This is a genomic window from Streptomyces sp. NPDC001393, from assembly GCF_053597455.1.
In genome coordinates, this window is sequence record NZ_JBSFIH010000009.1 from 111543 (window position 1) to 166681 (window position 55139).

Below are 55139 nucleotides of genomic sequence, written 5' to 3' on the forward strand. Positions count from 1 at the left end.
GTCGTTGAGCTCGGGCAGCGCATCCACCGTGAACCAGCCCACTTCCAGGGACTCGTCGTCGTTGACCCGGGCCTCGCCGCCCACGGCGCGGCAGCGGATGGTGATGTCCATGTACTGGCACCGGTCACCGTTGGGGTAGGTGACCGGCTCCACGGCCTGGACCAGGACGACGCGCTCGGCCACGCAGTGCACCGCCGTCTCCTCGAAGACCTCGCGCACGGCGCAGGCCGCGGGCTGCTCACCGGGCTCCGGAATGCCCCCGATCACCGACCACTGGCGGGTGTCGGTCCGCCGGCCCAGGAGCACTCTGCCCTCGTCGTCGAAGACGATCGCCGTGACGCCGGGGAGCCAGAGCAGTTGCCGGCCGGCGGAGGCTCGGAGGGTGCGGATGAAGTCAGGAGTAGCCATGGGCCCGACCCTAACGGGCCGGATCCATGTCCTTGGGGCGGTTCAGCGGGTGTGCGCACCGGCTCAGGGGGCGTACGCCGGTCGTACGGCTATGCGCCACCGGCGCGCCGGCGGCGCAGCCCGGACCCGATCGCCCAGCCGACACCGCCCGCGGCGACCAGCACCAGGGCGATCTCCGGGAGGATGCCGAGTTCGGTCGCGGGGGTCCTGGAGGTGCGCAGCGGCACCTTCTGGACGAGGTAGGCGGGCACGAACATGCCGGTCCGCCGGGTGATCTTCCCGTCCGGCATGATGACCGCGCTGACACCGCTGGTCACCGGCACGGTGACGGTGCGGCTGTGCTCGACGGCGCGGATCCGGGACATGGCGAGCTGCTGGTAGGTCATCTCGCTGCGGTCGAAGGTCGCGTTGTTGCTCGGCACGGAGATCATCTCCGCGCCGTGGGTGACCGTGTCCCGCACGGCCCAGTCGAAGGCGGCCTCGTAGCAGGTGGCGAGGCCGACCTTGGCGCCGTCGATGTCGAAGACGCCCGGCGTGCTGCCGCGGCTGAAGTCCTGGCGGACCATACCGGTCCAGTTCTTGTTGACCGCACCGACGAGCCCGCGCAGCGGGAGGTACTCGCCGAACGGCTGGATCTGCCGCTTGTCGTAGGTCTGCGTCGGTCCCTTGGCCGGGTCCCACAGGATCTGTTCGTTGAGCAGCTTGCCGTCCCGCTCCACGACGCCGCCGACCGAGAGGGGCACGCCGACCGCCTTGGCGGCCTCGTCGATGACGGCGGCCGCGTCCGGGTTGGCGAAGGGGTCGATGTCGGAGGAGTTCTCCGGCCACAGCACGTAGTCGGGCTTCGGGGCCCTGCCCGCCTTGATGTCGGCGGCGAGCTTGAGCGTCTCGCGCACGTGGTAGTCGAGCACGGCCCGGCGCTGGGCGCTGAACTCCAGCCCGGAGCGCGGCACGTTGCCCTGGATGACCGCGACGGTCCGGGTGCCGGCCTCGGCCTTGTCGCTCACCAGCGGCCGGGCGGCGACCGCGCCCGCCACCGGGACGGCCACGCTCAGCAGCGCGGCGGCCGCCGCGCCACGCCGCACGGTCCGGGTCCGGCGCCGCTCGGCGACCAGCCGGCCGGCCTCGTACAGGCCGAATCCGCACAGCACGACCGCGAAGCCGAGCACGGGTGTGCCGCCCACCGCGGCGAGCGGCAGGAAGACGCCGTCCGCCTGCCCGAACGCGATCTTGCCCCAGGGGAAGCCCCGGAAGGGCACACGCGCGCGTACCGCCTCTCCCGCGATCCAGAGGGCGGCCGCCCACACCGGCCAGGCCGGCAGCCTCGAGACGGCGGCCACGCCGACGCCGACCAGGCCGACGAAGACCGCCTCGATGGCGACGAGGGCGAGCCAGGGGCCGGGGCCGACCTCCACGCCGGTCCACACCAGCAACGGCAGCAGGAAACCGAGCCCGAAGAGGTAGCCGAGGCCGAGGGCCGCCTTCCATTCACGGCCGCGCAGCACCCAGCCGAAACCGGCGAAGGCGGGCAGTGCCAGCCACCACAGGGTGCGCGGCGGGAAGCTGACGTAGAGCAGCACTCCGCAGAGCGCGGAGGCGACGGCCGGGACCAGGCGCAGCAGGCGGCCGCGGAACGCGCTGGGCGCGGGGGACGGCTGGAGCTGGTCCAGCTGGTCCACGGAAGTTGCGGTGACGGTCACCCGGGTGAGTGTACGGCGGCTGCCCTGGCCGCCGACAGCGCGGTTCGCGGGCCGGACCGGCCCCGCGGACCACGGTCGTCCCTGGCCGCCGCGCCTCCCGGCCAGCCAGCACATACCGGCCGGGTCCCGCGGCGAGCGCCCCGCCCCGACGCCGGGTCCGCGCACACGATGTCGTCACCGCCCGACCGCGACGTTCCGCCGCATCTCGTGCCCAAACCGGTCATCAGCCGCTACGGTGAGCCCAGCCGCGGCGGTGCGGCCGGATCCGGGCGCCGTACCCGGCCGTGGCCTGACGCGGGGTCGGGGACCGGGGAACGAGGGGCAGCGGTGGGGTCGACGGGGACGAGGTCTGCGGCCGGGGAGGCGGAGCTCGCGGCCGGTGTGGCCGCGGGCGGGGCCGACGTCAGGCGAAACGTTTCTGACGGGGCGGGCATGGTCCTGCTGGGCGCCTGCGCCGGCTGGTCGCTGATCACCGCGGCAGCGCATGACGGACGGCCGGAGGGCGTGCTGCTCGCGGTGCTCGCCGTGGCCGCCGGTCATGCCGTCGGCCGGGTGTCGGGGGCACTGCTACCGGTGGCCGCGCCGTGCGCCGGTGCGACGGCCGGACTGGCGCTGGCCCTGGCCCTGCCCGGGCTCTCCGCGGGTCCCCGGTACACCGCCCCGCTCGGTCACGCCGGTGGCACGGCGGCCCTGCTGACCTTGGCCACGGCTGCCGTGTGCTGCGCCGCCTGGGCGGCTCCCGTACCGGAGCTGAGACTGGTGCTGCGGCTGCCGGCCGTCGGGATCGCGGTGACCGCGGCCGTACTGGGGTCGGTGGCCGGGAGCGTGGCGAGTGCTGCCGTGCTGCTGTGTTCGCTCGCCGCGGGCTCGGTGTCCCGCCGGGGCGTCTGTCTGCTGGGCCTGGCCGTGGTGGCGGCGTCGACGGCCGGAACGGCCTGGGCTCTCGCCGCCGGCGTACTGCCGGGCGGGCTCGCCCGGGTCCTCGAAGGCCGGCTGGGCGCATACCGGGTCGCGCTGTGGCAGGACGCCCTGCACCTGGCGGGCCGGAACCTGGGAATCGGCGTCGGCCCGGGACGGTTCGGCGAGCTGAGCGGCACGGCCGCGCAGCTGTCCGCGGACGGCAGGCCGCACTCCGCCCTGCTCCAGCTCGCGGCGGAGCAGGGCGTCGTCGGGATGTTCCTGTTCGTCGCCGCGTTCTGCTGGCTGCTGCACTCGCTGTGGCGCTCGCCCCGTTCCACTCCGATCGTCCTGACCGCCGGCGCGGCCCTGACGGCACTGGCCGTGTTCGCCACGGTGAGCAACGCGCTCAGCTTCACCGCGGTGACCGTGGGCGCCGGGCTGCTGGCTGGGTGGGGGACGGCGCGTCCGTGGGCGCGCGCGGGCGCGGAGCCCCGGCCCTGACCGGTGTGTTTCCCTGCTAGGCCCTGTGCCGCTGCGTGCCGCGCCAGCTCAGCGGCCCGACCCCGGAGTGATGGTCCGCAGCCGCTCCCTGATGACCCGGACCGCCGACTCGGCGTTGTCCACGGTGATCGTGAAGGTGTGACCGTCCCACAGGCGCAGCACGATGCCCTCGCCACGGCGCACGACCACGGCCGTGCCCTTCTCGGGGCGCCACCGGTAGCCCCAGCCGCCCCAGTGCCGGGGCGTGACGAGAGCGGTGAAGTCGGCTCCGGCCACATGGGAGAGCGGGATGCGCCGACGCGGCAGCCCCATGTGGCCGCAGCGGACCTCCACGCACTCCTTGTCGAGCCTGAGGTCGACGTGCACGAAGGCGAGCGTCCCGAAGAGGACCAGCAGACCGGCGGCGATGCAGCCCACGACGGACATCGCCAGCGGGGCGACGCCGGAGGTCCAGGCCGAGTCCACGGCCAGCTCGATCCCGAGCGCCATGCAGGCCGCGCCGACCAGCGCCAGCAGCCACTGGACCCGGTTCGTGGCGCGCCCCGTCCACACCTCGGGATGCGGGCCGTCGTCGGCGTGGCGGTGGTCCCTCATGTTTATGAGGTTACTCAGGTTTCGCTGCGCGGGTAGGGCGTGGCAGAGGGTGACTGACCCGGGTGGACCACGGCGGACCGGGGCGCGCTCGTCGCGGCCCGGCCGGTCAGCGGACCGGGCTGACCGCCTGCAGGAACCGGCCCTCCTCGTAGGACAACGCCGTGTCCGGGAGCGTGGCCTCGCGGCCGCTCAGCAGCACCGTGAGGGTGGTGTCGGCGACGGCGGCCGGGGCCGGCTCCGCGCCGATCCGGCGCAGGGCCTGCGCGGCCACCGCCCCGGCGGAGCCGTGCAGCGCGAGCGGCGGACGGCCGGGCCGCTGGACGGCCGCCCGGATGCGCTCGCCGACCAGCTCGTAGTTGGTGCAGCCCAGGACGACGGTGGTGACGTCCTCGGGGGTGCGGGCGGCGGCCGCGGCGATCGCGGCTTCGATCGCGCCCTCGTCCGCGTGGTGCACCGCGTCCGCGAGGCCGGGGCAGGGCACCTCGGTGACGGCCACACCGTCCGCGAACTGCTCGATCAGATGGCGCTGGTAGGCGCTTCCGGTGGTGGCGGGGGTCGCCCAGATCGCGACGTGCCCGCCGCCCGCCGCGGCCGGCTTGATCGCCGGGACGGTGCCGATGATCGGCAGATCCGGTTCGAAGCGGGCCCGCAGCACCGGGAGGGAGTGCACGGAGGCGGTGTTGCAGGCGACGATCAGGACATCGGGCTCGTGGGCGGCGGCGGCCTCGCACACGGCGAGGGCCCGCTGGGTGATGTCCTGCGGGGTGCGCGGCCCCCAGGGCATCCCGTCCGGGTCCCAGGAGAGCACGAGGTCCGCGTCGGGCCGCAGCCGCCGTACCGCGGCGGCGGCGGGGAGCAGGCCGATTCCGGAGTCCATGAGCGCGATCTTCACCCGGCCACGATAGACGATGGGGTCTTGCGGGCCGGTCCGGTGGGGCAGACTGCGGGCGTGAGCGCCCTGCTGTGGATCACCGTCGTGTCGCTGGCCGCGTGGTGCTGGCTGCTGCTGTGCCAGGGCTTCTTCTGGCGCACGGACGTCCGGCTGCCGCCGCGCCGGGAACCGGACGCATGGCCGTCGGTCTGTGTGGTCGTACCGGCCCGGGACGAGGCAGCGGTGCTGCCCGCGAGCCTGCCGTCGTTGCTGGCGCAGGAATATCCGGGGCGGGCGGAGGTCTTCGTCGTCGACGACGGGAGCACCGACGGCACCGGGGAACTGGCCCGTGAGCTGTCCCGGCGGCACGGCGGGCTGCCGCTGACCGTGAGCTCGCCGGGTGAACCGCCGGCGGGCTGGACGGGCAAGCTGTGGGCGGTCCGGCACGGCATCGGCCTGGCACGCGCGCGCGATCCCGAATACCTGCTCCTGACGGACGCGGACATCGCGCACGCGCCGGACAGCCTGCGCGCGCTGGTGGCGGCGACCCACGCCGGGGGCTTCGACGTCGTGTCGCAGATGGCACGGCTGCGGGTGGAGAGCGTGTGGGAGCGGCTGGTGGTCCCGGCGTTCGTCTACTTCTTCGCGCAGCTGTATCCCTTCCGGTGGATCGGCCGGAAGGGATCGCGAACCGCCGCGGCGGCGGGCGGCTGTGTCCTGCTGCGCGCCTCGATGGCCGAGAAGGCCCGCATCCCGGACGGCATCCGGCACGCCGTCATCGACGACGTGGCGCTCGCCCGCGCGGTGAAGGGCACCGGCGGGCACGTCTGGCTGGGACTGGCCGACCGGGTGGACAGCGTGCGGCCGTATCCGCGGCTGCACGACCTGTGGCGGATGGTCTCGCGCAGCGCCTACGCCCAGTTGCGGCACAACCCGCTGCTGCTCCTCGGCACGGTCGCCGGGCTGGCGCTGGTGTACCTGGTGCCGCCCGCCGCGGTGGTCGTCGGAGCGGCGGGCGCCGGTACGGCGACGGCGGTCCTCGGCGCTCTGGCGTGGTCGGTGATGGCGGGAACGTACGTGCCGATGCTGCGCTACTACCGGCAGCCGCTGTGGCTCGCTCCGCTGCTGCCGTTCACCGCGTCCCTCTATCTGCTGATGACGGTCGACTCGGCCGTGCAGCACTATCGGGGGCGCGGTGCCGCCTGGAAGGGCCGGACGTACGCGCGCCCCGATGCCGTGCCCGACGCCGTGCCCGACGAGGGCTGAGCCCGGTCACTTGCGGCCGGGCGTCCAGTTCATGCCCCATCCGTAGGCGCGGTCTATGGTCCGCTGCGGGCTCACTCCGCGCTCCGGCACCAGATACCGCGCCTCGCGCTGCACCAGGAGATCGCCGCCGGTGTTGCTGATCAGGGCGAGCGCGCACACCGTGGACGGCACGGTGCACTCGTCGAGCGAGAAGTCGATCGGGGCGCCGTGCTGCGGCTGGAGGGTGACGGTGGCGTGCAGGTCGGCGAAGGAGTCCGCGCCTTCGTAGATGGTGACGAAGACGAGGATGCGCCGGAAGTCCTGCGTGTGGTCCAGGTTGATCGTGAGGTTCTCGCCGCTCGCCACGGCGCCGGTGCGGTCGTCGCCGTCGAGGTGGATGTACGGCGGCCGGTGCAGCGAACCGAAGGCGTTGCCGAGAGCCTGTACGACCCCTTTACGGCCGTCGGCGAGTTCGTACAGGGCGCACAGGTCGAGGTCGATCTCTCCTCGCCCTGCTCCCCACCGGCTTCCCCAGCCGGAAAGCTGCCTGCGCATCTGCCAGTTGAGGTTGACCCGCATGGCGCCGGAGGTGCCGCCCTGCTTGGCGAGCGAGACGGAGGGTGCCGCCTTCGTGAGGGTGACCTTGGACAGGCGAACGGGCCGGGGCGCCGGAGGGGTCCCGGGCGCGGACGGCATGGCCGCGGGCCAGGCGGGCCCGGACGCGGGCGGCATGGTCGGGGGCGGCGCGGTCGGGCGTGGCGGTGCGGGGGCCGGGGCGGAGGGCGGGGGCGGGGTCACCGGGCGCGGTGCGGCGGGCGGTGCGGCGTGCTGGGGTTCGTCCACGGTGATGCCGAAGTCCGTGGCCAGACCCTCGAGTCCGCTGCCGTAGCCCTGGCCGACGGCGCGGAACTTCCAGCCGCCCTGACGACGGTAGAACTCGCCGAGCACGAAGGCCGTCTCCACGGTCGCGCCGGTGCTGTCGAAGCGGGCCACCACCTGGCCGCTCGCGGCGTCGGTCACCTCGATGTAGAGGCCGGGGACCTGCCCGAAGGTCCCGCCGTCGGCGGAGGCGGCGAGGACGATCCGCTCGATCGCGCCCTCCACGCGCGCGAGGTCGACGAAGAGGGTGTCGGCGACGCCCGCGCCGGCCGTCGTCTTGCCCTCGTGGCGCACCGCGCCGGAGGGATGGGCGGGCTGGTTGTAGAAGACGAAGTCGTCGTCGGAGCGGACCTTCCCGGTGGCGAGCAGCAGCGCGGAGGCGTCCGCGTCGGGCACGCCGGGTCCGCAGCGCCAGCCCAGCTCGACGCGCAGCGCCGTGGTCGGTACCGGCGTGTTCGACCCCTTCAGCATGGACATGCCCGCCCCCATTCGTGTCGGCTTCCGTGCACCCTCGGTCGTCCGGGTCATCCCTACCCGCACAACCTGTCCTCCGGTACGGCGAACCCCGTGACCGGCGCAGGAAGATCACCGGCCAACTGCCGGTAACCCCGCAGGAACTCGCTCTTTACACGATTAAAGCGCGGTCCGACGTCCCTTTTTGCCAAGTTCGCTCGGATTGGGGATCCCCAGTCACTGCGGGCACGGAAAACAACCCTCTTATCGGTCTCCCCAACGAGCACATCGTGGGCTTAACTTATGTGCCATGACCTCCCCCCGCTCCACTTATGGTGGCGGCTACTACTCCGCCTCCTTCCCGGACACCCCGATCTACGACTCGCTCGTCGCCGAGCGCGGTACCCCGCAGATCGCCCCGATCCGGGTCCCCGCCGCCTACGACACGGGCAGCAGCCTGCCCGCTCTGCCGTCGGCCCTGCCCGCCCTCCCGGCGGCACCCTCCCCGCAGGCGCCGGCCTACGGCTACCCGCAGGCGCCGCAGCCCGCTCCGCTGCAGCAGGCGCCCACGGCGTACATCCCGCAGCAGGCCGCCGCCCCGCGGGGCTACCCCGGCCCGCAGGCCCCGCAGCAGCAGCGCCCGATGGGCACGGGTTACGAGGCCATGCGCCCGGCCGCCCCGCGTCCCGCGCCGGCTCCCTACCAGGACCCGTACAACAACCAGCAGTACCGCGGCTACTGACCGGCACACCGGTCGATGTCGGTGCCTGCTGGCACCATGACGGCATGGGACATGCCGTACTGCAGTCGATCCACGTCCATCCGGTCAAGGCGTTCCGGGGTCACGCACCCCGGGAGGCTGTGGTGGAGCCCTGGGGCCTGGCCGGAGACCGGCGCTGGACGCTGATCGACGACGGGGGAAAGGTCGTCACACAGCGCGAACAGCCGCGCCTCGCGCTGGCCGCCGCCGAGCCCGGAGCCGGCGGCAGCGTTCGTCTGTCCGCGCCGGGCCGGGCTCCCTTGACGGTGTCCGTGCCCGAGCCGGGCGGAACGGTGCCGGTGAACATCTTCGGCACGAAGGTCGACGCGGTCCCGGCCGCCGAGGCCGCGCATGCCTGGTGCAGCGCCTATCTGCGGGCCGCCGTCCGCCTGGTCCACATGGACGATCCGGCCACCCGCCGCCCCGTCGATCCCGAGTACGCCCTGCCCGGCGAGACGGTCAGCTTCGCCGACGGCTACCCCCTGCTGGTCGCCACCACGGCCTCCCTGGACGCCCTGAACTCCCTGATCGCCGAGGGCCCGCACGCCGGCGAGGGCCCGCTGCCCATGAACCGCTTCCGGCCGAACGTCGTCGTCGCCGGCACCGAGGCGTGGGCCGAGGACCACTGGTCGCGGATCTGCCTGGGCGAGGTGGTCTTCCGTGTCGCGAAGGCGAGCGGACGCTGTGTCGTCACCACCACCGACCAGGACACCGCCCTACGCGGCCGGGAGCCCCTGCGCACCCTGGCACGTCACCGCAGGGTCGGATCGAGGCTGATCTTCGGCCAGAACCTCGTGCCCCTCTCGCGCGGCACGATCAGGGTCGGGGACCCGGTGCGGGTGCTGGACTAGCGCGCGACAAACGCGCGGCCGGCAGGGAACCGGAGGCGGGTCCCGGTCGTTGGGAGGGTGAGAGATTCATGAGAAGCCGCGTGCGTGACCGTCCGCGGTGGACGTGATGTCGCTCTCTCTTGCTCCGGGCTGCGAATGCGCCACCGCGCCGGGGGTTATGACGGAGCGGAAGGGGGTGGGGGAGATGCAGGCCATCACTGGTCTGTGGCGCTGGCGGCACAATCCGCTGCGCCGCGCAACCGATCTGGCCGAGGCATGGGTGGCCCTCGTCGCCATGGTGCTGATCGCCCTGGCCGCACCCGTGGTCGGCTGCCTGGTCGGCACCGCCGCCCAGGACTCGCTCCAGCGGTCCGTGCGCGAACAGCGGCACACGCGCCACCTCGTCACGGCCACAGTCGTGCGTGACCTGGTCGAGGCCCCGCTGGAGACCGACCCCGACACCACGGCGGCGCGCGAGTCCCGCAACCGCGTTCTCGCGGCCTGGACCGCGCCGGACGGCACCCTCCAGCACGGCCCGGCCCTGGCGAACCTCAAGTCCCCGCGCCCGGGCGACCACTTCGGACTCTGGACGGACCCGCACGGCCGAATAACGACCCGCCCGCTGGACTCCCCCACCGCCACCACACACGCCGTACTCGCCGGGATCGGCGCGGCCCTGCTGATCACGGGCCTGGTCGAAGGCGGCAGGCGGCTGGCCGTGTGGCGCATGGTCCGCAGCCGGTACGCCCGCTGGGACCAGGCATGGGACCGGGCGGGCCCGGACTGGGGCAAGGCGGGCACCGGCTGCTGACGGCCTTGCGGCTCTGGTCAGTCCACCGTGCACGCACACGCTACGGTGGACCGGCCGAAGCGCTTTCGGCGACAACCCGCGGGTGAGCGAACCGCAGGGGCCCGCGCAGGTTTTCGGGAGCGCGAACGCGCACCAGCCCCAGGGGCTGAGCGCGGTCGCGCTCCCGGCACCGGCGGCAGGTCCCCCGAGGGAGCGAGCCACAGGTACGACGAGGTGGGGGCACAGCAACGCCATGGCACAGGGCACGGTCCAGGTGACGCACACCGGTACGTCGCGGTGGCGGCGCCGCACAGGCGAGTACGCCTCGCTCGCCGCCGCCCTGGAGGCCGCCGCCGACGGCGACGTCCTCACCATCGCCCCGGGCACCTACCGGGAAAACCTCGTGGTCCAGCGGGCAGTGACGCTCCGTGGCCCCGAGGGCTCCCCCGGCTCGGTGCGGATCGCGCCCGTGGACGGTGTGCCGCTCACCGTGCGCGCCTCCGCCGTGGTGCAGGACCTGCACGTGGAGGGACAGGACGCGGCGTCGCCCGCACTACTGGTCGAGGACGGCACGCCCGAGCTGATGGACGTACGGATCGTGACCCGGTCCGCCGCGGGCATCGAGGTGCGCGGCGGCGCCCGCCCGACCGTGCGCCGGTGCACCGTCGACAACCCGGCCGGCATCGGCATCGCCGTACTCGACGGCGGCAGCGGGGTGTTCGAGGAGTGCGAGGTCGTCGCCGCCGGGCAGGCCGGCGTGGCGGTCCGCGGCGGTGCGCATCCGCGCCTGGAGCGCTGCCGGGTGCACCACGCGTCGGGCACCGGGGTGACCGTGACCGGCGAGAACTCCGCGCTGGAGGCGGTGGGTTGTGAGATCTACGAGGTCCGCGGCTCCGGCGTGCAGGTCACCCAGCGGGCGACGGCGCAGCTGACCGACTGCGATGTGCACCGCACCACCGCCGACGGCGTCACGCTGGACACCGACGCGGTGCTCACGCTCGCCGACTGCCACCTCCACGACATCCCGGAGAACGCGGTCGACCTGCGCTCCCGTTCGGTGCTCACGCTGACCCGGACGACGGTCCGTCAGTTCGGCCGCAACGGCCTGTCGGTGTGGGATCCGGGGACCCGGGTGGACGCCCACCAGTGCGAGATCTTCGACAGCACCGGCGACTATCCGGCGGTGTGGGTCAGCGACGGCGCCACCGCCGTCCTCGACTCCTGCCGTGTGCACGACGTGCCGGACGCCCTGTTCGTACTGGACCGCGGTTCGCGCGCGGACGTCGTGGACAGCGATCTGTCCCAGGTGCGCAACACGGCGGTGTCGGTGAGCGACGGGGCGACCGCGCAGCTCGACGACTGCCGGATCCGGGAGGCGGCGACCGGCGCGTGGTTCCGCGACCACGGCAGCGGCGGCACGCTGAACAACTGCACCCTGGACGGCACCCAGACCGGTGTGATCGTCACCAAGGGCGCCGACCCGACCATCGAGCGCTGTACGGTCGACGCCCCCGCCGAGGCGGGCTTCTACGTCTCGGCGGGCGGCCGTGGCAGCTTCCTGAACTGCCGGGTCAGCGGCAGCGCCGGTTACGGCTTCCACGTGATCGACGGCTGCCGGGCGACACTGCGCAAGTGCCGTACGGAGCGCTGCGCACGCGGCGGTTACGAGTTCGCGGACGCGGGCCCCGACGCCGCGTCCGGGACGGGTCCGGTGGTGGAGGACTGCACCAGCGACGAGAGCGGCGGCATGCGGCCGCCCGCGGTCCGGGAGACCGCCGTCCAGACGGTGTCGCACTCCCCCGGGCTGCTCGGCTCGATCCCCGGGCAGCGCAGCACCGAGCAGGAGCCGCTGATCGCCGCCGCCGAGCCGGCGCAACCGGTGCGGACGTCGAAGGACGCGCTCGGTGAACTCGACGCGCTGGTGGGCCTGGAGAGCGTCAAGCGCGAGGTGCGGGCGCTGACCGACATGATCGAGGTGGGCCGGCGCCGGCAGCAGGCGGGCCTGAAGGCGGCCTCGGTCAAACGGCACCTGGTCTTCACCGGCTCGCCGGGCACGGGCAAGACGACGGTGGCCCGCCTCTACGGCGAGATCCTCGCCTCGCTCGGCGTGCTGGAGAAGGGGCACCTGGTGGAGGTGTCCCGGGTCGACCTGGTCGGCGAACACATCGGTTCCACGGCGATCCGCACCCAGGAGGCGTTCGAGAAGGCGCGCGGGGGTGTGCTGTTCATCGACGAGGCGTATGCGCTCTCCCCCCAGGACGCCGGACGTGACTTCGGCAAGGAGGCCATCGACACGCTGGTGAAGCTGATGGAGGACCACCGGGACGCGGTGGTGGTGATCGTCGCCGGCTACACGGCGGAGATGGAGCGCTTCCTGTCCGTCAACCCCGGTGTCGCCTCCCGCTTCTCCCGCACCATCACCTTCGGCGACTACGGCCCCGAGGAGCTGCTGCGGATCGTGGAACAGCAGGCCGACGAGCACGAGTACCGGCTGACGCCGGGCGCGTCCGAGGCGCTGCTGAAGTACTTCACGGCCATCCCGAAGGGCCCGGCGTTCGGCAACGGCCGCACCGCCCGCCAGACCTTCGAGGCGATGGTGGAGCGGCACGCGGGCCGCGTCGCCCAGCTGGCGGACCCCAGCACCGACGATCTGACCCTGCTGTACGCGGAGGACCTTCCGGAGCTGTCCTGAGCATCCGCTCGCACACACGTGCCGCACACACTTGATGGAGGATTCGGTCATGAAGGCGCTGGCGACGCTCGCCCGGCTCTACGTGGACGACCTGGACGAGGCGCTGCCCGCACTGCGCGCGCTGACGGGCCACGACGTCCGCACCCGGTTCTCGCACGGTGGGGTGGAGGTCGCGAGCATCGGCGGCTTCCTGGTCGTCGCGGGGGACGAGCAGGCTCTCGCCCCGTTCCGTGATGTGCAGAGCACGGTGCTCGTGGACGACCTGGACGGGCTGCAGGCGCTCCTGGCGGCCCATGGCGGGAAGATCGTCGACGGCCCGAACGAGGTGCCCACGGGCCGCAACGCGACCGTCCGGCATGCGGGCGGAGTCGTCATCGAGTACGTCGAGCACTCGGCCCAGGTCCTGTCGCAGGGCAGGCGGGAATGTGACGACCGGACCTAGCCAGGCCTCACCGCGGGTCCCGGCGTTCCGGTCGCGGTCCGGGAAGCTCCGGGCGCAGTCGGCGCAGCAGGCGGGCGCGTACCCGGGCGAAGACGGGGTCCGCCTGGTAGTCGGAGTGGCCGAGGATGGGCGCCGGGAGGGGATGCTCGGGCGTGCGGCCGTAGGCGAGCGGGTCCTGCAGCGGACCGTGGTCGACCTCGGGCGTGGCGTCGTCCGGGACGTGGACGGGCCCGCCGATGGGGTCGGTGCTGCGGTAGAGGTTGCCCCAGCCGGCGACGTCGCGGTGCAGGGCGGCGAGCGCGGGCGGTCCGAAGTGGGCCGGGAACCAGCGGCCGTACAGGCGTTCCAGCGGGGAGCCGTAGGTCAGCAGCGCGATCCGGCCGCGGACGGACGGCGGCAGCTGCCAGGCGGCGGCCGCGGCCAGCACGCTGCCCTGGGAGTGGCCGGAGAGGACCAGGCGGCCCCCGGTGCGCCGGGTCCAGGTGGCCGTGCGCCAGGTCAGGTCCGGCACCGCGCGCTCGGCGTAGCAGGGCGGTGCGAAGGGGTGCGCGGCGCGCGGCCAGAAGGTTCCGACGTCCCAGAGGATGCCGATGGTGCGCCGCGCCGAGGCGTCCTTGTAGGCGCGCCTGCCCCAGGTCACGAAGAGCACGAAGCCGAGACCGACCAGCCAGGAGCCCAGCGCCTGCGAGGTCTCGGCGACGGCCTGTACGGCGTCGTGGGTATGGCGGGCAGCTTGGTCGGGGGTCTTTCCGGTGGTCAGCGCGCCGGCCAGCGCCACGGCGCCGAGCAGCAGGGTGGTGGCGGTGAGCACGGCGACGACGAGGGGTGCCCGGTCGGTGAGCGTGGCCATGGCGCGGATGTGGGCGATGTCGCGGGTTCGCCCGGGATCCTCGGGTTCGCCGGGATGCTCGTGGCGGATCCGGTCGCGTTCGGCGCGGGCCAGCCGGGCGGTGCCGAGCCCGAGCCGGGCGGCGAGGAGCAGCAGGACCGTGAGGATCGGCGGGATGGTGGACGCCTGCCAGGTCAGCAGGACCGGCGGCCCGGGGAGCGCGGCGCGGGTGCCGTCGAGCCAGTCGGCGACGCGCTGGGCGACCCCGCCGGACATCACCCCGCCCAGGGCGCAGGCGAGCAGCGCGACGGCCGGTCCGCCCAGGCCCCGCATGCCGGCGCGCGGGTCGGGGCTACGGCGGTGCAGGCACCCGGCCACGACGGCGAGCGCGACGACCAGCAGCCCCTGGCCCGCCATGAGGGAGCCGAAGGCCGGGGCGCCCGGCAGGCGCCCCGCGGACCGCCAGCCGGGCCGGGCCCAGCCCGCGTAGACCACGGTGAGCAGCAGCAGGCCGAGCGCGCCGAGCGGCAGGAGGGTTACGAGGTGCCGGTCGAGCCGCTGGTCGAGACGGTTCTCGCTGCGGCCCCGGCGGCAGACGACCCCCACGGCCGTCGCTGCCCAGGCCGACAGGGCCGCGGGTGAGCAGCCGGCCGAGGATGTCCAGGGCGGCGGGGCCGTCGGGCCGGTGGTCGAAGCGGACCGCGGGGGCCGCGACGGCGGCGGCCACGGTCAGCAGGGCCGCCGCGGTGTGCGCGGCACGCAGCCGGGCCACGAGACGGCGGCCGTACCAGAAGCCGGGCCTGGTCAGCGCGCTGCCGTCGGTGTCCGGCTCGCGGTCGTGGGACATCGGCCGGTGGGACTCGTACGCGCTCCAGGTGCGGCGGGAGAGGTACCACAGCAGGGCCGTCAGCGCGGTCGGCACCAGTGCGGCAAGCGCGAGCCGGCGGCCGGGCGGGCTCCACCAGGCGTCGGGGGCGCCGGCCGCTCCGGGCGCGAGGAAGGTGAGCCAGGTGTGGCGGCGGAGGCAAGGACGGGCGCCGACGCACTGCCAGGCCACCAGGTCCAGGGCCACCTCGCAGCAGGCGGCCACCAGCAGCACGGTCAGGCTGAGGGCGGCCAGCCGTACGAGGAGCCCGTACAGGCGGACCGGGCGGTGCCGGCCGGCCGCTGCGGGGCGCATCCAGTGGGCGAGGTTGACCACCATGAACGGCAGCAGCAACAGCCACAGGGCCCGGCTGCTGTCGCCGGAGGTGAGGTTGCACCAGACGTACGCCTCCCGGACCGGCCCGTCCCCGGGTTGTCTCCCGGCCTCGGCCTCCTCGGCGCGCCGGAACACGGCGGCCGTGTCGTCGCCGGTGACCCGGACGGTGCGCGGGTCGCCGAGCATCTTCTCGGGGGTGGTCCCGCCCACCCCGTGCACCAGCAACTCCAGCTCCGCGTCCGCCCCGGCCCGGCCGTCCGGCTGCGGCTCGCTGCGGCATTCCCGTGCGCGGTCCACTGTGCTCGCACCCCCCGTGACGCACCCGAAGGACTGTGTCGACGCGGGCCTCAGGATCTCCGGTCCGGGGATGCCGCACACCTGTCGTCGCGGATTCTCACCGATCCGTGTGACGGTCGCCGGGGCGGCCGTGGCGGCCGTGGCATGTGCGCGTCGTGACAGGTGGTGGCGCAACCCGTACCGACCCGTGAAAAGATGGGACGCCCGCGCAACTCCGGCCGACCGGAATCTCCTGGTCGGGTGCGGAGTGCCGGGCGTGTCGGACGGATGGCGGCGAGAGGACCGGAGCGTACGTGAGCGAGAATCAGAACCTCCTCGCGGAGCAGCGCCGCGCCCTGATCCTGGACGAGGTCCGGCGCCGGGGTGGCGTACGGGTCAACGAACTGACCCGCAAGCTCGGCGTGTCGGACATGACCGTCCGCCGTGACCTGGACGCCCTCGCCCGCCAGGGCGTGCTGGAGAAGGTGCACGGCGGCGCGGTTCCGGTGGTCGAGGCCAGCACGCACGAGCCCGGCTTCGAGGCGAAGTCGGGTCTGGAGCTGACTGCCAAGGAGGACATCGCGCGCGCCGCCGCCAAGCTGGTCACCCCGGGCACGGCGATCGCCCTGTCCGGCGGTACGACCACGTACGCGCTCGCCCAGCAGCTGCTGGAGGTGCCCGACCTGACCGTGGTGACGAACTCGGTGCGGGTCGCCGACGTCTTTCACGCCGCCCAGCGCACCTCAGGCCAGCGGCAGGGCGCGGCCACGGTGGTGCTGACCGGCGGCGTGCGCACCCCGTCGGACTCGCTGGTGGGACCGGTGGCCGACCAGGCGATCGCCGCCCTCCACTTCGATCTGCTCTTCCTCGGGGTGCACGGCATATCGGTCGAGGCCGGTCTGTCCACGCCGAACCTCGCCGAGGCGGAGACGAACCGGCGGCTGGTGCACTCCGCGCGCCGGGTGGTGGTGGTCGCCGACCACACCAAGTGGGGCACGGTGGGCCTGAGTTCCTTCGCCGCGCTGGAGCAGGTGGACACGCTGGTGACCGATGCGGGCCTGCCCGCCGAGGCACGCGCGGAGATCTCCGAGCACCTGCGGGTGGTGGTGGCGGGCGAGCCCGGGGAAGACGACGCAGACATCTGATGGTCCGTCAGCTATGGTGGCCGCCCGGTCGACCGCCCTGCGGAAGTGGCACAAGGGGGTTACGTCCATGGCTCGTCGTCTGCGCCCGGTGGACCTCGGCTTCGTCGGGGCCGCGCCCGTACGTCTGATCTTCGCGCGGGAGGTCTCCGCCTCCCCCGAGCAGGTCTTCCGCGCGCTCGCGGAGGACGTGCCCGGCTGGCCGCAGTGGTTCTCGGCGGTGACGCTCGCCCGGGCCACCGACGGTGGCACCGGGCGTGAGATCCGGCTCAGGGGCGGGACGCGGTTCGAGGAGACGGTGCTCGCGGCGAAGGCGCCCGAGGTGTACGCCTACCGCGTCGACGCCACCAACGCGCCGGGCCTGCGCGCCCTGGTCGAGGAGTGGCGCCTGACACCTCGGGGCACCGGCACCCGGGTGCAGTGGACCTTCGCCGCAGACGGGACGGGGCCGTTCCGGTTCGCCCTCGGGCTGGCCCGGCCGGGCCTGGGGCGCGCCTTCCGGGATGCGGTCAGCTCCTTGGACCACTACGTGGCCGGGCGCTGATCAGCCGGCGCCACGGGCGAGCTGCGACTCGGTCACGACCGCTGCCATCAGTTCCGCGTCCAGTGCGGAGACGTCGGCCAGCCGCGAGGCCGCGGACAGCGAGTTGAGCAGGGTCTTGGTGACGCGCAGGGCCGCCTGGGGGCGGCGGACGACGGGCCTGGCCCAGGCGGCGACGGACGCGTCCAGCTCGGACGCGGGGACGACCTTCTGCAGGATGGACAGGGACTGGGCCTCCGCCGCGGTGATGACCCGGCCGGTGAGGACGATCTCGCGGACGCGGGCGGCGCCGACCTCGCTGATGAGGCGGGGCAGGAGGCCGCCCCACGCGGTGGGCAGCCCGAGCGCGAGTTCGGGCAGCCGGAAGGTCGCGTCCTCGGATCCGACCCGCAGATCGCAGGCCAGCGCGAGGGCGAAGCCCGCCCCGATGGCCTTGCCGTGGACGCGCGCGATGGTGACGGCCGGGTTCGTGGTCAGGGCCTCGCAGACGCGTCGCGCCTTGGTCCCCGACAGGCGGATGCCGCCGCCCGTGGGGTCGTGGGCGAGCTGCCGGGCGGACTCGTCGCGGTCCCCGCCGAGGCAGAAGTCGTCGCCGCTTCCGGTGAGCACCAGCACCCGGACCGCCGGGTCCTGGTGCTGCAGGACCGCCAGCAGGTCGTCCAGCAGGGCGTCGGTGACGGTGTTGCCCTGCTCGGGGTTGTCCAGCTCGACGGTGAGGACCGGCCCCTCCCGGTGGGTCCGCAGGGTCCGCCGTACGGCGCCGGCCGGGAGGGTCGTCAGGGGGAGGGCGGTCATGTCGTCACTTTCAGGGAGGTGATGCGCCGGAAGACCATCCGGTTGGCATAGGTCGGGCCCGCGGTCGGCCGCAGGGTGGGGAATCGTTCCAGCAGGTGGGTGAGCAGAAGGCGGGCCTCCAGCCGGGCCAGGCCCGAGCCGAGGCAGTAGTGGACGCCGCCGCCGAAGGTGAGGTGGGCGCCCTTGCGGCGGATGTCGAAGAGGTGGGGGTCCGGGTTGCGGCGCGGGTCGTGGTTGGCGGCGCCGTACAGGACGTGGACGGTGGTGTCCTTGGCGATGGGAACACCGGCGAGGACGGTGTCGTCGGCGGCGAAGCGGGAGTTGAGGTGGATCGGCGGGTCGTAGCGCAGCGCCTCGTCGATCGCGTCGTCCATGTGCTCGGGGTGCCGGCGCAGCCAGTCGGCCCGGGCGGGGTCCTGGGTCAGGAACCACACCGCGTTGGTCAGCAGGGTCGCGGTGGTCTCCAGGGAGGCGATGGTGAGGAACATCGTCAGGTCGTACAGCATCTGGTCGGCCGCCGCGCGGTCGTCGGGGTACTCCGCGTCCCAGTAGCGGATCCAGCCGCTGAGGACGTCGTCGCCGGGGTGGGCGCGCCGGTGGGCGACGAGACCGGTGAAGTAGGCCCGCATCTCCTCGGTGGCCTGTGCCGATACGGCCAGTTCGCTCTTGGTGGGGATCAGTTCCTGGGCGTGCACCTGCCGGTGGGTGAAGTCCAGGATGTGTGGGTAGTCCCCGGCCGGGATGGCGAGCCAGTGGCCGACGGTGTGGACGGGCAGCTGGTCGCCGACCGTGGTGACGAAGTCGGCCTCGCCGTCGGCGCGCAGCGTTGCCTCGAGACGGTCCAGGAGGTCGGTGACATGGGCGGCGATCCGGGGCTGCATGGCCTCGAGGGTGCCGCGGTCGAAGAGGTTGCCCAGGGCGCGGCGCCGGAAGGTGTGCTCCGGCGGGTTGAGGCGGGACAGCGTCCGTGTCATCTCCTGGGTCGCCGGGTCCTGCCAGCGCGCCATGTCGGGCCGGCGCTGCTGCCAGGCGAAGTCCGGCACGAGCCAGTTCCGTTCGCGCAGGATCTGGTTGCAGGCATCGAATCCGGTCACGAAGTACCCGCCCCAGGGGGCGGGCACCACGTCACCCAGGGCGCGCAGTTCGTCCCAGACGGGCAGGGGGTCGGCCTGCCCCTCGGCGGAGCGGAGGCGACGGAGGAGGGGGATGACGGCTCGGCGGTCGGTGGGGGTGGTACCGCGTATGACGCCAACGGCGGTCACGCGAAGCTCCTTTGTTGCTGGGCGCTACCGTTACCGCCGGAACCTACCCTTCCTCTCGTGCGAGTCATGCGCCCGACAATGTTGCTCCCGTCACATGCCGCACATGAGACGACCACAACTCACGCATCACACCCGGAAGATGTCCAGGAAGGTGCTCCAGAAGCCCTTCTTCCTGGCCGGCTCCGGTCGGGCGGCAGCGGCCGGTGCCGTCGGAACCGGCTGCTCCCCCAAGGCGGGGACGGGCCGGCTCTGCAGGGCGGAGGCGACATGGGTGGCCGGTGCCGGGCTGAAGGCCACGGGCAGCGCGACCAGCGCCCGGTGGAACGGGCCCGGCCGCCACTGAAGGTCCTTCTCGGGGACGGCCAGCGTCAGGTCGGGCAGGGCGTTGAGCAGCTTCTCGATCGCGGTGACGGCGATGACCTGCGCCGGGCCCTTGGCCGGGCAGGCGTGCGGGCCTGCACCCCAGGCCAGGTGGGCGCCCCTGCTGTGCTTGCGGCGGGCCTCGGCCAGCGCGGGGTCGGTGTTGGCGGCGGCGAAGCTGATGACGACCGGCGTGCCCGCCTCGGCGACCACTCCCCCGAGGTCCACGTCCTGGACCGGGTAGTGGGTGGCGTAGTTGGCGATGGGCGTCTGGTTCCACAGCACGTGATCGATCGCCTCCTCGATCAGCAGCCCGGAGTCGCCTCCGCCTGCGTCGGGCGACAGCAGCAGGAGCAGGGCGTTGCCGATCAGGTTGCGCTCGGGTTCCACGCCGGCGCCCATCAGCATGACCAGCTGGTCCTTGAGCTCCTCGTCGGTCAGCCCCGCGGGGTGCTGGATCAGCCAGGAGGTGACGTCGTCGCCGGGCTGCCGGCGCTTGAGGGCGATCAGCTGCATGAGGCAGGCAGTGAGCTCCTCGTTGGCGCGCAGGGCGTCCTTGCCGTCGAAGATCGCCGACATGGCGCTGGTGAGGGTGTCACCGATGTCCGCCGGGCAGCCGAAGAGCTTGTTGAACAGCAGCAGCGGCAGCAGTTTGGCGTAGTCGTTGAGGAGGTCGGCCCGGCCGCGCTCGCTGAACCGGTCGATGAGGTAACCGGCGATGGGCTCGACGTCCCGGCGGATCCGGGTGATGTTGAGCCGGGCCAGGCTGTCCGTGACGGCCTTGCGCAGCCTGAGGTGCACGGCGCCGTCGGTGAACAGGCAGTTGGGCCGGTACGCCATCATCGGCAGGACCGGATGGTCCAGCGGTATGTGCCCTTCGTTCAGCGCCGTCCAGCGGCGGGAGTCACGGGCGAAGAGCGTGGTGTTCTGCAGCACGCGCAGGGCCGTCTCGTGCCCGACGACCAGCGTGGCGTCGACACCGGGTGCGAGTTCGACCGGTCCGGCCGGACCGTGGGCGCGCAACCGGTCGTAGACCTGGTGGGGGTCGGCGGCGAACGCGGCGTCGTGCATGGGGCATCTGGTGCCGGCGGGGGCGGGGACTGACTGGCGGTCCATGGGGTTCCTTCTGCTGGCTCCGGGCCGGTGGTCCGGGGGGGAGACGGTCCGGGCGGGTGGTCGGGTCAGGCGGCTCGGGTGAGCAGGTGTCGGACGAGCGCGATCAACGCGTGGGCGGAGGACTGCCGGTCGCGGGCGTCGCAGTAGACGACGGGGGTGTCCGGCAGCAGATCGAGGGCCTCGCGCACCTCGGCCTCCTCGTAGACCGTGCCCGGGTCGAACCCGTTGACCGCGATGGCGTACTCGAGGCCGTACCGCTCGACGAGGTCGATGACGGGGAAGGTCTCCTCCAGCCGGGCCGGGTCGACCAGGAGCAGGGCGCCCAGCGCGCCGCGGGCCATGTCCTCCCACAACTGCATGAAACGCTGCTGTCCCGGGGTGCCGAACAGGTACAGCACGAGGTCGTCGCTGAGCGTCAGACGGCCGAAGTCCAGGGCCACCGTGGTCGTGGACTTGTCCGTCACGCCCCTGAGGTCGTCCACGTGGAGGGACGCCTGGGTCATCTTCTCCTCGGTGCGCAGCGGGGTGATCTCCGACAGCGAGCCGATGAAGGTCGTCTTGCCCACGGCGAAATGCCCGACGACCAGGATCTTGGCAGCGTTGGTCACCGCGCTGGAGACGTAGATGGATCCCGGGGCCGTCTCAGCCGATGAGGGATTGGAGTCCATTCAGAACCTTCTCGAGGGTCGCTCTGTCAACGTTCTGAGCCCGGGGCGGCTCGGCGCGGCGCAGGAGGTGGCCCTGCTCGAATAAATCGGTCAGCAGCAGCCGGGCCACCCCCACCGGCAGGCCCACGTGGCCCGCGACCTCGGCGACCGACAGGTAGCCGCCCGCGCACAGCTGCCAGATCGCCATCACCTCGGGGCCGGCCCCCAGCGGAGGGGTCCGCTCGGGAGCCAGGGTGACGAGGGTGTGCAGCGCCAGGTCGTCCGCGGCCGGCAGGGTCCGGCCGCCGGTGATGACATAGGAGCGGACGAACTCGCTGGTGACGGAGGCCTCCTCGCCGGGCGTGGTCATACCCCGGCACCGTTCTCCGAGCGCGGTGCCACACTCATCGCCTTGCTCAGTGCGGCCACCGTCTTCTGCATGCGGAAGGACATGGCCTCCATGTCGACGTCCAGCGCGGCCGAGACGGCCAGGTACGAGCCCTGGCCGGCGGCGATCAGGAAGATCCAGCCGCCGTCGTACTCCAGCAGCGTCTGCTTCCAGATGCCGTGCCCCGCTCCCACGAACCCCGCGACGGCGCGGCTCAGCGACTGCATCGAGCTCATCGCGGCGGCGTTCGTCTCGGCGTCGTCGCGTGCGATGTCGTCCGAACGCTGCAGCAGCAGGCCGTCTCCCGAGACGAGGATCGCGTGCCGGGCTCCGCGTACCTCGAGCACGTCGTTCAGCACCCAGGACAGGTCGATCTTCACTGGTTGTCAGGTCCTTCCGTGGTGTTCGTGGTCCGCCCGAGGTGGGTTCCGCGTGCGAACGCCCCGATCCGCGACGCCGTCACCTCGCTGGCCGGCTCGAAAGTCCCTTCCTGGTCTGCGGTGTCGGGGGCCGGGACCACGGTGACGGGGCCGCTGCGCCGGCGGCGTTTGGGCAGACCTCCCGAGGTCGTTCCCACCACGTGCGAAGGGCCCACGACGGGGACCGGGGCCAGCCGCTGGGGCGCGGCCTCCTGGGCCACGGCGTCCTGATCGCCCTGGGCGCCGGCCCCCGGGGAGGGAGTGTCGGCCGAGAGGAGACTTTCGGGCACACGAATCACTGCACGCACTCCGCCGTAGGGGGACACGGAGCCGACGGAGACGGCGAAGCCGTAGCGGGCGGCGAGCATGCCGCACACGGCGAAGCCGAACCGCGGCGGATCGCCGAGACCGGTGATGTCGACGGGACCGTCCACGGACAGCAGAGCCGCCGCCCGGTCCTTGGTCTCCTGGTCCATGCCCAGTCCGGCGTCGTCGACGATGAAGCACACACCGGTCGGTACGGCCTGGATGTTGACCTCGACCGGCGTTCCGGGCGCGCTGTAGGTCGTCGCGTTGTCCAGCAGTTCGGCCAGTACGACGGCCACCGGCTCGACCGCCTTGCCGAGGAGGGAGACGTTGACCTGCGAGTGGACGCCGACCCGGTCGAAGTCCTTGATCCTGCCCTGGGCGCTGCGGGCGACGTCGTAGACGGTGGCGGCGCCCTCACGCCGGCCCAGCCATCCGCCGCAGAGCACGGAGATGCCCTTGGCGCGGCGGCCGAACTGGCTGCCGGTGTGGTCGACCGTCATCAGGTCGGCCAGCACCTCCGTGGTGTCGCCGTACTTCCTCAGCAGGCTGTCCAGGAGGACCTGCTGTTCCTCGGCGAGCGACTGGAGCGTTCCCATCGCGGACTTCAGCACCGCCTTGGTCGACGCCTCGGCGTCGGCGCGCACGTCCGCGAGGTCACGCTGATGCTGTGCGGTCAGCGCGGCGATGTGCGTGTGCAGCTGACCGACGTCACCGCGGGCCGCCCCCAGTCCTGCCTCGAGTTCCTTTCTCGTTCTTCGGAGAGCCATGTTGGTTCTCCGGGCGCGCATCACTGCGACGACCGCAGCGACGAGCACCACCAGCAAGATCCACAGCAGTGGATCCGTGGTCAATGACGTCATGAGACTCTCTTCAAGTCGCATCGCGCCAGGAGCGTACGAGCGCGATGGTGCCTTTGAGACTGTCCCCCCGTTGACGCGTTCTTGGCACGCCGTCAGCCCACCGAAAAGTGGGATGATCTTATCAGTCACACAGGCACAACCGGCTTGCCCAGAACCCCAATTGAGACGTCACCAAACCCTCACAACCGCGTCACCCGCCCGTTGGGCACCGGCCGCGGAACGGGCCGGGCGGGCTCAGTCCGGCCACACCCCCGTCGTCAGCAGGGTCTCGATCGCCGCTGTGTACGGCGCGATGTCCAGGCCCTGCTCGGCCAGCCAGGCGTCGGAGTAGTACTTGTCGAGGTAGCGGTCGCCCGGGTCGCAGAGCAGGGTGACGACGCTCCCCCGGCGGCCCTCGGCCACCATCTCGGAGACGATCTTCAACGCGCTCCACAGCCCGGTCCCGGTGGAGCCGCCCGCCTTGCGGCCGATGGCCCGCTCCAGGGCGCGTACGGCGGCGACGCTGGCCGCGTCCGGGACCTTCATCATCCGGTCGATCGCCCCGGGCACGAAGCTGGGCTCCATGCGCGGCCGGCCGATGCCCTCGATCCGGGAACCGCAGTCGCAGGTGACGTCCGGATCGCCGGAGGTCCAGCCCTCGAAGAAGCAGGAGTTGTCCGGGTCGGCGACGCAGATACGGGTGTCGTACTGCATGTAGTGGACATAGCGCGCGAGGGTCGCGGAGGTGCCGCCGGTGCCGGCGGTGGCGACGATCCAGGCCGGCTCCGGGAAGCGCTCCAACTCCAGCTGCCGGAAGATCGATTCGGCGATGTTGTTGTTGCCGCGCCAGTCGGTGGCCCGCTCGGCGTAGGTGAACTGGTCCATGTAGTGGCCGCCGGTCTCCACCGCCAGACGGGCGGACTCCTCGTACATCTTCCGGGAGTCGTCCACGAAGTGGCACTGTCCGCCGTGGAACTCGATGAGGCGGCACTTCTCGGCGCTGGTCGTGCGCGGCATGACCGCGATGAAGGGCACGCCGATCAGCTTGGCGAAGTAGGCCTCGGAGACGGCGGTGGAGCCGCTGGAGGCCTCGATGACCGGGCGGCCGGGGCGGATCCAGCCATTGCAGAGGCCGTAGAGGAAGAGCGAGCGGGCGAGGCGGTGCTTGAGGCTTCCGGTGGGGTGCGTCGACTCGTCCTTGAGGTAGAGGTCGATGCCCCAGTGCTCGGGGAGGGGGAAGCGCAGCAGGTGCGTGTCCGCCGACCGGTTGGCGTCGGCCTGGACCTTGCGGACGGCCTCTTTCAGCCAGTCGCGGTAGTCGGCGTCACTGCGGTCGACGTCGAGGGTGGCGCCGGTCCGGGTCTGGTGGGTGGTGCTCACGGCGGTGCTCCTTAGGCTGGGCGCCGACGACGCCTCGCGCGGCCGGCAAGTCGAGCATAGGCATCTTTCACACCGCTTCCCACCTGCATAAACGCATCTTTGAGCCACCCAAAGCCGCTCTGGGGCACAAGGCTGCGCGGCATTCGGGGGCGCATTGGCGGGAGTGCTCCGGACGGCTGCCGCGGGCGTCCCGCGTGTACTGGTGTTCCCGGCCGCATCGGGGCAGACTGCACGCGACGGGGCGATCGTCCCGGATGCGAGCGCACACGGCATCGGGCGCGGGCGCACAACGGATCGGACGCGGGCGCACACTGGATCGCGGAAGCACACGGGCAAGGGGGCGGTCGACGATGGCGGAGCCGGAGTTCACAGCCACGGGAGTGCGGATCGGCAAGCGGCTGCGTTCGCTCACCCGGGCCGGTCAGGTCCGGATCAACGACGGCAGGCTGGAGTTGCTCACCAGCTACGGCAGCGAGATCGACAGTGCCCCGGTGCAGGCGGTGCGCGCGTCCCGGCCGTGGTTCCGGCCGGACGACAAGGCGCTGGCCGATCTCAACGGCAAGCGGTACCTGCTGACGCTGGGCGAGCACGACCCCGCTCCGGGCGAACCGGGTCCGCCCGCCGCGCGGCGGTTCATCGAGGCGGTGCGCCGGGCCGCCGGACGCCGCGGCTGACCGCCGTACGGCCGCCGGCCGGGGAACAGGCCGGTCGCGTTACTCCGAGCAGCGGTCCGTCGCGGCGAGTTGCGGTACCGCATCCGCTGCGTCACGCTGGTCTCACGTCACTCTGGGTTTACCGGCGATAACGCTGCGAACCAGCCCGCCGGCCACGACAGCAGGCGGACGTTTGGACGCAAGCACCCTGCTGGATCCGTTGTTCTCCGTGTTCTTCCGGTCCCTTCGGACCTCTACATCGGGGAGTCGCAGCCGTGATCAGTCACCCAAGCAGGCACTGCACGGTGGAGCTCCAAGCCCTGCCGTCGCGGATCGGCCAGGTCCGCAGAATCGTATCTGCGCAGTTGCGCTACTGGCACATGGACGCGTTGACAGACCGGGCCGCGCTCGGTGTGACGGAGCTGCTCAGCAACGTCCACCGGCATGCCAGACCCGACAAGTCGTGCACGGTCGAGCTGGAGCTGGCTCCGGACCGACTGACGGTCTCGGTGCGCGACAACGACCCACGGCTTCCGGTGCCGGCCGACGTCGCGGACCTGCCGGACGGTGGCCCGCTGGCCACCTGCGGGCGGGGGCTGGCGATGGTGGCGGCGGTGAGCGAGAGCTGGGGTGCGCGGCCGGACGGCGAGAACGGCAAGGTCGTCTGGTTCACGCTGTCCGCACCCGCGGCAGTACGACCTGGGCCGACCCGTGCCCCGCGCCGCTCCGCCGAGGTACGGCCCGCACCGGAGCCGGTCCGCGTCGGCACGGCGGCCAAGGCACCGGTGGGGAGTCCTGTCGGGGCCGGGGTCACCCTGACCGCCGAAGCGCCCGTTGCGGCGGCGCCGATGGCGAGCGCGACGACCGTGGCGAGCGCGTCCGCCGCTCCCGGCACCCAGGCTCCCGCCCGGTCAACCGTTCCCGGCTGACCGGGCGGTGACCCTGCCCGCGCCGGGGGCGACGATGACTCGCCCACCGGCGCAGGCAGGGTGCGGGGCGCTGGTGCCGGCCGCGGTGGGGTCGCTCCCCCGGCACTGGCCGGGTGCCGCTGCGCCCACCTGTGCCGCCCCAGCGGCACAACTGCCCGCAGCGGCGGCAGAACCTGGCAGCCGACGGCACTGCAGCGCCCCAACGGGGCGCGGGGCTGTATCGATATGCGGCTCCGCCGCGTGGGCGCGACCAGCCCCTACGTACCCGCACCCGCGAACGGTCTGCACCCGCCCACCGGGTAGGCGCCCGGCCAACGCGACGCAGTCACTCCGTCGCGATGGCCCGCAGGACGTCCAGCCGCGCCGCACGCGCGGCCGGGCGGAGGCCCGCCAGGGCACCGGCGGTGAGGCCGACGAGGGCGACGACCGTGAGGCGCGCGGGCGGGAGGGCGAAGGCGAACGCGGTGTCGCTCGCGCCGTCGGAGGCCTTCACCAGCACCCAGCCCAGGAAGGCACCGAGCCCGAGGCCGCCGGCCGTGCCGAACGCGGCGACCAGGACCGACTCCCAGCGGACCATGGCCCGCAGCTGGGCGCGGGTCTGGCCGACGGCCCGCAGCAGGCCGAGTTCCCGGGTGCGTTCGTGCACCGCGAGGGTCAGCGTGTTGGCGATGCCGAGCAGGGCGATGACCACGGCGAGGGCGAGCAGCGCGTAGACGAGGGTGAGCATCATGTCGATGCCGCCCGCCGACGACTGCGCGTACTCGTGCCGGGTCTGCACGGACGGGTTGCCGTACTCTGCGACGACCTTCCGCACCGCCGCCTTGCCCGCGTCGGCGCTCACCCCGTGCCTGAAGGTGACGGCGATCAGGGTGTCCGCGTCCTGGGTGCGGTGCGGGGCCCAGGCTGCACGGGTGATGACGTAGTCGCCGGCGAGTTCCGACTGGCCGTACACGGCACGGACGGTGAAGTCCTCCGTCTTTCCGTCGGTGAAGGTCAGCCGGGCCGTGCCGCCGGTGCGCAGGTGCTGCCGGTCGGCCTCCTTGCGGGTGATGGCGATGCCATCGGTGCCGAGGTCCCGCAGGGAGCCGGTGACCGTGCCGAGGTCGAAGGTGCGGGCCAGCGCGGCCGGGTCGGTGACGGTCAACGCCCTGCCGCTGCCGTCGACTTCGGCGACCCCGCGGCCGAGTCCGACGGCCGTGTCCACCTGGGGCAGCCGTTGGAGTGCGGGGGCCAGCCGGGGGCTGAGTCCGCTGCCGCCCGCGCCGAAGGACGGGCTGCTGACGGCCACGTCGCCGGCGAAGGACCGGGACACCGTCCGGTCCATCGTGGCCTTCAGCGAGGCGCCGAAGACGGTGAACAGCGACACCACGGCCACGCCGATCATCAGCGCGCTCGCGGTGGCCGCGGTCCGCTTCGGGCTGCGCAGGGCGTTGCGCCGGGCGAGGGAGCCGGTGACCCCGCGCAGCCGGTCCAGGGGCCCGCCGAGCAGCCGTACGGCCGTGGTGGCGGCGACCGGGCCGAGGACGACGAACGCCACCAGGGCGAGCAGCGCGCCGACGCCCGCCAGCCACACGGACGGGGAGACGAGGACGCCGGTCAGGGTCGTGGCGAGCGCCAGCGCGCCGAGGCCGCTCCCGGCGATCCCCCGGATGCGGGACGCACCGGAGGCGTCGACGGCCGTCTCGCGCAGGGCGGCGAGCGGCGCCGTCCGTCCGGCGCGCCGGGCCGGCAGGAGCGCGGAGCCCAGGCAGACCACGATCCCCACCGCGAGCGGCAGCACCATCGACAGCGTCTTGATGACCAGGTCGCCGTCGGGGAACGGGAATCCGATCGCCGGGAACAGCGCCTGGAGGCCCGCGGCGATGCCGATGCCGCCCGCGAGTCCGGTGAGGGAGGCGGTGACCGCGACGAGGCAGGCCTCAGTGAGGGCGGCGGCGGTCACCTGGCGACGGGCCGCGCCGAGGGCACGCAACAGGGCGTTCTCCCGGGTGCGTTGGGCCACCACGATGGCGAACGTGTTGTGGATGGAGAAGGTGGCGACGAGGAGGGCGACGCCGGAGAACACGAGCAGGAAGGTGGTGAAGATGGTCAGGAACTGGCTGGAGATCATGTCGGTGTTCTCCTGCGCCGACTGCTGACCGGTGATGGCCTCGACTCCCTTGGGCAGCACGGGGGTCAGCCGCCGGACCAGGTCCTGCTGGCTGACGCCGGGTTCGGCCCGCACCGCGATGGACGCCGCCTGGCCGGGCCGCGCGGTGAGGTACTTCTCGGCGTCGGCCCGGGTCATGCCGGTGTACGTCACCTGGGCCATGCCGTCCTGACCGCCGAAGGTGGCGAGCCCGACGACGGTGACCTTCACGGGGTCCGGGGTGCGCAGGGTCGTGGTGTCACCGATCTTCAGACCGCCCTTCTTCGCGGCACCCCGGTTGACCACGACCTCGCCCGACCCGGCCGGGGCCCGGCCTTCGGCGAGCCGGTACGGGTTGAGGTGCGGGTCGGTGATCCAGTTGCCGGCGATGGTGGGCGGTCCCTGGCCGCCGACCGGTTTGCCGTCGGAGCCGACGAGCTGCCCGGCGCCTTGGATGTCCGGGGCCGCCGCGGCCACGCCGGGGATCCGCTCGACGGTCTTGACCAGCGAGATGTCCACGGGCCGCCGTACGCCCTGGGCCTGGCCCGGTGTGGTGATGGCGTCGGCGCCGCGTACGACGGCGTCCGTGCCGCTGGTGGCCTCGCCGAACATGCTGCCGAAGCTCGCGCGCAACGTGTCGCCCATGACGAGCGTGCCGGTGAGGAAGGCGACCCCGAGGAAGACGGCGAGGAAGGTGCCCGCGAACCGGCGCCGGTGGGCGCGCAGCGACGTGAGGCTGAGCCGGAGCGAGGCGTTCATGACCGCACCTCGAAGGCTTTCATGCGGTCCAGGACGCGGTCCGCGGTCGGCGACTCCATCCGGTCGACCAGCCGTCCGTCGGCGAGGAAGAGCACCTCGTCGGCGTGTGCGGCGGCCACCGGGTCGTGCGTGACCATCACGACCGTACGGTCCATCTGCCGTACGGCACGGCCGAGGAGGCCGAGGACCTCCGTGCCGGAGCGGGAGTCGAGGTTTCCGGTCGGCTCGTCGGCGAAGACCACGTCGGGCCGCCCGGCGAACGCCCGGGCCACGGCGACGCGTTGCTGCTGGCCGCCGGAGAGCTCCGAGGGACGGTGGTGCAGCCGGTTGCGCAGGCCGACGACGTCGACGAGCGCATCGATCCAGTCCCGGTCGCCGCGCCGCCCCGCCAGGTCCAGGGGCAGGGTGATGTTCTCCGCGACCGTCAGCGTCGGCACCAGGTTGAACGCCTGGAACACGAAGCCGACCCGGTCGCGGCGCAGCAGGGTAAGGCGCCGGTCGTCCAGCGCGCCGAGTTCGGTGTCGCCGATCCAGGCGGCGCCGGAGGTGAGTGTGTCGAGGCCGGCCGCGCAGTGCATGAGGGTGGACTTGCCGGAGCCCGAGGGACCCATGATCGCCGTGAAGCGTCCGGCGGGAAAGGAGACGTCGACGCCGTCCAGGGCGCGTACGGCGGTGTCGCCACCGCCGTACACCTTCACCGCGTCCACCACACGGGCCGCGGCCCGCAGCGCGGTCGTGGTCATGCCGTGCCTCCCTTGCCCGCGCGGCCGAAGTGCTCCTCCAGGACGGACTGGCGGCGCCAGTACTCGTCCTCGTCGATCTCGCCGGCGGCGAAGCGGCGGCCGAGGACCGCGAGCGGCGAGTCGCCCGCCGGGCGTGAGCCGTCCATGTGCCGCCAGGGGCCGCCGCGTCCGCGCAGGCCCGTGCGGCGCAGGAAGGTGACGGCGCCGACCACCACGGCCGCCCAGATCAGCGGGAAGAACAGGATCCACGGGCCGGGTCCGCCGTCCCAGTTCGCCAGGGTCTGCATCTCGGGTCATCTCCGTTGTTCGTCTCGGTCTTCGGGGATGCCACGAGACTCCCTCCGACAGGGGGTCCGGGTCGTCGTGCGGGCGGCGGCAGTGCGCGTACCTCCACGGGAGTACGGGTGGGCCGCGCCGCTGCTTCCGCGGGACTGGCGTTCTGTAACTACTAGTATGTACAGTGGAGGCATGAGCACCTCGGAACGACTGATCGAGTCCACCCGTGAGCTGCTGTGGGAGCGCGGGTACGTGGGCACGAGCCCCAAGGCGATCCTGGAGCGCGCGGGCGCCGGCCAGGGCAGCATGTACCACCACTTCAAGGGCAAGCCGGACCTCGCCCTGGCGGCGATCCGGCGGACCGCACAGGAGCTGCGGACCACCGCCGAGCAGGTTCTGGACGGTCCGGGCACGCCGTACGAACGCATCGAGGCGTATCTGCTGCGCGAGCGTGACGTGCTGCGCGGCTGCCCGATCGGGCGGCTGACCATGGACCCGGACATCGTCGCCAGCGACGAGCTGCGCGCGCCGGTGGACGAGACGATCGCGTGGATCCGGGAGCGGATCGCCGGAGTCGTCGAAGAGGGCAAGCGGCAGGGGCAGTTCGCGTCCTCACTGGACGGCGAGGAGATCGGCGCGGCGGTCCTCGCCACCGTGCAGGGCGGCTATGTCCTCGCCCGTGCCTCCGGCTCCCCCGCCGCCTTCGACGCCGGGGTGCGCGGTCTGCTCTCCCTGCTCGCACCCCGGACTCCCGGACCGGAGAACTGCGACCACCCCGTCTGAGAAGGGATGCAGGACATGCACGCCATGCAGTACGAGTTCACCCTGCCCGCCGACTACGACATGGGCATCATCCGCTCCCGTATCGCCCGCGTCGCGCACCTGCTGGACGACTGGGACGGCCTCGGCATCAAGACGTACGTGCTGCGCGAGCGCGGAGTGCACGGCTCGCCGGTGAACCAGTACGGGCCGTTCTACCTCTGGAACACCGTGGAGGGTATGAACAGCTTCCTGTGGGGCGGCGCCTTCCAGAGGCCCGTGAACGACTTCGGCCGGCCGGCGATACGGCAGTGGACGGGCCTGGCGTTCGAGGAGGGCACCGCGGCCGGGTCCGCGCCCGCATTCGCCGTGCGCCGGCGCCGACCGGTACCGGAGGGCGTGGAGTTGGCCGCGTTCATGGCGGACGCGGCGGCCGAGACCGGGCGGCTGGCGGCGGAGGACGGCGCCGTCCTCGCGGCGGCGGCCGTGGACACGCGCGCGTGGGAGCTGGTGCACTTCTCGCTCTGGGAGCACGACACGCCCAAGGCCGACGGGGACCTCTACCGGGTACTGCACCTGTCCGCGCCCGGCCGGGAGCGGCTGCCGCGCGGGCGGCAGTGGTGAGCCACGTCCGGACGGTCCTCGGCGACATCCGGCCCGAGGAGCTGGGCGTGTGCGACGCGCACGACCATCTCTTCCTGAGCAGCCCGCAGTTGCCGGGCCAGGAGCTGAACGACCTGTCGGCCGCGCGGGCGGAGCTGGCCGCGTTCCGGGCGGCGGGCGGAGCGGCCGTCGTGCAGTGGACGCCGTACGGCATGGGACGGCGGGCTGCGGACCTGCCGGAGCTGTCCCGGGCCACCGGTGTGCGGCTGGTCTGCGCCACCGGACTGCACCAAGCCGCGCACTACGACCGGGGGTTGCTCGACTCGCTGCGTGGCCGGCTGGCCGAGCTGTTCGTGTCCGAGCTGACCGAGGGCATCGGCACGAGCGGGGTGCGCGCCGGTCTGATCAAGGTGGCGGGCGGCTTCCACGCGCTCGACGCGCACGCCCGCCGGACCATGGCCGCGGCGGCCGAGGCCCACCACGCCACTGGTGCGCCCATCGCCGTCCACCTGGAGCTGGGCACCGCCGCGCTGGACGTACTCGACCTGCTGTGCGGCGAGTTGGAGGTGCCCGGCGACCGGGTGATCCTGGGTCATCTGAACCGCTTCCCCGACCCGGTGGTGCAGCGGCAGGCCGCCGCCTCGGGCTGCTGGCTCGCCTTCGACGGGCCCTCCCGCGCCCATCACGCCACCGACTGGCGGATGCCACAGGCGGTACGGGCCCTGGCGGAGGCCGGCTTCGGTGACCGGCTCCTGCTCGGCGGCGACACGGTGGTCTCCGGGGCCCGCTCGGTCGACGGCGGTCCCGGTATGCGCCATCTGCTGGACAGGGTCCGGCCGCGGCTTGCGGCGGAGCTGGGTGCGGAGTTGACGGGCCGGATCCTCACCGAGCATCCGGGGCGGGCCTTCGCGGTCGACTGGCGGTGAGCTCCTGTCCCCCGGCAGGCTCGGCCGGGGGTTCTCCGGCGGCCTTCACGTGCATTCCAACCCTGTGCGCAAGGGCGATCGTTCCCGTTCCGGAGGTGACTCCTGCCCTGCCGTCCGGGGCTTTTCCCGGCCGCCCTGACGGGTGACCGCGCGGTCCCACCGGGGGCGCCGGGACCGCCGTCAGCGCAGCGCCCCCAGCGGGTCGTCCAGGACCGGCTGCCAGGCCAGTTCGGCAGCTCCCACCAGGCTGTTGTGGTCCAGGGTGCAGGGCAGGATGGGCACGCCGCCGCTCTGGCCCCACAGGCTGCGGTCGGCGACCACCGCGCGGAGCCGGCCGGGATCGGCGTCCAGGAGGGTGCGGTGGAGGCCGCCGAGGATGATGCGGTCGGGGTTGAGAATGTTGACCAGTCCGGCCAGGCCCAGGCCCAGACGGTCGATCAGGGCCTCGGCGGCCGTGCGGACGAGCGGGTCGTCGTACTGGCTGCGCAGCAGGTCGTTGGCCTGTTGGAGCAACGACACCTCGGGGCCCGGCTCGCGGCCCGCCTCGACCAGCAGCGCCAGCGGGTCGGCCTCGACGTCCAGACAGCCGCGGCTGCCGCAGTGGCAGGGGCGGCCCTCCGGGTTGACCGTGAGATGGCCGACCTCCAGCGCGAGGCCCGAACTCCCGGTGTGCAGGCGGCCGTCCAGCACCAGGGCGCCGCCGACACCGCGGTGCCCGGTGGCCACGCACAGCAGGTCCCGGGCGCCCCGGCCGGCGCCGTGCCGGTGTTCGGCGAGGGCGGCGAGGTTGACGTCGTTGCCCGCGAAGGCCGGACCGGTGAGGCCCGCCGCGCGCACGCACTCCGCGAAGATCCGCCGGACGGGTGCGCCGACCGGCCAGGCCAGGTGCAGCGGGTTGAGGGCGAGGCCGTCGGGTTCGGCCACGGCGGACGGTACGGCGAGCCCGGCGCCGACACACCGGCGGCCGGTCGTGCGCAGCAGTTCAGCGCCCGCTTCCACCACCGAGCCGAGCACCTTCGCCGGGTCGGCGTCGACGGTCTCGCAGCCGGGCGCGGTGGCCACGATCCGCCCGCCGAGGCCGACCAGCGCGGCCCGGAAACCGTCGGCGTGGACCTGTGCGGCGAGCGCCACCGGGCCGTCCTCGGCGACCTGCAGCCGGTGCGAGGGGCGGCCCTGGGAGCCGGCCGCGGCGCCCGGCCGGGCGTCCACCCGGATCAGCCCGAGCGCCTCCAGCTCGGCGGCCACCGCGCCGGCCGTCGCCCGGGTCACCCCGAGTTCCGCGGTGAGCACGGCCCGGGTCGGCGCCCGTCCGGTGTGCACCAGCTCCAGCGCGGGTCCGAGCGCTCCGCGCCCCCGGTCCAGTCGCGCCCTCGAGGTGGTCCTCTCCCCTGCCGTCCCGGGGTCCGCCTTGCCGCTCATGAGGGCGAGTCTCCCATGATCCCCAGGTGCGGCGGCCTACAGGCCGCTGACCCGAAGTGTGATGTTCAGCCGACCGGACAGGCCCAACCCGGTCGGCGCGGTGCCCCCGTACACCCGCGGAACCCCGTGGTAGGCGAGCCGCGACGGCCCGCCGAACACGAACAGATCGCCGCTGCGCAACTCGACATCCGTGTAGGGCTTGCCCCGCGTCTCGGTGTTCCCGAACCGGAAGACACAGGTGTCGCCCAGGCTCAGCGACACCACCGGCGCGTCCGCCTTCTCGTCGCTGTCGCGGTGCATGCCCATGCGGGCGTCGCCGTCGTAGAAGTTGATCAGCGCGATGTCGTAGGCGTACGGCTCCTGCGGGCCCAGCGCGGTGGCGGCGGCGCGGCGGCCCAGCGCGCCGAGCCAGGCCGGGAACGGCTTCACCGGCGCGCCGTCGCCGTCGACGGCCGTGCGGGCGTAGCCGTACGGGTACCAGTGCCGGCCGAGGCAGACCTGCCGGGCGGTCATCGTGCCGCCGCCCGGGGTGCGGACGGTGCGCAGTCCGGCGGGCGGCCGCGCCCACTGGCGGCAGGCGGCCAGCAGCTCGCGCTGCCCGACGCTGTCCAGCCAGTCCGGGACGTGCACGGCGCCCGGCGCGACCTCCGCGCGCTCCCGGGCAAACAGCTCGTCCTCCATGCACCCATCCTGCCCCACCAGTGCTGAGCTGCGGCTCCGCTAGCCTGGGAGGCACGATGAGCGACCGTATGACGACACCGTGGGGCGAGGCAGAGCTGTCCCGCTTCCCCGAGGATCCCCGCGACCGGCTGCGCGCCTGGGACGCCTCCGACGCGTACCTGCTGCGCCACCTGGCCGAGGAGGGGGTGCCGCTCACGGGCTCGGTCGTGGTGGTCGGGGACCGCTGGGGGGCGCTGGCGACGGCGCTCGCGGAGCACCGGCCGGCGCAGATCACCGACTCCTTCCTGGGCCAGGAGGCGACCCGGGCGAATCTGGCGCGGGCCGGTGTCGAGCCCGGTCGCGTCCAGTTGCTGACCACCCAGGATCCGCCGCCGGATCGGGTGGACGTGCTGCTGGTGCGGGTGCCGAAGAGCCTGGCGCTGCTGGAGGACCAGCTGCTGCGGCTGGCGCCCGCCGTGCACGCCGGCACGGTGGTCGTCGGCACCGGGATGGTGAAGGAGATCCACACCTCCACGCTGCAGTTGTTCGAGCGGATCCTCGGCCCGACCCGGACCTCGCACGCGCAGCAGAAGGCCCGGCTGATCTTCTGCACCCCGGACCCGGCGCTGGAGCGGCCGCCGAACCCGTGGCCGTACAGCTACGCGCTCCCGGACGGCATCGGCGTCGTCTCCGGGCGCACGGTCGTCAACCACGCCGGGGTCTTCTGCGCCGACCGCCTCGACATCGGCACCCGCTTCTTCCTGCAGCACCTGCCCGGACCGGGCGCGGGCCGGGTGGTGGACCTCGGGTGCGGCAACGGCGTCGTCGGTACGGCGATGGCGCTCGCCGATCCGGCGGCCGAGGTGCTGTTCGTGGACGAGTCCTTCCAGGCGGTGGCCTCGGCGGAGGCGACCTACAAGGCCAACGGGGTGCCCGGGCACGCGGAGTTCCGGGTCGGCGACGGGCTGGCCGGGGTGGCGCCCGGCAGTGTGGACCTCGTCCTGAACAACCCGCCGTTCCACTCCCACCAGGCCACGAGCGACACGACGGCGTGGCGGATGTTCACGGGGGCGCGCCGCGCGCTCCGGCCGGGGGGTGACCTGTGGGTGATCGGGAACCGGCATCTGGGGTATCACGTGAAGCTGAGGCGACTGTTCGGTAACAGTGAACTGGTCGCCTCCGACCCGAAGTTCGTGGTCCTGAGGGCCGTCAAGAGGGGCTAGTCCCTCGTTGACAGGACGCCGATGATCCGCCGCACCTCCCCTGCCATCGCCTCCCGCCCCACGCTCAGGTACGTACGGGAGTCGACGGCTTCCGGATGCGCCGCGAGGAACTCGCGGATCGCGCCGGTCATGGCGGCGTTCAGCGCCGTGCCGACGTTGACCTTGGCGATGCCGCCGGCCACCGCCGCGACCAGGCCGTCGTCCGGGACCCCGGAGGAGCCGTGCAGGACGAGGGGGACGGACAGCGCGGCGGACAGCCGTTTGAGCAGGCCGTGGTCGAGCGCGGCGGTGCGGGTGGTCATCGCGTGCACACTGCCGACGGCGACGGCGAGCGCGTCGACACCGGTGCGGGCCACGAAGTCGCGGGCCTGGTCAGGGTCGGTGCGGGCGCCGGGCGCGTGCGCGTCCAGCGGGAGCCGGCCGTCCTTGCCGCCGATCTGACCCAACTCGGCCTCGATCCACAGGCCCTGGGCGTGCGCCCAGTCGGCGGCGGCCCGGGTGGCACAGAGGTTGTCGGCGTACGGCAGCCGGGCCGCGTCGTACATCACCGAGCTGAACCCGGCGTCGGTCGCCTGGCGCAGCAGGTGGTCGCTCTGCACATGGTCGAGGTGCAACGCCACGGGAACGGTGGCGCGTTCGGCCGCGGCAACGGCGGCCCGGGCCAGCGGCAGCAGCCGCCCGTAGCGGAACTTGACGGCGTTCTCGCTGACCTGGAGCACGACCGGCGCGCCGGCCGACTCGGCGCCGGCGATGACGGCCTCGACGTGCTCGAGGGTGATGACGTTGAAGGCGGCGACGGCGGATCTGGTCCCGGCGGCGGCGGTCACCAGCTCGCCGGTGGACGTGAGGGGCACGTGCGGTGTCCTTCCGGGCGCGGGTCGGGTCTCAGGGGGCGAGGATCACCGAGCGGGTGAGATGGCGCGGCTGGTCGGGGTCGAGGCCGCGGGCTGCGGCGACGGCGACCGCGAGCCGCTGGACGCGGACGAGTTCGGCGAGCGGGTCGAGTGTGCCGCCGACCCACAGTCCGCCGGTGGCCCGGACCTGCCGGTCGAGGCCGTCGGGTGCCGCGCCGAGCATCCAGGTCGCCCTGCCCTCGGTGGTGATGCTGATCGGGCCGTGCCGGTACTCCATCGCCGGATACGCCTCGGTCCAGGACAGCGAGGCCTCGCGCATCTTCAGCCCGGCCTCGCTCGCGAGCCCGACGGTCCAGCCGCGCCCGAGGAAGGTGAACTGCTTGCAGGCGACGAGTTCCTCGGGAAGAGGAGTGGACAGGGCCGTACGGGCGTCGGTGACGACGGAGTCGGTGTGCAGGCCGACATGGGCGCGCAGGAGGGTGAGGGCGGTGGTGGCGAACCGGGTCTGGACGACGGAGCGTTCGTCGGCGAAGTCCAGCACCACGAGGTCGTCGGCGGCCGACGTCACCGGGGTGTCCGGGTCGCCTATGACGGCGGTGGTCCGGGTCGTCCCCCTCAACTCGCCCAGCAGTTGCAGCACTTCGGTGGTGGTGCCGGAGCGGGTGAGGGCCACCACCCGGTCGTAGACGCGCCCGTACGGGAACTCGGAGGCCGCGAACGCGTCGGTCTCGCCCTGTCCGGCGGCCTCGCGCAGACCGGCCACCGCCTGCGCCATGAAGTACGAGGTCCCGCACCCCACGATCGCGACCCGCTCCCCCCGCCCCGGCAGCGCGTCCCGGTGCCGCCCCGCCTCCTCGGCCGCCCGTATCCAGCACTCCGGCTGGCTGTTCAGCTCGTTCTCGACATGGGTCATGCCCACACCCTCCCCCTTGCTGATTCAGCTTGCTGATTGTTCCTGCAAGGTATAGCGAGCTTTCGAGCACAATCAAGCATTCGTGCGCAGAGTCAGGTGCGCTAGGGTCACCGGGAACACTTCGGAACGGAGGCTGCGGATGTCCCGGGACGCCCGCTGGAAGGCGCTGCTGGAACTGCTCGTCGAGCGCGGCCGGCTGGAGGTGGAGGAGGCGGCGGCCGAGCTGGAGGTGTCGGCGGCGACGATCCGCCGGGACTTCGACCAGCTCGCCGAGCAGCAGATGCTGGTGCGCACCCGGGGCGGCGCGGTGGTGCACGGGGTGTCGTACGAACTCCCGCTGCGCTACAAGACGGCTCGTCGCGCCTCGGAGAAGCAGCGCATCGCCAAGGCCGTGGCCGAACTCGTCGCGCCGGGCGAGGCGGTGGGGCTGACCGGCGGCACGACCACCACGGAGGTGGCCCGCGCCCTGGCCGTGCGCGGCGATCTGTCCACCGGATCGCCCGCGCTGACCATCGTCACCAACGCGCTCAACATCGCCAACGAGCTCGCCGTGCGGCCCCAGTTCAAGATCGTGGTGACGGGCGGTGTGGCGCGCCCGCAGTCCTACGAGCTGATCGGCCCGCTCGCGGACGGGGTACTCGGTCAGATCACGCTCGACGTGGCGGTGCTCGGAGTCGTCGCTTTCGACGTCACGCACGGCGCGGCGGCCCATGACGAGGCGGAGGCCGCGATCAACCGGCTGCTGTGCGAGCGCGCCGAGCGGGTGGTGGTCGCCGCGGACTCCAGCAAGCTGGGCCAGCGGGCGTTCGCCCGGATCTGCGGGGCGGAGCTGGTGGACACGCTCGTGACCGACACGGCGGTGGGGCAGGAGACGGTGCGCCGCTTCGAGGAGGCGGGCGTCCGGGTCGTCGCCGTGTGACGGGCGACTCGTCGCAGGCGTGGGCTCAGAGGCCGCCGTGGTCGGCCTTCACGAACCCCGCGCCCCGCTGGTCGTTGCAGCCCACCGGAGGCCGGTCGAGCGGGTCGGGCCAGGTCTGCTGGGCCTGGAGCGCCACGCTCACCAGGGTGAGCAGCAGGTCGACGTCGCTCGCCGCGTCGAGGCGCAGGGTCACCCACTGGGAACCGGGCACGATCCTGATCGCGCCCACGTCCCTGAGGTCCTTGGCGAACCGCCGGATCGCCCGGTCGGTCAGCCGCAGATCCACGTCGCGGTCCGAGTGGAAGTGGGCGATCTCGCCCTGGGCCGAACTCACCGCCTGTCCCTGACCGCAGCTCGGGACCGCCTGGCTCAGGTCGGGCCAGGTCGCCAGTTGCGCGAGCGCGCGCGAGGCCAACGTCATGGGCCCATCATGGCCCGCTCACCCGTCGGCAACCAGGTCGTGAGCAAGCATTAACCGACCTGTATCCGACCGCGGAACGGGCATGGCCCGCCGAGGAGGCCGCCGAACATGGCATGACCTCCCGTCGCGTTGGCGGCGTCGCCTGCCCGAGCGAGCACAAGTAGGCGCAGGCCGGGGCATATCGGGCCGGTTCTCGGGCAGTCGGGCTCCGGTCCTGAGCGACACCGGGTCGGGCTGGTCACCACTGCCGGGCGCGGTGCCGACGCCAAGGGACACAGACGTTCCCGGCCGACCGCCAAGGGAGTTGAGTCCGCCCGATCCAGGGCGGGCACGGAGTCCGCCGAGCCGAGGCCCACGCAGACGGGAGGGCACGGCGCCACCCTGGCCCACCTCCGCGCCCCGCCCACCGCGCAGGACACCGGCGCGAACGCGCCCGGTGTACGCCTCCCTCGCACCCCTCGCCTCCATCACGCCGCCGGGTCGCCGCACCCCTCCGGCATTTCGCTTGCCCCATCCCCGCACCCCGCCTAGCCTGACTTTGTGCCGCAAATAAACAAACCCCGAACGCACAGCGTCGTGCCGGGTGGCAGCCGCGATCTCGCCCGGCTCCGCATCGCACTCACCGCCTTCTTCGCCCTCGACGGCTTCGTCTTCGCGGGCTGGGTGGTCCGCATCCCCGCCATCAAACAGCAGACCGACTCCTCGGCCGGCGCCCTGGGCCTCGCCCTCCTGGGCGTCTCCGCGGGCGCCGTCATCACGATGACGCTGACCGGTCGGCTCTGCCGCCGCTACGGCAGCCATCCGGTCACCGTGGTCTGCGCCGTCCTGCTCTCCCTCAGCGTCAGCCTGCCCCCGCTGACCCACTCCGCGCCCGCCCTCGGCGCCGTACTCCTCGTCTTCGGCGCCGCCTACGGCGGTATCAACGTCGCCTTCAACAGCGCCGCCGTCGATCTGGTGGCCGCGCTGCGGAGGCCGATCATGCCGTCGTTCCATGCCGCGTTCAGCCTCGGCGGCATGATCGGCGCCGGTCTCGGCGGACTGGTCGCCGGTGCGCTCTCCCCCACGCGGCATCTGTTCGGCCTCACCCTGATCGGGCTCCTCGTCACGGCCGTCGCCGGGCGCGTCCTGCTGCAGCAGGAGCCGCCCGTCCCGGCGGACCGCGCGCCCTCCCCGCCCCCGGCGGCGCACCGTACCGCGGCGCGGCGGCCGGGCGGCCGCGGACTGGTCGTCGTCTTCGGGCTGATCGCGCTGTGCACCGCCTACGGCGAAGGGGCCATGGCCGACTGGGGCGCGCTCCACCTGCAGCAGGACCTCGCGGCGTCGTCCGGCGTGGCGGCGGCCGGGTACGCGTGTTTCGCGCTGGCCATGACCGCGGGCCGGGCGACCGGCACGACCCTCCTGGAGCGCCTCGGCCGCGCCCGCACGGTGATCACCGGCGGCACCGTCGCGGCGGTGGGCATGCTGCTCGGCTCCCTCGCGCCGTCCGTGTGGGCCGCGCTGATCGGCTTCGCGGTCACCGGGCTCGGGCTCGCCAACCTGTTCCCGGTCGCCGTGGAGCGGGCGGGCGCGCTGACCGGCCCGTCCGGCGTGGCCGTCGCCTCGACGTTCGGCTACGGCGGCATGCTGCTCGGGCCGCCCGCGATCGGGTTCATGGCCGACTGGTTCTCCCTGCCGGCCGCACTCACCAGCGTGGCGGCCCTGGCTGCCGTCGCCACGGCCATCGGGGTGTGCACGCGGCGGACGATGGGCGCCTGAGGCCACGGCCGGCATCGGCGGCCGCGACCTTCGGCGCACCGGGAAGACACCATCGCCCGGCCCCGGCCGGCGGGCCCGGCCGGCGCCGCGTGGAAATTGCCGGCCCCGCGAGCACACCCATCGGGCACACTCACCCCCATGGACACTGCCGACTTCCTTCAGACCCTGGACCGGGAGGGCCGGTTGCTCGCGGCGGCCGCCGCCGCGGCCGGGACCGATGCCAAGGTGCCGACCTGCCCGGAGTGGCAGGTGCGCGACCTGCTGCGGCACACCGGCGCGGTGCACCGGTGGGCCGCGGCCCTCGTCGCCGAGGGGCACACGGAACCCCGCCCCTTCGGCGACCTGCCGGACCTGGACGGTGACGAACTGGTGGACTGGTACCGGGACAGTCACCGCCTGCTGGTCGACACGCTGGCCGCCGCGCCCGCCGACCTCGAGTGCTGGACCTTCCACCCGGCGCCCAACCCCTCACCGCTGGCGTTCTGGACCCGGCGCCAGGCGCACGAGACGACCGTCCACCGGTACGACGCCGAGGCCGCACGGGGCGGTACGGCCTCGCCGGTCAGGGCGGACTTCGCGGTGGACGGCATCGACGAACTGCTGCGCGGCTTCCACGCCCGCCCCAGGAGCCGCGTCCGTACCGACGAGCCGCGCCTGCTGCGGGTGCGGGCGCTGGACGCGGGGCCGGACGCGGTGTGGACCGTACGGCTGACGCCCGAGCCGCCGGTGACCGTGCGGGCGGAGAGCGGGGAGGCGGAAGCCGAACTGTCCGGTCCGGCCGACGAGTTGTACCTTGCGCTGTGGAACCGCAGGCCCGTGCCGAACGTGTCCGGTGACCGCTCCCTCGCCGCCCTCTGGCAGGAGAAGAGCGGGATCTGACGTCGGGTCAGTCGCCCTCGGTCAGCATCCGGGTCAGCACCGCGCGCTGCACCGGCCGTACCTCGCCGTGCAGCGCGCGCCCCTTCGGTGTGAGCGCCACCCGGACCCCGCGCCGGTCCTCGGCGCACATGGCGCGCTCGACCAGGCCGTCCTTCTCCAGGCGCCCGATCAGCCGGGACAGCGCGCTCTGGCTGAGATGGACGCGCTCGGAGATCTCCTGCACGCGGTAGGCGCAGCCGCCGTCCGCCGCCGCGCCCTCGGCCAGCAGGTCGAGGACCTCGAAGTCGCTGGCACACAGGCCGTGTCCGTGCAGGGCCCGGTCCAGCTCGCACTGGGTGCGGGCATGCAGTCCCAGGATGTCCCGCCACTGCTCCACGAGCGCCTGCTCGGCCCTGTTCGACGCCATGGGCGCACCGTAGCAGAGAAGCAAGATTATTGCATCGGAATTAAATGCATTTGCATCTCATGCATGCGCATGTAGTGTCGTCGGCATGACCTCTCCGCTCACCCACTCCACGGCACCGTCCCCGGCGGTTCGCTGGACCCCCCGGCTGTGGGGCACCCTGCTGGTGCTCTGCGCGGCGATGTTCCTGGACGCGCTGGACGTGTCGATGGTCGGCGTCGCGCTGCCGTCCATCGGCTCCGACCTGCACCTGTCCACCTCGACGCTGCAATGGATCGTCAGCGGCTACATCCTGGGCTACGGCGGCCTGCTCCTCCTCGGCGGCCGCACCGCCGACCTGCTCGGCCGGCGTCAGGTGTTCCTCGTCGCCCTCGGTGTCTTCGCGCTCGCCTCGCTGCTCGGCGGGCTCGTGGACTCGGGTCCGCTGCTGATCGCCAGCCGGTTCGTCAAGGGTCTGAGCGCGGCCTTCACGGCCCCGGCCGGACTGTCGATCATCACCACGACCTTCCCCGAGGGTCCGCTGCGCAACCGCGCCCTCTCCATCTACACCACCTGCGCCGCCACCGGCTTCTCCATGGGCCTGGTGCTCTCGGGCCTGCTCACCGAGGCCAGCTGGCGCTTCACCATGCTGCTGCCCGCCCCGATCGCCCTCCTCGCGCTGCTCGCCGGCCTGCGGCTGCTGCCGCGCAGCGCCCGCGAGGAGACCCACGACGGCTACGACATCCCCGGCGCCGTCCTCGGCACCGCGGCGATGCTGCTGCTGGTCTTCACCGTCGTCCAGGCACCCGACGCCGGCTGGGCCTCGGCCCGCACGCTGCTGTCCTTCCTCGCCGTCGCGGTGCTGCTCACCGCCTTCGTCCTGGTCGAACGGCGTTCGCCGAGCCCGCTGATCCGGCTGGGTGTGCTGCGCTCGGGCAGCCAGGTCCGCGCCCAGCTCGGCGCGATCGCCTTCTTCGGCAGCTACGTCGGCTTCCAGTTCCTGACCACGCTGTACATGCAGTCCCTGCTGGGCTGGTCGGCGCTGCACACGGCGCTGGCGTTCCTGCCGGCGGGCGCGCTGGTGGCGGTGTCCTCCACCAAGGTCGGTGCGATCGTCGACCGGTTCGGCACTCCGCGCCTGATCGCGACCGGTTTCGCCCTCATGGTCCTCGGCTACGCGCTGTTCCTGCGCGTCGACCTCGACCCGGTGTACGCGGCCGTGATCCTGCCGTCCATGCTGCTGATCGGCGCGGCCTGCGCGCTGGTCTTCCCCTCGCTCAACATCCAGGCCACCAACGGGGTCGAGGACCACGAGCAGGGCATGGTCTCCGGTCTGCTCAACACCTCGGTGCAGGTGGGCGGCGCGATCTTCCTGGCGGTGGTCACCGCCGTGGTGACCGCGAACGCCCCCGCGCACGCCACCGCGCAGGCCGTCCTGGACAGCTACCGGCCGGGCTTCATGGTCGTCACGGGTGTCGCGGCGGCAGGTCTGCTGATCACCCTCACCGGCCTCCGCGGCCGGCGTACCCAGCAGTCCCTCGTGGTCGCCAGGTCCACCGTGGCGGAGGCGGAAGCGGAGCGCGTGGCGGTCCGCGACTAGGGGGAAGCCTCCAACCGTGCGCCCGGCGGGGCCGATTGCCCCGCCGGGCGCACGTCTGTGAAGCTGGGGGAATGGACGCATACGGGGGACGCCGCACCGAGGCGCAACGGGACGCGGCGACGGTCGAGATCGGTTACGCGCTGGTGAGCGCCGCCTTCGCAGCGGCGGTGCTGTTCGGGGCCGTGGCCGGGCCCGCGCTGCTCTTCGACCTGCCGCGCCTGCTGTCCCTGGGCCTGCTGCGGCTCGGCATGACGGTCGCGCCGGTGGTGTTCGTGGCCCGGGTGGTGAGCGTACTGGTGCGCTTCCGACGGGCGGCTCAGCCCAGCCAGCCGGGCCGCACCAACCCCGACTCGTAGGCCAGCACGACGAGTTGGGCGCGGTCGCGCGCGCCCAGCTTCACCATCGTGCGGCTCACATGGGTCTTGGCGGTGAGCGGACTGACCACCAGCCGGCGGGCGATCTCCTCGTTGGACAGGCCGATGCCGACCAGCGCCATCACCTCCCGCTCCCGCTCGGTGAGCCGGCCGAGCGTGTCCGCCGTCGCGGGCTCCTTGGAGCGGGCCGCGAACTCCGCGATCAGCCGGCGTGTGACGCCCGGCGACAGCAGCGCGTCCCCCTGGACCACCGCCCGTACCGCGCGCAGGAGTTCGTCCGGTTCGGTGTCCTTCACCAGGAAACCGGAGGCGCCGGAGCGGATCGCCTCGAAGACGTACTCGTCCAGCTCGAAGGTGGTGAGCATGACCACCTTCACGTCCGTCAGCTCCGCGTCGCCGGTGATGCGCCGGGTGGCGGCGAGACCGTCCAGCAGGGGCATGCGGATGTCCATCAGGACCACGTCCGGCCGTAGTTCGCGCACCAGGCGCAGCGCCTCCTCACCGTCGGAGGCCTCCCCGGCCACCTCGATGTCCGGCTGGGCGTCGAGCAACGCCCTGAAGCCGGCCCGTACGAGCGACTGGTCGTCGGCGAGCAGTACCCGGATCACCGGTCCTCCCTGGTGTGCGACGGCAGTACGGCGAGCACCCGGAAGCCGCCGTCGAGGCGCGGGCCCGCCTCGATGGTGCCACCGAGGGCGGCGGCCCTCTCCCGCATGCCGGCCAGCCCCTTTCCGCTGCCTCCGGCGTCGGCGCCGGTGGCCGGCCCGTCGTCGTCGATACGCAGCCGCAGCGCGTCGCCGTCGTGGGCGAGCCGCACGCGCGCGTGCCGCGATCCGGAGTGCCGTACGACGTTGGTCAGGGCCTCCTGCACGATGCGGAAGGCGGCGAGGTCGGCGCCGGGCGGCAGCCGCGGCGTCTCGCCCTCGATCTCCACGGTGAGTCCGGCCGCGGCCGCCTGCTGCACCAGCTCCGGCAGCCGGTCCAGGCCGGGGGCGGGGGCGCGCGGGGCGGCGCCGGGGGCGCGCAGGGTGTCGAGTACCTGGCGCACCTCGCCGAGCGCCTCCTTGCTGGCGGCCTTGATGGTGGTGAGCGCCGTGCGCGCCTGCTCGGGGTCACTGTCGAGCAGGGCGAGCCCCATGCCGGCCTGGACGTTGATGACGGAGATGCTGTGCGCGAGCACGTCGTGCAACTCGCGGGCGATCCGCAGCCGTTCCTCGTCCGCGCGGCGCCGCGCCGCCTCCGCCCGGTCGGCGCGCTCTCGCGCCCACTGTTCGCGCCGCACCCGGACCAGTTCCGCCAGGGCGACGAGCGCCAGCACCCAGGCGGCGATGCCGATCTCCTGGTAGACGTTGCCGCCCTTGTCGCCCGAGGGCGGGAGCCAGCGGTAGAGCCACAGGGCGATCAGCGCGTGCCCGGCCCACAGCAGGCCGACGGCTCCCCAGGCCGCCCGCCGGTGCCCGGCGACGACCGCGCTGAAGCAGCCGACGGCGACGGTCAGGAAGACCGGTCCGTAGGGGTAGCCCGCGGCCAGGTAGACCAGGGTCGCCGTCGCGGTGCCGTAGGCCACGGCCACCGGATACCGGTGCCGCCACAGCAGCAGGACCGAGCCGACGAGCAGCAGCACGCGCGCGTACCCGTCCAGGGGCACGCGCAGGGGCTGGCTGTGGGCCGCGAAGTGGGTGCCGACGACGACGAACGCGGTGAGCAGCACGGTGGTGCGCCAGGGCCGGCGGGCCCGGTGCGGCTCCGTCTCGACGGGGGCACTCCGCCACGGCGGCCCGTACCGCCACCACTGCCCCGGAGCGCGCTGCTCTTCCATGCAGGCCACGGTAGACGCCGCCGGGCGGCACGGACGTCAGCCGGACGAGGTGATCACGCGTACTCCCGGGGAAGTACGACGCCGACCGCGGGCTCCGTATCGGGCGCCGCCCTGCGCCTACCGCAACCCCACGCCGTGCGCCAGACCCGTGACCGCGTGCCGGAAGAAGGCCTCCCGGTCCTCGACCACGTTGTTGAACTGGCCGAACAGCTCGAAGCTGACCAGTCCGAACAGCTGGGCCCAGGCCGCCACCAGGGCCGCCATCACCTCGGGCGGCAGATCGGGCGCGAGGTCGGCGGCCATGCGCTCGGCCTCGGGGCGCAGCCCGGCGGGCAGGGGGAGGCCGGCGAGGCCGGAGCCTTCGCGGGCGGCCCGGACGATGCCGATGAAGACGAGGCCGACCCGGGCGGCCGCCGGGACCGTGGTCTGGGGGGCGGCATAGCCCGGCACGGGTGAGCCGTAGATGAGCGCGTACTCGTGCGGGTGGGCGAGCGCCCAGCCGCGCACCGCCTCGCACACCGCCGTCCAGCGGGCCACCGGGGCGCCCTCGGCCGCGGCGTCCCGCGCCTGCTCGGCCGCCTCGCCGAGCGAGTCGTAGGCATCGATGATCAGGGCGGTGAGCAGCTCGTCACGGCTGGGGAAGTAGCGGTAGAGCGCCGAGGAGACCATGCCCAGTTCGCGGGCGACGGCCCGCAGCGAGAGCTTGGCCGCGCCTTCCTCCGCCAGCTGTCTGCGGGCCGCTTCCTTGATGGCGGCGGTGACTTCGATCCTGGCCCGTGCCCGGGCGCCCTGTGTGGTGCTCATACCAGCAGTGTGCCACGAGGGAGAGCGGTGCACACAAACAAGAGCATCGAACAAGAAAGAGAGCACCGCTCTTGCCATGGAGCACCCGTCTGCGCCACAATCGAGTCAAGCGAGAGCACCGCTCTCCCAACCGTGGGGGTCATCATGTCGACACACGTGAAGAAGCCGGGCTGGTTCACCATCAACGTCTTCAACCGGGCCGTGGCCTGGGTCACCCGGCGTGGCATCAGTGTCTGGGGCTCCCGGGTCCTGGCGGTCCGCGGGCGCAAGAGCGGGGAGTGGCGCACCACTCCGGTCAACCTGCTCACGGTGGACGGTCAGCACTACCTGCTCGCCCCCCGCGGCCACGTCCAGTGGACCCACAACATGCGGGCGGCCGGCGGCGGCGAGCTGCGGCTCGGCAAGAACGTGGACGTCTTCACGGCCACCGAGGTCGCCGACGACGACAAGGTCCCGCTGCTGCGGGCCTACCTCAAGCGCTGGAAGGCGGAGGTCGGGGTCTTCTTCGACGGCGTCGGCCCCGAGTCCGCGGACGAGGACCTGCGGCGCATCGCCCCCGACCACCCGGTCTTCCACATCACGGTCGCGAACTGACCGGAGCCCGTCGCGGCTCGGCGCGGGCCGGTGCCGTCCCCCACCGGCCCGGTGCGCACGGGCTCCGTCCGGCCCGGTCAGGAACCCGCCGGATCCTCGACCGGAACCGCCTCCCCCCGGTCCAGCGCGGTCAGGGCGCGCTGGGCGAAGGGGTGGGTGCGGACGATGTCGCCCAGGGAGGTCGAGCCCTGCGTGATGTCGCGGAAGGCCCGCCATGCGGGGCGGAATCCGGTGAGGGCCGCGTGGAAGAGGCCGGGACGCCTCTCGAACACGGTCAGCAGGCGCTTGCCCACGCTCATCTCGACGCCGAGCCCGGCCTTGATCGCGAACGCGTAGTTCAGGGCCTGGCGGCGGGTGTCGACCGCGTCGTGCGCCTCGGCGATGCGCACCGCCCACTCCCCCGCGAGCCGGCCCGACCGCAGCGCGAAGGAGATGCCCTCGCGCGTCCACGGCTCCAGCAGCCCGGCCGCGTCACCGCAGACCAGTACCCGGCCCCGGGACAACGGCGAGTCGTCGGCGCGGCAGCGGGTCAGATGGCCGGAGGAGATCGACGGCTCGAAGCCGGACAGGCCGAGGCGGGCGGTGAAGTCCTCCAAGTACCGCTTGGTGGCCGCACCTTCACCGCGCGCGGAGATCACGCCGACCGTCAGGGTGTCTCCCTTGGGGAACACCCAGCCGTAACTGCCCGGCAGCGGGCCCCAGTCGATGAGCACCCGCCCCCTCCAGTCCTCGGCGACCGACTCCGGGACCGGGATCTCCGCCTCCAGGCCGAGGTCCACCTGGTCGAGCTTCACCCCGACGTGCGCTCCTATGCGGCTGGCGCTGCCGTCGGCGCCGACGACCGCGCGGGCCAGCACCGTCTCGCCGCCCTGGAGGACCACGGCGACCGTACGCCGGTCGGGGACCGCCGAGCCGTGCTGCTCGACCCGCTGCACCAGGACGCCCGTACGCAGCTCGGCGCCCGCCTTCTGGGCGTGCTCGACCAGCTGCTGGTCGAACTCGGGCCGGTTGATCAGGCCGAAGAGCATCTGCTTCGAGCGGCGGGTGCGGGTGAAGCGGCCGTTGTTCGAGAAGGTGACCGCGTGCACCCGGTCGCGGAGGGGCAGCTCGAAGCCGGGCGGCAGCGCGTCGCGGGAGGGTCCGATGATGCCTCCGCCGCACGTCTTGTACCGCGGCAACTCGGCCTTCTCAAGCAACAGCACGCGCCGGCCCGCGACCGCGGCCGCGTAGGCAGCCGAGGCTCCCGCGGGTCCCGCGCCCACCACGACGACGTCCCACACCCGCTGCACGTCGTCCGCCGAAGAGTTCTCGCCGCTCACGTTGGTCTACCGCTCCGATCAAGCCGCTGCCGTGGTGTCCCTGGCATCCTACGGCGGCCGTCGTCGCAGGCCACTGTGGGAGTATCGGGACACATACCCTGTTCAAGCTGTTCAACGTCGCACCCACGAGGAGCGTGCCCATGTCGTCGAATCCGGTCGCCGAGACCGTCGCCTCGCTGCTGCCCCGCGCGAAGGCGGAGCTGGCCGAGCTGGTCGCCTTCAAGTCGGTGGCGGACTTCACGCAGTTCCCCAGGAGCGAGAGCGAGGGCGCCGCGAACTGGATCGCCGACGCGCTGCGCGCCGAGGGGTTCGTCGACGTCGCGCTGCTCGACACCCCGGACGGCACGCAGTCCGTCTACGGCTATCTGCCGGGCCCGGCGGGCGCGAAAACGGTTCTCCTCTATGCGCACTACGACGTCCAGCCCCCGCTGGACGAGGCCGGCTGGACCAGCCCGCCGTTCGAGCTGACCGAGCGCGACGGCCGCTGGTACGGCCGCGGGGCCGCCGACTGCAAGGGCGGCGTGATCATGCACCTGCTCGCCCTGCGCGCCCTGAAGGCCGACGGCGGCGTCCCGGTGAACGTCAAGGTGATCGTCGAGGGCTCGGAGGAGCAGGGCACGGGCGGCCTGGAGCGCTACGCCGAGCAGCACCCGGAGCTGCTGGAGGCCGACACCATCGTGATCGGCGACGCGGGCAACTTCCGCGTCGGCCTGCCGACGGTCACCACCACCCTGCGCGGCATGACCCTGGTCCGGGTGCGGATCGACACCCTCGCGGGCAATCTGCACTCCGGCCAGTTCGGCGGTGCCGCTCCGGACGCGCTCGCCGCGCTGATCCGCGTGCTGGACTCGCTGCGCGCCGAGAACGGCTCCACCACGGTCGACGGGCTGGACGCCACGGGGACGTGGGACGGCCTGGAGTACACCGAGGAGCAGTTCCGCGCGGACGCCAAGGTGCTGGACGGGGTCGGGCTGATCGGTGACGGCTCGGTCGCCGACCGGCTCTGGGCCCGCCCGGCCGTGACCGTCCTCGGCATCGACTGCCCGCCGGTGGTCGGCGCCACCCCGTCCGTGCACGCGAACGCCCGCGCGCTGGTCAGCCTGCGGGTGCCGCCGGGCGTGGACGCGGCCGAGGCGACCAAGCTGCTCCAGGCGCACCTCCAGGCGCACACCCCGTGGGGCGCCCGGGTCACCACCGAGCAGATCGGCCAGGGCCAGGCCTTCCGCGCCGACGCCGCCAGCCCGGCCTACCAGGCGATGGCCGACGCGATGGCGGTCGCCTACCCGGGCGAGACCATGCAGTACGCAGGCGAGGGCGGCTCCATCCCGCTGTGCAACACCCTCGCCGGGCTCTACCCGCAGGCGGAGATCCTGCTCATCGGCCTGAGCGAGCCGGAGGCGCAGATCCATGCGCTCAACGAAAGCGTCCACCCGCAGGAGCTGGAGCGGCTGTCGGTCGCCGAGGCGCTGTTCCTGCGCAACTACGCGGCGGGCTGAGCCCCTCTGCCCACGGCAGAGCGCCCTCGCCCACGGGCGGGGGCGCCGCCTACGGTCGGCGCATGGACGTCATCGAACTGCTCCCCCGGCTCCACCTCCTGCGTTTCCCCGTCGGCCAGGCCTATCTCTGGCGCGACGGGGCGGAGTCGACCCTGATCGACGCCGGCCCGATCGGGGCGGGCCGCGAGATCGCCGACGCGGTCACGGCGCTGGGGCACGCGCCGGGCGACGTACGACGGATCGTGCTGACCCACTTCCACGAGGACCATGTGGGCGGGGCGGGCGAGTTCGCCGCGCTGAGCGGCGCGGAGGTGCTGGCGCACCCCCTGGACGCGCCGTACGTCCGGGGTGAACTCCCCGGCCCCTCCCCGCGGTTCGAGGAGTGGGAGCTGCCGATCCACGCGGCGGCGCTCCGGCAGCTGCCCAAGGGCAGGCCGGTGCCGCCTGCCGCGCTGAAGACGCTGTCGGACGGCGACGTCCTGGACGTCGGCGGCGGCGCCCGGGTGCTGCACGTCCCGGGGCACACCGACGGCAGCATCGCCCTGTTCCTGCCCGAGCACGGCGTGCTGTTCACCGGCGACACGGTGGCCGCCTCGCCGGTCGACGGCACGGTCATGCCCGGGCTCCTGAACCTCGATCGCGCCCAACTCCTCGCCTCCCTCGGCACGTTGGCCGATCTGGACGCCGAGGTGGCGTGCTTCGGGCACGGAGATCCGGTCGTGGGCGGCGCCGCCGCGGCCCTGCGCAAGGCGGCGAGCGCCCGCTGACCGCACGACGCCGGCCACCGGCCACCGGCTCAGCCGACCGGCACTCCCGCCTCCAGATACAGCGCGGTCCCGCGCTCGCGGGCGCGCAGGGCCCAGCGCAGCCGCTCGTAGCGGACCGGAGGCAGCATCTCGGCCGCCTCCTGCTCGGTGGCGAAGCGCCAGTCGCGCAGCTCCGGGCCCGGCAGCAGCACCCGGGACGACTCGCCGGACTCCAGCCGGCCGCCGTCGAACAGCAGCCGCAGCCCGCCGAAACCGGGCGGCACGGGCCGTTCCCAGTCCACGACGAGCAGCCGGGGCACCTCCGTGAGCCGTATCCCGGTCTCCTCGGCGACCTCGCGCATCCCGGCGCGGGCCGGCGCCTCGCCGCGCTCCACCACGCCCCCGGGGAACTCCCAGCCGGGCTTGTAGGTGGGGTCCACCAGCAGCACCCGGTCGTGCTCGTCGAAGAGCAGCACCCCGGCGGCGAGGGTCTCGGCGGTCGGCTCGGGGGTCTGCACGATGTCGCAGGGCGGTACGGCGCCGCTGCCGACGGCGTCGGCGATGCGGACGGCGGTGGCGTACGGGGTGAGGGCGCTGGTGTCCACCAGGTGGGCGTCGGCGGTGAGCCAGGAGGCGAGGGCGGTGCGGTAGGGCTCGATGTGGTCGTAGGCCCACTGCCGCACCCGTATCTCGCCGTCGGGGAGGTCCGGCGGGACCTCCCGCCCGGCTATCCGCTCGCGCAGGATCGTTTCCGCCGGGGCGAGCAGCAGATGGTGCACGGGGATCCTGCGGGCGGCGAGGCCGCCGAAGATCTCGTCGCGGTACTCCTGGCGGAGCAGTGTCATCGGCACCACGAGGGTCCCGCCGAGCTCGGCGAGCATCGCGGCCGCCGTGTCGACCACGAGCCGGCGCCAGATCGGCAGGTCCTGGAAGTCACCGACCTCGGCGAGGCGCTTGGCCGGCAGAAGGTGCGTGAGCCCCGCGCCGATGACCTCGGGGTCGAAGAGCGTGCTGTTCGGGATCAGCTCGATCAGCTCCCGTGCGGTGGTGGTCTTCCCCGCACCGAACGCGCCGTTGATCCAGACGACGGTCACGGACTCCCCCTCTTGTGTTGGCCCCCTGAGGCTTGCCCGCTCCACCCTGCCACGGAAACCCCGCCCCGGTGAGGGCGCCGGAACGGCAGTGCCGGTGCCCCCCGACATCGAGGGCACCGGCACCCGCCGTCGGAGCCGTCGGGGCTAGTTCTGAGCCCCGGGGGCGTGGTCGTCGAGGGTGAAGCTGTCCAGGCTGACGGGGTGGCCGGCGGCCGAGTCGAGCGTGTTCGAGACGTCGAGGCCGTCGACGGACATCCCGGTGGGGCTCTTGTCCGCCGCGTGGGAGGGGGTGACGGCGGCCACGACGAATCCGGTGGCCAGGGTGGCGATGGCGAGCATGCTGCGCTTCTTCATGCGCTGACCAACTGCGGAGCGGGCCGGGGGTCACGCGGATACCTGCGAGTGGGCGACTGGGGTTACGGTCCGGGCGGGAGGGAGGAGCACCGTCCCGGTCGGGAGAGGGAGGGGGTGGCAGGGCGCATGGACGAGTCCGACGGTCACCCCCACGTCGGGGCGCGGCGTGGCCGGTCGGCCCGGACCGACCGTCGACCGGGCCGGAGTGGAGCGGGCCGCAGCCCATCACCGCGCCGTGCCACGGCGGTTGGCGACGCCATGTGGCCGGCGGCCCTGCCGAAATCCGCTGGCCCGCTCCCTTGCGGGGCCGGTAACGTCCGTCGACGTCCCGACCCGCCCGCCGGCGTGGCGGGCCCCGACCGGAGATACGCGATCATGACCAGCCCGCCCCTGACGACGACCCTCTGGCGCCCCACGGGCCCCGGGGAGCTGGGGCTGGTCCGCGAGCTGGACTGGCGGGCCTGGCCGCCCCGGCTCCCCGAGCAGCCGATCTTCTACCCGGTCCTCAACGAGGACTACGCGATCCGCATCGCCCGGGACTGGAACGTCCAGCACGACGGCGCCGGTTTCGTGACCCGGTTCGAGGTCGACACGGAGTTCCTCGCCCGGTATCCGGTCCGGCAGGCCGGCGGCGAGACGCTCCTGTGGGTTCCGGCGGAGGAGTTGGACGAGTTCAACGCCCACATCGTCGGCCGGATCGAGGTCGTACGGGAGTTCCGGTGAACGAGCTCCCGATCTTCCGCGCCGGAGCCGGTCGCATCGAGGACGTCGTGCGCTGCGGCGACGGCCTCGTGCGGGCCGCGGCCGGCCTGTCCGGCACAGAACTCCGTGCCCCGTCAGGGCTGCCGGGATGGACGCGGGGCCATGTGCTCGCCCACGTCACCCACAGCGTCGACGCCTATGTCTGGCTGCTGCGGCTCGCACAGACGGGCCGCGCACCGGGCCCGCGCGCGGACGCGGCGACCCTGGCCGCGGCGGTCGAGCGGGACGCGGCGCTGTCCGCCGAGCGGCTCGCGACCCGACTGCGCGAGAGCCTGGACCGGTTCGCGGCGCAGGCACGTGCGCTGCCCGCCGCAGCCTGGGACCGTCTGGTCCCCGCGCTGGCCGGCTGGCGGCACCCGGCCCGGTACCTCCTGCTGCGCTGCCTGCGGGAGCTGGAGACGCACCACCTCGACCTGGGCGTCGACCACGGCACGGAGCAGTGGCCCGACGGCTACGTCTCCTGGGCCCTGGACGACACCCTCACCACACTGCACGCCCAGGGTTTTCCACTCGCCTCGGTGGAGGCCGTGGATCTCGGCCGGCACTGGTCCATGACGCCGGGGGGACCCTCGGTCGCCGGTGCCGGGCACCAGGTGCTCGGCTGGCTCAGCGGACGGACTCCGGCCGACGTGCTGACGGTCGACGGCCCGGACCCTCTGCTCCCCGCCCCGCCCGCGTGGCCGCAGCCACCGCTGCCCGGCTGGGGCCACGTCGACGACGAGGCGTGAGCTCCGGAAGCAAACACATCCGAACGCCGGACAGCAGTCAAGGAGTCAAACCCTGCTGTCGTCAACCCCTCTGACGGGATATCGAACAGTCGGGCCACACCTCTTCCAACAGAGTCCGACAGGTCCTACCGTAATCGCGCACAGCTGACACATACATGACGCCCAGGCGCCGCCCTGTCGTCAGCCACCTTTCGCGAGTCGGAGGAACGTCAACGATGCGTCACCCTCACACCCGCACAACCCGCGCAACCCGGCGAAGAGTCCTCGGAGCACTCACCGCGGGCCTGCTGTGCGCGACCGGCCTCGCCGGACCCGCGCTTGCCGCCCCCGCCCGGGAACCGGCCGCCCCCGCCCTGGCCGACGGTCTCGCCCTCACCCCGCCCATGGGCTTCAACAACTGGAACTCCACGCACTGCGGCGCGGACTTCAACGAGAGCATGGTCAAGGGCATCGCCGACCTCTTCGTGGCGAAGGGTCTGAAGGACGCCGGCTACCGGTACGTCAACCTGGACGACTGCTGGGCGCTGCCGCAGCGCGACACCGCCGGCAAGCTGGTACCCGACCCGGCCCGCTTCCCGAACGGCATCAAGGCCGTCGCCGACTACGTCCACTCCAAGGGGCTCAAACTCGGCATCTACACCAGCGCCGGCACCAAGACCTGCAACAGCGCGGGGTTCCCCGGCGCGCTCGGCCACGAGTACAGCGACGCGCAGCAGTTCGCCGACTGGGGCGTGGACTACCTGAAGTACGACAACTGCAACAACCAGGGCGTGGATGCGAAGCAGCGGTACACCACCATGCGGGACGCGCTCAAGGCGACCGGGCGGCCCATCGTCTACAGCATCTGCGAGTGGGGCGAGAACAAGCCCTGGGAGTGGGCTTCGGGCGTCGGGCATCTGTGGCGGACCACCGGTGACATCAGCGACAGCTGGTCCTCGATGGTGTCGATCCTGAAGCAGAACCTGCCGCTGGCGCCGTACGCCGGACCCGGCCACTGGAACGACCCCGACATGCTGGAGGTCGGCAACGGCGGCATGACGGACACCGAGTACCGCTCGCACTTCTCCCTCTGGTCGGTCATGTCCGCGCCCCTGCTGATCGGCACCGACCTGCGCAAGGCCTCGCCTGCGACCTTCGGCATCCTGGACAACAAGGAGGTCATAGCCGTCGACCAGGACCCGCTGGGCAAGCAGGGCACGGTTCTCTCCTCGGCGGGGGGACGCTGGGTGATCGCCAAGGAGATGAAGGACGGCAGCCGCGCGGTGGCCCTGTTCAACGAGTCCGGCACCGCCCAGCGGATCGCCACCACCGCGGCCGCACTCGGCCTCCCCGGCGCCTCCGCGTACACGCTGCGGGACCTGTGGCAGCACAGGAGCTACAACACCGCCGGCACCATCGCGGCGACCGTCCCCGCCCACGGCACGGTCCTGCTGCGCGTCGCGGCCGACCCCCACTGGGCCACGTACCCGCCCGCCGCCGAACTGGGCCTGGCCGGCAGTCCGTTGCTGGAGGCTGCCACGCCGGCCACGCTGACCAGCACCGTCACCGACCTCGGCCGCACCCCCGCGCGGCGGGTGTCCGTGTCCCTCACCGGACCCGACGGATGGAGCGTACGGCCCGTATCGCCGACCACGGCCGGCAGCCTGGCCACCGGCGGCACCCTGCGCACCGGCTGGCAC

At 73.1% G+C, this 55139-nt stretch carries 54 protein-coding genes and 1 pseudogene (2 of these 55 cut by a window edge); 26 read left to right on the forward strand and 29 right to left on the reverse strand.

Annotated elements, in window-relative coordinates; all coding sequences use genetic code 11:
- Nucleotides 1–408 carry the 5' portion of an NUDIX hydrolase gene (locus ACWC2T_RS13465; RefSeq protein ID WP_450670506.1) on the reverse strand. Its footprint begins 72 nt before the window's first position, so only the first 408 of its 480 coding nucleotides appear in the window; it begins with the start codon at nt 406–408; the stop codon falls past the left edge of the window.
- Nucleotides 409–497: 89 nt separating this feature from the next.
- A complete protein-coding gene (lnt, locus tag ACWC2T_RS13470; RefSeq protein WP_450670507.1) occupies nt 498–2108 on the reverse strand; it encodes an apolipoprotein N-acyltransferase in 1611 nt (536 codons plus the stop codon).
- Between the two features lie 432 nt (nt 2109–2540).
- On the opposite strand from lnt, the gene ACWC2T_RS13475 reads away from it, so the two are divergent.
- The gene (locus ACWC2T_RS13475) at nt 2541–3509 is read left to right on the forward strand and encodes an O-antigen ligase family protein (RefSeq protein WP_450670508.1); all 969 of its coding nucleotides are present in this window, start codon (nt 2541–2543) and stop codon (nt 3507–3509) included.
- Between the two features lie 48 nt (nt 3510–3557).
- Here ACWC2T_RS13475 and ACWC2T_RS13480 read toward each other — a convergent pair whose 3' ends face one another.
- A complete protein-coding gene (locus tag ACWC2T_RS13480; protein WP_450670509.1) occupies nt 3558–4103 on the reverse strand; it encodes a hypothetical protein in 546 nt (181 codons plus the stop codon).
- Between the two features lie 106 nt (nt 4104–4209).
- On the reverse strand, nt 4210–4995 hold the full coding sequence (locus tag ACWC2T_RS13485) for a glutamate racemase (protein ID WP_450670510.1): 786 nt from the start codon (nt 4993–4995) through the stop codon (nt 4210–4212).
- A gap of 39 nt (nt 4996–5034) precedes the next feature.
- On the opposite strand from ACWC2T_RS13485, the gene ACWC2T_RS13490 reads away from it, so the two are divergent.
- Nucleotides 5035–6240: a glycosyltransferase gene (locus ACWC2T_RS13490; protein ID WP_450670596.1), complete on the forward strand. Its 1206-nt coding sequence runs from the start codon at nt 5035–5037 to the stop codon at nt 6238–6240.
- Between the two features lie 6 nt (nt 6241–6246).
- Here ACWC2T_RS13490 and ACWC2T_RS13495 read toward each other — a convergent pair whose 3' ends face one another.
- The gene (locus ACWC2T_RS13495; RefSeq protein ID WP_450670597.1) at nt 6247–7569 is read right to left on the reverse strand and encodes a TerD family protein; all 1323 of its coding nucleotides are present in this window, start codon (nt 7567–7569) and stop codon (nt 6247–6249) included.
- 292 nt (nt 7570–7861) lie between these two features.
- Between ACWC2T_RS13495 and ACWC2T_RS13500 the strand changes: the two genes are divergently transcribed.
- The 5 genes from ACWC2T_RS13500 to ACWC2T_RS13520 all read left to right on the forward strand — a co-directional run bounded on the left by ACWC2T_RS13500 (nt 7862) and on the right by ACWC2T_RS13520 (nt 13065).
- On the forward strand, nt 7862–8293 hold the full coding sequence (locus ACWC2T_RS13500) for a DUF6643 family protein (protein ID WP_450670511.1): 432 nt from the start codon (nt 7862–7864) through the stop codon (nt 8291–8293).
- 44 nt (nt 8294–8337) lie between these two features.
- Entirely contained in the window at nt 8338–9162 is an 825-nt protein-coding gene (locus ACWC2T_RS13505; RefSeq protein WP_450670512.1) for an MOSC domain-containing protein, read from the forward strand.
- A gap of 184 nt (nt 9163–9346) precedes the next feature.
- The gene (locus ACWC2T_RS13510; protein ID WP_450670513.1) at nt 9347–9952 is read left to right on the forward strand and encodes an Rv1733c family protein; all 606 of its coding nucleotides are present in this window, start codon (nt 9347–9349) and stop codon (nt 9950–9952) included.
- 232 nt (nt 9953–10184) lie between these two features.
- Complete coding sequence (locus tag ACWC2T_RS13515) at nt 10185–12623, forward strand: right-handed parallel beta-helix repeat-containing protein (protein ID WP_450670514.1); 2439 nt, start codon at nt 10185–10187, stop codon at nt 12621–12623.
- 49 nt (nt 12624–12672) lie between these two features.
- On the forward strand, nt 12673–13065 hold the full coding sequence (locus tag ACWC2T_RS13520; protein WP_450670515.1) for a VOC family protein: 393 nt from the start codon (nt 12673–12675) through the stop codon (nt 13063–13065).
- Between the two features lie 7 nt (nt 13066–13072).
- Here the strand turns inward: ACWC2T_RS13520 and ACWC2T_RS13525 are convergent.
- Nucleotides 13073–15281: pseudogene (locus ACWC2T_RS13525) on the reverse strand (hypothetical protein).
- Nucleotides 15282–15685: 404 nt separating this feature from the next.
- On the opposite strand from ACWC2T_RS13525, the gene ACWC2T_RS13530 reads away from it, so the two are divergent.
- Entirely contained in the window at nt 15686–16516 is an 831-nt protein-coding gene (locus ACWC2T_RS13530; RefSeq protein ID WP_055705365.1) for a DeoR/GlpR family DNA-binding transcription regulator, read from the forward strand.
- Between the two features lie 67 nt (nt 16517–16583).
- The gene (locus ACWC2T_RS13535) at nt 16584–17057 is read left to right on the forward strand and encodes an SRPBCC family protein (protein WP_450670516.1); all 474 of its coding nucleotides are present in this window, start codon (nt 16584–16586) and stop codon (nt 17055–17057) included.
- Here the strand turns inward: ACWC2T_RS13535 and ACWC2T_RS13540 are convergent, their stop codons facing one another.
- The 8 genes from ACWC2T_RS13540 to ACWC2T_RS13575 all read right to left on the reverse strand — a co-directional run bounded on the left by ACWC2T_RS13540 (nt 17058) and on the right by ACWC2T_RS13575 (nt 24569).
- Nucleotides 17058–17849 (reverse strand): enoyl-CoA hydratase/isomerase family protein, encoded by a 792-nt coding sequence (locus tag ACWC2T_RS13540; RefSeq protein WP_450670517.1) that lies wholly within the window; start codon nt 17847–17849, stop codon nt 17058–17060.
- Complete coding sequence (locus ACWC2T_RS13545) at nt 17846–19111, reverse strand: cytochrome P450 (protein ID WP_450670518.1); 1266 nt, start codon at nt 19109–19111, stop codon at nt 17846–17848. Before ACWC2T_RS13545 ends, ACWC2T_RS13540 begins: the two co-directional genes overlap by 4 nt.
- A 126-nt stretch (nt 19112–19237) precedes the next feature.
- A complete protein-coding gene (locus ACWC2T_RS13550) occupies nt 19238–20542 on the reverse strand; it encodes a cytochrome P450 (protein WP_450670598.1) in 1305 nt (434 codons plus the stop codon).
- 110 nt (nt 20543–20652) lie between these two features.
- Entirely contained in the window at nt 20653–21255 is a 603-nt protein-coding gene (locus tag ACWC2T_RS13555; RefSeq protein ID WP_450670519.1) for a GTP-binding protein, read from the reverse strand.
- Entirely contained in the window at nt 21230–21604 is a 375-nt protein-coding gene (locus tag ACWC2T_RS13560; RefSeq protein ID WP_351205475.1) for a DUF742 domain-containing protein, read from the reverse strand. Before ACWC2T_RS13560 ends, ACWC2T_RS13555 begins: the two co-directional genes overlap by 26 nt.
- Nucleotides 21601–22002 (reverse strand): roadblock/LC7 domain-containing protein, encoded by a 402-nt coding sequence (locus ACWC2T_RS13565; protein ID WP_323376296.1) that lies wholly within the window; start codon nt 22000–22002, stop codon nt 21601–21603. Before ACWC2T_RS13565 ends, ACWC2T_RS13560 begins: the two co-directional genes overlap by 4 nt.
- Nucleotides 21999–23210, reverse strand: a complete 1212-nt coding sequence (locus ACWC2T_RS13570) for an ATP-binding protein (protein ID WP_450670520.1) — start codon at nt 23208–23210, stop codon at nt 21999–22001. The genes ACWC2T_RS13565 and ACWC2T_RS13570 overlap by 4 nt, the downstream gene beginning before the upstream one ends.
- 234 nt (nt 23211–23444) lie before the next feature.
- A complete protein-coding gene (locus ACWC2T_RS13575) occupies nt 23445–24569 on the reverse strand; it encodes a PLP-dependent cysteine synthase family protein (protein WP_450670521.1) in 1125 nt (374 codons plus the stop codon).
- Between the two features lie 350 nt (nt 24570–24919).
- Between ACWC2T_RS13575 and ACWC2T_RS13580 the strand changes: the two genes are divergently transcribed.
- Entirely contained in the window at nt 24920–25243 is a 324-nt protein-coding gene (locus ACWC2T_RS13580; protein WP_450670522.1) for a hypothetical protein, read from the forward strand.
- Nucleotides 25244–25497: 254 nt separating this feature from the next.
- Nucleotides 25498–26151 (forward strand): ATP-binding protein, encoded by a 654-nt coding sequence (locus ACWC2T_RS13585; protein WP_450670523.1) that lies wholly within the window; start codon nt 25498–25500, stop codon nt 26149–26151.
- Between the two features lie 325 nt (nt 26152–26476).
- Here ACWC2T_RS13585 and ACWC2T_RS13590 read toward each other — a convergent pair whose 3' ends face one another.
- Genes ACWC2T_RS13590 through ACWC2T_RS13600 form a run of 3 tightly spaced genes read right to left on the reverse strand, consistent with a single transcriptional unit; the run spans nt 26477 to nt 30068 of the window.
- Nucleotides 26477–29038 (reverse strand): ABC transporter permease, encoded by a 2562-nt coding sequence (locus tag ACWC2T_RS13590; RefSeq protein WP_450670524.1) that lies wholly within the window; start codon nt 29036–29038, stop codon nt 26477–26479.
- Nucleotides 29035–29781, reverse strand: coding sequence for an ABC transporter ATP-binding protein (locus ACWC2T_RS13595; RefSeq protein WP_450670525.1), 747 nt, complete (start codon nt 29779–29781; stop codon nt 29035–29037). The genes ACWC2T_RS13590 and ACWC2T_RS13595 overlap by 4 nt, the downstream gene beginning before the upstream one ends.
- Nucleotides 29778–30068: an SHOCT domain-containing protein gene (locus ACWC2T_RS13600; RefSeq protein WP_450670526.1), complete on the reverse strand. Its 291-nt coding sequence runs from the start codon at nt 30066–30068 to the stop codon at nt 29778–29780. The genes ACWC2T_RS13595 and ACWC2T_RS13600 overlap by 4 nt, the downstream gene beginning before the upstream one ends.
- 181 nt (nt 30069–30249) lie before the next feature.
- On the opposite strand from ACWC2T_RS13600, the gene ACWC2T_RS13605 reads away from it, so the two are divergent.
- From ACWC2T_RS13605 to ACWC2T_RS13615, 3 genes are read left to right on the forward strand one after another with little or no spacing between them, the layout of a single operon-like run.
- Nucleotides 30250–30840, forward strand: coding sequence for a TetR/AcrR family transcriptional regulator (locus ACWC2T_RS13605; RefSeq protein WP_450670527.1), 591 nt, complete (start codon nt 30250–30252; stop codon nt 30838–30840).
- Between the two features lie 15 nt (nt 30841–30855).
- On the forward strand, nt 30856–31440 hold the full coding sequence (locus tag ACWC2T_RS13610) for a DUF4865 family protein (RefSeq protein WP_450670528.1): 585 nt from the start codon (nt 30856–30858) through the stop codon (nt 31438–31440).
- Nucleotides 31437–32345: a phosphotriesterase family protein gene (locus ACWC2T_RS13615; protein ID WP_450670529.1), complete on the forward strand. Its 909-nt coding sequence runs from the start codon at nt 31437–31439 to the stop codon at nt 32343–32345. The genes ACWC2T_RS13610 and ACWC2T_RS13615 overlap by 4 nt, the downstream gene beginning before the upstream one ends.
- A 180-nt stretch (nt 32346–32525) precedes the next feature.
- On the opposite strand, the gene ACWC2T_RS13620 is transcribed toward ACWC2T_RS13615, so the two are convergent.
- On the reverse strand, nt 32526–33764 hold the full coding sequence (locus tag ACWC2T_RS13620) for an ROK family protein (RefSeq protein ID WP_450670530.1): 1239 nt from the start codon (nt 33762–33764) through the stop codon (nt 32526–32528).
- Nucleotides 33765–33800: 36 nt separating this feature from the next.
- Nucleotides 33801–34445: an alpha-ketoglutarate-dependent dioxygenase AlkB family protein gene (locus ACWC2T_RS13625; RefSeq protein WP_450670531.1), complete on the reverse strand. Its 645-nt coding sequence runs from the start codon at nt 34443–34445 to the stop codon at nt 33801–33803.
- Nucleotides 34446–34513: 68 nt separating this feature from the next.
- Between ACWC2T_RS13625 and ACWC2T_RS13630 the strand changes: the two genes are divergently transcribed.
- Complete coding sequence (locus tag ACWC2T_RS13630; RefSeq protein ID WP_450670532.1) at nt 34514–35647, forward strand: methyltransferase; 1134 nt, start codon at nt 34514–34516, stop codon at nt 35645–35647.
- On the opposite strand, the gene ACWC2T_RS13635 is transcribed toward ACWC2T_RS13630, so the two are convergent.
- Both ACWC2T_RS13635 and ACWC2T_RS13640 read right to left on the reverse strand, forming a co-directional pair.
- On the reverse strand, nt 35644–36501 hold the full coding sequence (locus ACWC2T_RS13635; protein WP_450670533.1) for a class II fructose-bisphosphate aldolase: 858 nt from the start codon (nt 36499–36501) through the stop codon (nt 35644–35646). The genes ACWC2T_RS13630 and ACWC2T_RS13635 overlap by 4 nt on opposite strands.
- A 31-nt stretch (nt 36502–36532) precedes the next feature.
- On the reverse strand, nt 36533–37414 hold the full coding sequence (locus tag ACWC2T_RS13640; RefSeq protein ID WP_450670534.1) for an SIS domain-containing protein: 882 nt from the start codon (nt 37412–37414) through the stop codon (nt 36533–36535).
- Between the two features lie 139 nt (nt 37415–37553).
- On the opposite strand from ACWC2T_RS13640, the gene ACWC2T_RS13645 reads away from it, so the two are divergent.
- Complete coding sequence (locus ACWC2T_RS13645) at nt 37554–38333, forward strand: DeoR/GlpR family DNA-binding transcription regulator (RefSeq protein ID WP_450670535.1); 780 nt, start codon at nt 37554–37556, stop codon at nt 38331–38333.
- Between the two features lie 25 nt (nt 38334–38358).
- Here ACWC2T_RS13645 and ACWC2T_RS13650 read toward each other — a convergent pair whose 3' ends face one another.
- On the reverse strand, nt 38359–38754 hold the full coding sequence (locus ACWC2T_RS13650; protein ID WP_450670536.1) for a luciferase domain-containing protein: 396 nt from the start codon (nt 38752–38754) through the stop codon (nt 38359–38361).
- 576 nt (nt 38755–39330) lie between these two features.
- On the opposite strand from ACWC2T_RS13650, the gene ACWC2T_RS13655 reads away from it, so the two are divergent.
- On the forward strand, nt 39331–40509 hold the full coding sequence (locus ACWC2T_RS13655) for an MFS transporter (RefSeq protein WP_450670537.1): 1179 nt from the start codon (nt 39331–39333) through the stop codon (nt 40507–40509).
- Between the two features lie 138 nt (nt 40510–40647).
- Nucleotides 40648–41388: a maleylpyruvate isomerase family mycothiol-dependent enzyme gene (locus ACWC2T_RS13660; RefSeq protein ID WP_450670538.1), complete on the forward strand. Its 741-nt coding sequence runs from the start codon at nt 40648–40650 to the stop codon at nt 41386–41388.
- A gap of 7 nt (nt 41389–41395) precedes the next feature.
- On the opposite strand, the gene ACWC2T_RS13665 is transcribed toward ACWC2T_RS13660, so the two are convergent.
- On the reverse strand, nt 41396–41794 hold the full coding sequence (locus ACWC2T_RS13665; protein WP_351205435.1) for a MarR family winged helix-turn-helix transcriptional regulator: 399 nt from the start codon (nt 41792–41794) through the stop codon (nt 41396–41398).
- Nucleotides 41795–41879: 85 nt separating this feature from the next.
- On the opposite strand from ACWC2T_RS13665, the gene ACWC2T_RS13670 reads away from it, so the two are divergent.
- Nucleotides 41880–43370 (forward strand): MFS transporter, encoded by a 1491-nt coding sequence (locus ACWC2T_RS13670; protein ID WP_450670539.1) that lies wholly within the window; start codon nt 41880–41882, stop codon nt 43368–43370.
- Between the two features lie 71 nt (nt 43371–43441).
- Nucleotides 43442–43726, forward strand: coding sequence for a DUF6332 family protein (locus ACWC2T_RS13675; RefSeq protein ID WP_450670540.1), 285 nt, complete (start codon nt 43442–43444; stop codon nt 43724–43726).
- On the opposite strand, the gene ACWC2T_RS13680 is transcribed toward ACWC2T_RS13675, so the two are convergent.
- The 3 genes from ACWC2T_RS13680 to ACWC2T_RS13690 form a co-directional block, all read right to left on the reverse strand.
- Nucleotides 43687–44352 carry a response regulator gene (locus tag ACWC2T_RS13680; protein ID WP_388752701.1) on the reverse strand — a complete coding sequence of 222 codons (666 nt, stop codon included), beginning with the start codon at nt 44350–44352 and terminating at the stop codon, nt 43687–43689. The two genes, ACWC2T_RS13675 and ACWC2T_RS13680, sit on opposite strands and share 40 nt — an antisense overlap.
- Nucleotides 44349–45572, reverse strand: a complete 1224-nt coding sequence (locus ACWC2T_RS13685; RefSeq protein WP_450670541.1) for a sensor histidine kinase — start codon at nt 45570–45572, stop codon at nt 44349–44351. Before ACWC2T_RS13685 ends, ACWC2T_RS13680 begins: the two co-directional genes overlap by 4 nt.
- Nucleotides 45573–45680: 108 nt before the next feature.
- Complete coding sequence (locus ACWC2T_RS13690) at nt 45681–46367, reverse strand: TetR/AcrR family transcriptional regulator (protein WP_450670542.1); 687 nt, start codon at nt 46365–46367, stop codon at nt 45681–45683.
- A 144-nt stretch (nt 46368–46511) separates the two neighbouring features.
- Between ACWC2T_RS13690 and ACWC2T_RS13695 the strand changes: the two genes are divergently transcribed.
- On the forward strand, nt 46512–46961 hold the full coding sequence (locus ACWC2T_RS13695; RefSeq protein ID WP_450670543.1) for a nitroreductase family deazaflavin-dependent oxidoreductase: 450 nt from the start codon (nt 46512–46514) through the stop codon (nt 46959–46961).
- A 77-nt stretch (nt 46962–47038) separates the two neighbouring features.
- Here ACWC2T_RS13695 and ACWC2T_RS13700 read toward each other — a convergent pair whose 3' ends face one another.
- On the reverse strand, nt 47039–48280 hold the full coding sequence (locus tag ACWC2T_RS13700; protein WP_450670544.1) for a geranylgeranyl reductase family protein: 1242 nt from the start codon (nt 48278–48280) through the stop codon (nt 47039–47041).
- Nucleotides 48281–48420: 140 nt separating this feature from the next.
- Here ACWC2T_RS13700 and ACWC2T_RS13705 point away from each other — a divergent pair, with 140 nt between their 5' ends.
- Together ACWC2T_RS13705 and ACWC2T_RS13710 are read left to right on the forward strand one after the other, a co-directional pair.
- Nucleotides 48421–49776, forward strand: a complete 1356-nt coding sequence (locus tag ACWC2T_RS13705; protein WP_450670545.1) for a M20/M25/M40 family metallo-hydrolase — start codon at nt 48421–48423, stop codon at nt 49774–49776.
- 62 nt (nt 49777–49838) lie between these two features.
- The gene (locus tag ACWC2T_RS13710; protein WP_450670546.1) at nt 49839–50543 is read left to right on the forward strand and encodes an MBL fold metallo-hydrolase; all 705 of its coding nucleotides are present in this window, start codon (nt 49839–49841) and stop codon (nt 50541–50543) included.
- Nucleotides 50544–50572: 29 nt separating this feature from the next.
- On the opposite strand, the gene ACWC2T_RS13715 is transcribed toward ACWC2T_RS13710, so the two are convergent.
- The gene (locus ACWC2T_RS13715) at nt 50573–51616 is read right to left on the reverse strand and encodes an NUDIX hydrolase (RefSeq protein ID WP_450670547.1); all 1044 of its coding nucleotides are present in this window, start codon (nt 51614–51616) and stop codon (nt 50573–50575) included.
- Between the two features lie 144 nt (nt 51617–51760).
- On the reverse strand, nt 51761–51970 hold the full coding sequence (locus ACWC2T_RS13720; RefSeq protein WP_450670548.1) for a hypothetical protein: 210 nt from the start codon (nt 51968–51970) through the stop codon (nt 51761–51763).
- Nucleotides 51971–52345: 375 nt separating this feature from the next.
- Here ACWC2T_RS13720 and ACWC2T_RS13725 point away from each other — a divergent pair, with 375 nt between their 5' ends.
- The 3 genes from ACWC2T_RS13725 to ACWC2T_RS13735 form a co-directional block, all read left to right on the forward strand.
- Complete coding sequence (locus ACWC2T_RS13725) at nt 52346–52693, forward strand: ADP-ribosylation/crystallin J1 (protein ID WP_450670549.1); 348 nt, start codon at nt 52346–52348, stop codon at nt 52691–52693.
- On the forward strand, nt 52690–53460 hold the full coding sequence (locus tag ACWC2T_RS13730) for a maleylpyruvate isomerase family mycothiol-dependent enzyme (RefSeq protein WP_450670550.1): 771 nt from the start codon (nt 52690–52692) through the stop codon (nt 53458–53460). Before ACWC2T_RS13725 ends, ACWC2T_RS13730 begins: the two co-directional genes overlap by 4 nt.
- Before the next feature lie 215 nt (nt 53461–53675).
- Nucleotides 53676–55139: the 5' portion of an NPCBM/NEW2 domain-containing protein gene (locus ACWC2T_RS13735; protein WP_450670551.1), read on the forward strand. The gene runs 567 nt beyond the window's last position; the window shows 1464 of its 2031 coding nt (coding positions 1–1464); its start codon is at nt 53676–53678; the stop codon falls past the right edge of the window.

Bases quoted from the DNA above. Each gene is read 5' to 3' on its own strand.
- ACWC2T_RS13520 (WP_450670515.1), top strand. From the start codon at position 12,673: ATGAAGGCGCTGGCGACGCTCGCCCGGCTCTACGTGGACGACCTGGAC.
- ACWC2T_RS13510 (WP_450670513.1), top strand. From the start codon at position 9,347: ATGCAGGCCATCACTGGTCTGTGGCGCTGGCGGCACAATCCGCTGCGC.
- ACWC2T_RS13620 (WP_450670530.1), bottom strand. From the start codon at position 33,764: ATGAGCGGCAAGGCGGACCCCGGGACGGCAGGGGAGAGGACCACCTCG.
- ACWC2T_RS13535 (WP_450670516.1), top strand. From the start codon at position 16,584: ATGGCTCGTCGTCTGCGCCCGGTGGACCTCGGCTTCGTCGGGGCCGCG.
- ACWC2T_RS13690 (WP_450670542.1), bottom strand. From the start codon at position 46,367: ATGAGCACCACACAGGGCGCCCGGGCACGGGCCAGGATCGAAGTCACC.
- ACWC2T_RS13550 (WP_450670598.1), bottom strand. From the start codon at position 20,542: ATGCACGACGCCGCGTTCGCCGCCGACCCCCACCAGGTCTACGACCGG.
- ACWC2T_RS13650 (WP_450670536.1), bottom strand. From the start codon at position 38,754: ATGACGTTGGCCTCGCGCGCGCTCGCGCAACTGGCGACCTGGCCCGAC.
- ACWC2T_RS13675 (WP_450670540.1), top strand. From the start codon at position 43,442: ATGGACGCATACGGGGGACGCCGCACCGAGGCGCAACGGGACGCGGCG.
- ACWC2T_RS13670 (WP_450670539.1), top strand. From the start codon at position 41,880: ATGACCTCTCCGCTCACCCACTCCACGGCACCGTCCCCGGCGGTTCGC.
- ACWC2T_RS13665 (WP_351205435.1), bottom strand. From the start codon at position 41,794: ATGGCGTCGAACAGGGCCGAGCAGGCGCTCGTGGAGCAGTGGCGGGAC.
- ACWC2T_RS13660 (WP_450670538.1), top strand. From the start codon at position 40,648: ATGGACACTGCCGACTTCCTTCAGACCCTGGACCGGGAGGGCCGGTTG.
- ACWC2T_RS13505 (WP_450670512.1), top strand. From the start codon at position 8,338: ATGGGACATGCCGTACTGCAGTCGATCCACGTCCATCCGGTCAAGGCG.
- ACWC2T_RS13515 (WP_450670514.1), top strand. From the start codon at position 10,185: ATGGCACAGGGCACGGTCCAGGTGACGCACACCGGTACGTCGCGGTGG.
- ACWC2T_RS13570 (WP_450670520.1), bottom strand. From the start codon at position 23,210: ATGACGTCATTGACCACGGATCCACTGCTGTGGATCTTGCTGGTGGTG.
- ACWC2T_RS13555 (WP_450670519.1), bottom strand. From the start codon at position 21,255: ATGGACTCCAATCCCTCATCGGCTGAGACGGCCCCGGGATCCATCTAC.
- ACWC2T_RS13495 (WP_450670597.1), bottom strand. From the start codon at position 7,569: ATGCTGAAGGGGTCGAACACGCCGGTACCGACCACGGCGCTGCGCGTC.
- ACWC2T_RS13580 (WP_450670522.1), top strand. From the start codon at position 24,920: ATGGCGGAGCCGGAGTTCACAGCCACGGGAGTGCGGATCGGCAAGCGG.
- ACWC2T_RS13720 (WP_450670548.1), bottom strand. From the start codon at position 51,970: ATGAAGAAGCGCAGCATGCTCGCCATCGCCACCCTGGCCACCGGATTC.
- ACWC2T_RS13645 (WP_450670535.1), top strand. From the start codon at position 37,554: ATGTCCCGGGACGCCCGCTGGAAGGCGCTGCTGGAACTGCTCGTCGAG.
- ACWC2T_RS13540 (WP_450670517.1), bottom strand. From the start codon at position 17,849: ATGACCGCCCTCCCCCTGACGACCCTCCCGGCCGGCGCCGTACGGCGG.
- ACWC2T_RS13500 (WP_450670511.1), top strand. From the start codon at position 7,862: ATGACCTCCCCCCGCTCCACTTATGGTGGCGGCTACTACTCCGCCTCC.
- ACWC2T_RS13590 (WP_450670524.1), bottom strand. From the start codon at position 29,038: ATGAACGCCTCGCTCCGGCTCAGCCTCACGTCGCTGCGCGCCCACCGG.
- ACWC2T_RS13695 (WP_450670543.1), top strand. From the start codon at position 46,512: ATGTCGACACACGTGAAGAAGCCGGGCTGGTTCACCATCAACGTCTTC.
- ACWC2T_RS13640 (WP_450670534.1), bottom strand. From the start codon at position 37,414: ATGACCCATGTCGAGAACGAGCTGAACAGCCAGCCGGAGTGCTGGATA.
- ACWC2T_RS13625 (WP_450670531.1), bottom strand. From the start codon at position 34,445: ATGGAGGACGAGCTGTTTGCCCGGGAGCGCGCGGAGGTCGCGCCGGGC.
- ACWC2T_RS13725 (WP_450670549.1), top strand. From the start codon at position 52,346: ATGACCAGCCCGCCCCTGACGACGACCCTCTGGCGCCCCACGGGCCCC.
- ACWC2T_RS13475 (WP_450670508.1), top strand. From the start codon at position 2,541: ATGGTCCTGCTGGGCGCCTGCGCCGGCTGGTCGCTGATCACCGCGGCA.
- ACWC2T_RS13600 (WP_450670526.1), bottom strand. From the start codon at position 30,068: ATGCAGACCCTGGCGAACTGGGACGGCGGACCCGGCCCGTGGATCCTG.
- ACWC2T_RS13705 (WP_450670545.1), top strand. From the start codon at position 48,421: ATGTCGTCGAATCCGGTCGCCGAGACCGTCGCCTCGCTGCTGCCCCGC.
- ACWC2T_RS13610 (WP_450670528.1), top strand. From the start codon at position 30,856: ATGCACGCCATGCAGTACGAGTTCACCCTGCCCGCCGACTACGACATG.
- ACWC2T_RS13480 (WP_450670509.1), bottom strand. From the start codon at position 4,103: ATGAGGGACCACCGCCACGCCGACGACGGCCCGCATCCCGAGGTGTGG.
- ACWC2T_RS13710 (WP_450670546.1), top strand. From the start codon at position 49,839: ATGGACGTCATCGAACTGCTCCCCCGGCTCCACCTCCTGCGTTTCCCC.
- ACWC2T_RS13630 (WP_450670532.1), top strand. From the start codon at position 34,514: ATGACGACACCGTGGGGCGAGGCAGAGCTGTCCCGCTTCCCCGAGGAT.
- ACWC2T_RS13605 (WP_450670527.1), top strand. From the start codon at position 30,250: ATGAGCACCTCGGAACGACTGATCGAGTCCACCCGTGAGCTGCTGTGG.
- ACWC2T_RS13595 (WP_450670525.1), bottom strand. From the start codon at position 29,781: ATGACCACGACCGCGCTGCGGGCCGCGGCCCGTGTGGTGGACGCGGTG.
- ACWC2T_RS13560 (WP_351205475.1), bottom strand. From the start codon at position 21,604: ATGACCACGCCCGGCGAGGAGGCCTCCGTCACCAGCGAGTTCGTCCGC.